The sequence below is a fragment of the Ketobacter sp. GenoA1 genome (assembly GCF_003671475.1).
In the GTDB taxonomy this organism is placed as follows: domain Bacteria; phylum Pseudomonadota; class Gammaproteobacteria; order Pseudomonadales; family Ketobacteraceae; genus Ketobacter.
The window spans coordinates 1-46,998 of record NZ_RCHM01000029.1; the positions used below are offsets into that span (position 1 = coordinate 1).

A 46,998-nucleotide genomic window follows, 5' to 3' on the forward strand; every position below is an offset into this window, starting at 1 on the left:
TGGAATCTGAAAGGCAAAACGACTGTGATTGGCGGCGAAAGACATGGCGCTCCCTGACTGTCATGCAATTAGAGCCTTCTACATAGACAGGGGGAGCACAGGATTTCAGGGGATTTTCAGCAGGCTCTTAAGTAACGTCAAACAAACTCCTATTATTCGCATCAGGCGAGCAAAGCGGAATCGATAGCGTGGCGGTAGCCTGGCTGAGGCAGGGCCCCATGGAAAAGCGGTCAACTATTGGGTAAGGTGTGACAACATCATCACCATTCTTATCTTCGGCCAGACCATAGGCAGCATCCAACGCCACCATAGGACACAACAAGAGAACAATCCTGTATCATGATTAGCCAACCACGTTTGTGATAATACCGCCACTTCGTGCGGCAACATCAACGATCCTAAAAATCATTGCCATGGGCAAACCCTATACGCAGCTCAGATCCATCGGGGCCACGGAAATACCCATTACTTACCCAAGCCCAGAAATAACCCTTGTACCACACTCCATCCCCACTGTAGTCGTAATTTATCATGGCACGAAAGGGAAACCCATCGGCTCGAGTCTGATAATACGATTGCTTTTCTAAATCGCGACCAGACTCATCAAACAATGCCCTCACATAGCCTTGACCCGACTGAAAAATCGCATACTCATCTTCTGTCACATAGGCTATATCGCCAGCCAAGTACCTTGTCGTTCCGTAGTCTCGAAGAATAAAACCAAATCCTGATCTAACCTTAGACGCCACGTCCATCACCAAGCTTCTATCGGACATGTATCCAGGCCAATCGGCAGTTGAGTTGATTCCATACGAAGGACAATATGCTATATTACTAATATTTCTCGCCCCACCAACGAAGCAGTTGATGATCTGATTATAGGAGTTCCGTTCAAGGGAGCAATCCAGGCTCCCCCCCCTGTCTCCTAAATAAAAGACATCGTCTGAAAATTCGTAAATAACTCTATCCGCCTCACACCACCATCTTATTACCGCTTCAACACCCCCAAACTTCTTCGACATCTCAATTTTAAACGTGCTCAAAGCATCCAAGATATCCTGAGGTAAGTCATCAGGTGGGAAGTTCCAATCTGGCTCCACCATTCCACTGAAGTTCTGAGCACGAGATGACAACACAACGGTAAACTCCTCAAGATTAGGAGTAAAACCACAACTTCTGGGGCTTGTCTCATCCACTGCCGGCAAACATAAATCCGTTTCTAAAAACTCAGGAACCCACGAAATAACCTGATCCTCATAACCGCTGTCGGCCTGGGCATTCAGCAGCGCATCCGAAACCTGGGTGGCACACTCATTGGCTGCATTCCCGGAACACAAGACATACTGATTAACGATCATGGCATGACTGGCGATACGCAACATTGATGCCTGTGACAAGGCCTGGTTACCGAGATTTCCCACAAGGAGCTCAAGCTCATCAGCAATTTGGGGAGAAACATACCCTGTTTCGATCTTGTCAGAAAAGCCACCGTTACCTACCAGGTATCCGGTTCGTTGGGGTTGATACGTCGAGGTGTTAATCCAATCCTCTTGGCGGGTTTTCAAAAAATTGAAATATCCATAAACCACGCCATTGCGAACTACTCGTTTCGGATTACCGTCCTCGCCCCATGTGATATAAACGTATTTTCCATCAGAATCTATGTACGTGGTTTTCTGTAGAAACAAACTCCCTCGATTGATGCCAACTTCCAAATACAGGTGCTCTTTATTCCCGGACTCCGACTCAGATTCTATATGCGCAAGCACCCCCGGGCCGGTCAGGGCACCATTCCAACGAATCGTAATACCCGAAACGGACTCATTCAGTACCTGATTTAGATTTGATATTGCCGTCTGAACATCGGCATTATCAGCAATCAGGTTTGATGCTTGCTCACGGGACAATAGAACACCCTCCGGAGCATAACGATTAACCAGATCCACAACCAGCTCATCCGTAGCAAAAACAGCATCGCTGACAGCAAAAGTAATGATGCCGGTGGCTCTTCGAGTTTCTTCAGACAGGGAAATCTCAGGTGTATCCGACACGTCCAAGCTATTCAGCAATCGGGTAATGTTGTAGCCAGACTGTAAACCAGCGGGTTGACCGGGAGCGGACAGATCGAAAGGCGTGATAATCGCCCCCACAACGGAACACCCCAAACGCACCTCGCCGATATAAAAACAAACCGGGTCGGAGCTATTGGCATCGTACTGGAACTCACCATCATCGGTGTAGCCGGTGATTCGACCATGTTCATAACGCAAACCCGTCACCGGGGCATCCGTAAAGATCCCGGTTTGCAGATCCTGCGGCAACTCAGGTTCTGAGTTATCTTCCAGATTGCTGGGTGAAGAATCACCTCCGCCGCCTCCGCCGCCCCCGCAGGATATAAGAACGACAAATATTAAAGCCCATAAATTCCATTTAAGTAACGTCATAAAAACTCCTATTATTCGCACCAGGCAAGCAAAGCGGCATCGATAGCGTAGCGGTAGCCTGGCTGAGATACCGGGCAACCCTCATCTGCGTACATAAAGCCATCATCGAACGTAACTTCACCATTGTCATCATAAAGGCTGTCTACACCATAAGCGCCCTCTACAAACATTCTGTAATCAACTTGAACTTGGCCAGACCGAGCCAGGACACCCATAGAAACGCCGTCAAATATTGGATCAGGCGCGACAACACCATCACCACTTTTATCCTTGGCCATGCCGCACGCAGCATCCAACGCCACCAGGTAGTTCGCAGACCGGCCATCTGAGCAGACCATTTCATCAAATCTCAAAGCGAAATTTTTATACCGCTGGAGTTTTCCGAAGTTTATTATTTTGTTATTGGCCATCGACTCATCAAATACGATCTGCATTCTGATCATATTACTCGCGACTCCGGACGTGCTTCCCGACACATCTTCACCCAGCAGGCCCGAAAATCGACTGAGATATTTCTCTGGTACGATTTGTTCAATGGCATATCGATCCCCCAGATCATCACAATCCTCAACACCCTCGATCTGATAGCCCCAACCGTTATATAGAATCGGAAAGCCAAGGGCGTTATCCAAAAACTGATCCGGCATCTCGCAGTCGCCTCGATAATCGCGGGGCCAAACACCACGTTCAAGCCTGTATTTGTAGGCCATGTTCAGGACGCTATGAATTTGAGAAAGAGTAAACTGAAATGCTACGCGTTCATTCTTGATCTTTACTTCATAAGAATACTGAATCAGGGCCAGGGAAAGCGCAGTGGATAATACTAATACCCAAATCAAAGACATCCCGGTTTGAACATTAGCGGGTTTCACAATAGGTGATCGCCCCCACATAAACCCGGTTACCATCACAGGTGGGTATGCCGGAAAACTCCATGAAATCACTCACGTTGTTATTTTCCTCTCCGTCTGCCACCAACAACTGCAGCTCCCAGTAATCGTCGTCGTCATCGATCTCGTCAAAAAAGTAGCCTCCCAACCCCTGCGCGGAAGCTGGCATACAAATCGCTTGGGGCAGCAGGATATGCGCGGGATCATTACGTCTACCCGGGCAGTCCGGTTTGCTCAGGCGAAATATACCTCGTTCTTCGAGCGCAATTCGATAAAAACGATAGCGTTCTGATGCTCTCCTGGGTGTTGCAACATAATGCGTTACCACAGGCCCCTCATCATCATCCACATCTTCATTCACTGATGTTGGCAAATAGCTCATCAACATCTGGGCCTGATCATCCGCGCCAAATGGAAAATTCACGGATATCAGCAATGTTCTGCCAAGATCACCTGTATCTTCACAACGGGTGGCCAGCGTTATACCATCCGGCCCCTGATATCCACCAACAGCCACTGGAAAGGCTCCAAGCCCACCCAATGTAGCTATCAGATCATCGCAATCCCCATTTTCCTGATCAGGCCACTCATTGGTCTGGGAAAAATACGTCATCGACGCATTTGCCAGCGTCAATACATCCTGAGCCAACGCTTCCACCACCCGTTCCTGCACCTGTTGAATCTGTATATGCACGAAATAGGCCGCTACAATGGAGATCAGTGCCACTGATGCCAACACCTCAACCAAAGTAAATCCGCCCAATGGGGTTCGTGTAACAACCTGATGTTTAATCTGCATTGATGTAGTGATTTACTCCATAAGCAATATTCAAGGCACTGCCCACTGAGGGGCCGACAGTCCAGGTGACGGTGCTGATGCCAGTATCCTCATCCACCTCCACGGAGCGAACCGAAGAGGGAAAGTTAAAATCCTGGAATTCATCTCCGGATAGACCAAATGACACCTGCGTCGAATAGCTGTTGACCGTAACAAAAAACAGCTCTTGCGCTGTGTAGCCTTGGAACTCAAAAGGATCGGTTATCACTGCCATATAATCCTCCACCTGATTATCAGCATCGGCAATGAAAGCGGCCAAACTGCCTTCGAAGGGTTCCACCACACCCATGGCACGGCCATAATCAATGCTGGTGGCGATCTGCTGCGCCTTGCGAACTGCGTCGGCCACCTCCTGATACTGACGTTCAGAAAAAAACGTCGGCAATGCAAAGGCGCTGAAAAGTGAAATCAATGCCACTACCGTCACCATCTCAACCAGACTTATACCGTTGTTTTCGTCCAGCGCATTCATTCAGGTACCTACGTTGGATGCGGCACCTGCCAGCGGCAAATAGAAGCCAAGAACGGCAACCACGGCAGCCAGAACCATCATGGCAAATCCGATACGTGACAGGAATTTTGAGATCTGGCGACTGGTGTGAACATTTTTCAGGTGCAACGTATCTTTGACCGAATCCAGGATAAACCCCTGCTGCTGCTCGTCAACCTCATTGAAAACCTGCATCGCCTCAATCAGGGAATCATCCCAGTCTTCAGCCGCCAAGGCACCAGACAGCTCTTCAGACTTCGCCAGATGCGCGTACACCCGTTGGTACTTGGAGCGAAGTGACCCACGGGTTGATCTCATTAACTCTGCTACTATTTCTGAATCCACATACCCGGCCTTGTGCAACATTTCATAGACCGAAATGAATTCAATGGATCGTTCCTGTACCATTTTTGTTTCCATCAGATTAAACAACGGAAGTCGCTTAAGCACAGTCCAAACCAGAGACCGATAGAAAAAACCTACCAATAACAACAGGGGAATAATCCACGCATAATTTTTGGTGAACTGCCCCATGGCCATTAGAATATTGGTGAACCGGTTGGGCTTAACAAATCCATTACTACCAATACCCATTAAGGATTGCAGGGAATTGTCCAGGAACGCCGGCACCACAAAAAAGAAAGCAGACCCGACAAAGATGTATACCAAGCCGGTCTTAAGCTCAGAGCTGACCTCTGATTTGATCTTTTCCCTGGCCAGTAGAAACTGTGCTGCCTGGCGCAGTGCATGGGAGTAATCACCGGCCTTCTCGGCTGCTCTGGCCATCAATATGGCAAAGTGGTCGAAGCGAAAAAGCGCAAGGTAGTCGGCGAGACTTTCACAATCATCGATCTTCTCCTGCTTTGCTTTTAGCCACCGATTCTTAGTTATTAGCTGCTCAACACTCTGCTTTACTGTTTTGCCACTGGACAGCGAACTACTCAAGGATTGCATAAACAAAGCCTGGTTCTTGCGATCCGGCCCGGGCGGCTCAACCGCAAATGCAATCTGTCCGAGAACATCTTCCCGTACCGCGATAATGCGGCGTTCAGGAATTCTGGAATGCCACCTTGCCTCTTCCCGGGTAGAAGCCTCCACTTTAATGGAGGCCTGTTCACCTTTGGCATCTAAATATTGAACAACGTAATACATGGTGGCTTAGGAGCAGCTGTACACGATAGTAATATCGCCAGAAGTAGCGTTCTCATCCAATCCATTATCTATTGACACTATCTGGGATCGGTTCTCAAGATTTGAGGTTAAAGCGGCAGCCACATCACCAGCGTTGGTACCGGTCAGCGGGAACACCAGGGTGATCTCACGTGTTGCATTATCAAAGGTGGCCTCCCATTCATCTGCCCAGGGTGTCGTACTTGCCAAGCCACGGGCCATTAACAGATCCTTCACCGTGACAACGCCATCACCATCCAAGTCGTCTCCGTTATTCTCTGGATTTACCATGGTTACACAGCTGGACAAATGCCGCGCCCGATAAGAGGAGATGGCACTGGGCACATTCGAGGTCAGGAACGCAGTCGCCAAACCAATCTTGGCATCGTCACTGGACTGATTGATTTCAATGGTTATGTATACAGCAATCATGGAAATAATCGCCACTACCGCAATCAATTCCACCAGGGTGAAGCCATTCTGTTGTTTAAACTGCTTTATGCCCATTGTGTTTCCTCTATCCTTTTGGTCAGAAAAAGTGATCTATGCTTGCTCCATGTCCAGCATGGGGCCTTCTTGTTTATTGAAACTGCGGGTGGATGGCCTGGTGTAATCTGCTTTGCGATAGGCACGCGCCACTCGAATTGGATTAATCCGGTTTTCCAGTGCTTCCAGTGTGGTTACACCTTCCCTTACCAAGCGTATGCCATCATCCCATAAGTCATTAAACACGCCGCGGCGCGTCTGCAGGCGGCGGATTTCGTTGGAGGGCAAACCTTCTATGATCTGACTTTCCGAATCTGGATCATTCATAAACAGTTCGCACACCAGATGGCGACCGGTATAGCCAAAGTTGCAGTTCTGGCATCCTTCTTTATTAGACACCACAGGCACTAATATTTCGGGATTTTTCAGCTCTGGAATATGTTGATATTTGGCCCACAGTTCCTTGGATTGGGTAATCGGCACCATGGTACTGCAATGCGGGCACACCTTATTGACCAGGCGCTGGGCTGTTACTGCCATGAGATTCTCGGCCATCAGGGCATTATCCAGACCCAGATTGCGTAACCGGTTAATGGCGCCGTGGGAATCATTGGTATGCAGCGTTGTTAATACCAAATGCCCCGTCATACTGGCCCGTAAAGCCAGCTCGGCTGTTTCCCCGTCTCGGATTTCACCCACCATAATTACATCCGGGTCATGGCGCAGCAGTGATCGCAATGCCTTGGCAAATCCCATGTGCTTGGTTACCTCCAGCGAGGTAATGCCATCGAGCTGGTCTTCTACCGGATCTTCAATACTGTAAATGGCTTTTTCAGGAAAGTTATCGCGAATGTCTTTAAGGATAGCCTTCAAGGTAGTGGATTTTCCGCTGCCGGTGGGGCCGGTAATCACCAGCATACCGTTAGCACGGTGGCCAAGACTGCGCAACTGGGTTACATGGGCGGGGCTAAGCCCGAGACTTTCCAGTTTGTTGACACCACGCTGATTATTAAGCAAGCGAATGGTAATTTTGGGTTGAATTTCTGAATAGATCTTAACTGGTGCCATCTCCAGACGCATGCTCACCTGTTTGTGCGCCGACTGAAACACCAGATAACCGCTGCAAGGTTCCAGATAATTGTTCTGTTTGCCGACCCGCTCCATCAGATTATTGGCCACCAACCGAAAACGCTCGCGCTCTATGGTCTGCAGCCCTGGAATGCGACAGACCTGGCAACGGCCGTCGATGCGAAATTTGATTACGCCACCGTGGGATTCCGGATTGATGTGGATGTCGCTAGCGCGGAATGAAATCGCTTCGTTGAGTAATTCATCCACGAAGCCTTTGGCCCAAGCACCCGACACTTCTGATACCGACACGCCCTGATCATGTGTCGCCTGGATGATCAGATCAGACTCGAAATCCGACATTGCAAGAATACCCAGCTTCTCGAATTTGAGCTTGTCCTTGGGATCATTCTTGCGCCGCATCAACGGTTCGATCTGACTGCGATCGTACGGATTGGATACATAAAGCACCCGGTCGACGATCAGCCATGGGCAACGGTCATTACTGCTGCGTATCAGACTGTCCCGATCCCGTACAACTCCATTGAACAACTCCCTTTTGAACAAGTTGGAAAGCGATTGCGCCAGCTTGACATCATCAATGCCCCCCTCCCATAACCGGGGAACAATTTCACCTGCCTCGGTAGGCAAAGGCATATTTCGGCACGATTGCTCTGTTAGCGCTTCAAGCCTGATCAGCTCCTGCAGCAGCTGTTCGAACTGTTGATGTAATCGAGAGTGTTGCTTATCGGACATTATTCACCCTTACCAGGCGATATCGATATCATACCGCATTCCATTCTTTTGTAATCGCACACCGTCTCGCATGCTGATGGCCACCACTCGATAGCCACCGGGCAAAGTCTGACCTACTTTTCCAAACACTTTGCCCTCTTCGGTTTCAAAAGCCGCCCGATTATTTTCAATGTGGAGCACTTTGGGTAAGTGATCCTTTTGCTTTGCACTGGTGTTCTTGGCAGCACCGGGAGTAGTCGTTGCATGTGAAGATGGAGGTAGTTGTACCCCCAGGTCAGATACATCACCCCCGTACTTCTGAATTTCTTCCACGTACCTGGCAATCTCAGCCCTTTGTTTGAGGAGCTCGGCTTGATATTCCAAGCGCTGAACCTCTTTGGCCCGCTCCGCTTCTTCCATCAGAATTTTGGAGCCATCCATTTCGGCCTGCGCGATTACCGCCACCCCAACCAAACCCAGTGTCAAATAACGTTTCATAGTTTCACCTATTCACTGCCCAAAACGGAAAAATTCAATGTTGCTTCGCCGCTTTTGATTACGATCTGATACAAAAAAGTGGGCACGGTTTTCTGGACCTCCAACGCCGCCACCAAAACTGATCCCACCCGCCCGGAGAGTTGCCCGTGCCATGCCTGTAAAGGCCCGTCGTACATGCCACTCTGCTTTTGCGCCAACACCCTGAGCTCCACCCCATACTGACTGGCGATGGCAGGAATGTACTGCCACTGGCGTTCTACCGGTGGCAATACTTCGAGCTGGGCCAGGCGCTCAGCCATGGTGTTGTATTCCTGTATGTTCTCATCGATCACTTCCACGCTCTGCTGATCAAGTGCCCGCAGTCGAGCTACCTGATTCTCGTAGAGTTCTTTCACCGATATGGCCAATACAGCAGCCATCGCAAGCCAATGTACCCAAGTCCAATACTTTACAAAGCTCACCTTTGCAGATATCCAGTTCATGTCACCGCCCCCGGTTCTGCATGGTGATGGTAACCAGGCCTTTGGGATCGTACCGACTCTTTAACCACGTATAGTCGGGCACGCTTTTAAATCCTTGCTCGCTGTGGTAGGTCAACACCATGGATGGGTGTTCAAGCGATTGACTACCTTCTGTTTCAATATTGGGGTATTCCCTCCACAGAATCGCAAGGCGCTCCAGAGTCTCCTGATCATTGGGTACTTCCGTCAAGCGCGTGGTCCGAAGCTTATCCAGACCGCTCTGCAGATCCTCCAACATCGCGTTTTTACTCTCCAACTGTCGATGGGCGCGATCGTAAACTTGGGCTAGTAAAAAATTCACCCCAAAGGCCATTGCCACAACCGTCACCACACTGATTGCAAGATAGGACCATGCCTGTCGCGTAACCAACTGACGCTCGAACCGCAATTCGGAGGCCAGTTTCGCCTCCTGATCCGGTAATACCAACTGCTCAAGATCGGCATTGACCACTTGCGCTTCATCCAGGGTGAATCCGGCATCCGCGGCAAAGAAGCCTGCTTCATAAATACCGGAATACTCTGCACGCCCCAAGTCACAATGGATGTAATAGCCATCATCCTGAGTGATGGGTATCACCTGCAATGTGCGCTTGAAAGACACCAGCCCGCTGTTTATCAGCACATGCCACAACCCGTAAACCGGATATTCCGGATAGCGCTCGCGCATCTCTTCAATGTCGGTTTCACGGACATGGATTGCCGGGCAGGTGTTGCTGGCGCCACAGGATTCGACATACTGGTGTTGCTCACTGATGGGAACCGGCCCCACCAGATCGGGAAGCAACACCACTTCCCGGCCCTGTATGGCTACCGGACGTTTGATAAAATCCGCCAGCGAGCTCACCGGTTATACTCCCTCCACGATGGTGGGTGTCACCGTGAGCACCAGCTCTCGACGCTTCAACTCGTTGGATTCAGAGCGGAAAAGTGGGTTGATCACGGTCTGGGTCACTGAGTCTTTCCAGGGTAGATCCTGCAGGCTCTTGGCCACCGAGCGCCGGATGAAACCACCCAGCTGAATGGGCTTGCCACTCTCAGTGATCACTTCTGTGGACAGCTCGTTCAGAGCGATATTAGGTACTTCGTATTCCAACCCCTCGAAAGTGTACTTCTCGCTACCCGACACGGAACTGATGACCGGCCAGATCTCCAGCATAATGCGGCCATCCCCCAATATGCGGGGCGTTACTGCCAAGGTCACCCCTACGCGAACCGAATTCAGTGTCGCGGTGGTTCGATCGTTATTGTTGTCACCTTCCTTCACTTCGATTTCGCCGATAAAGGTCAGCTCTTCACCGGTTGAAATGTACGCATAGGAACCGTTGCGTACCGTAACATTAGGTTGTGTGAGCAGCTCCACCTCACCATAGGTACTGAGGAAACGAACGATAGCCTGGGCATTCACTGAGTCGCTCTCATAACCTACATTACTGGCAAAAATCCCATTGGTTTCATTGACAACATTTTTGCTGACATTGGTATTACCATTGCTTGAAAGGATACTGTTTAGACTGAAATCAAGTGGATTACCGTTGATGGTGGCATCCTTCAGCGCCAGTTGAGTCCAGTCGATCCCCGCACCGCGATCGTCATTCAACGTCACGTCGTAGGCCTGAACATTGATATTGACCTGGCGCTGCCCCCGGGTAATCAGATTGGAAATGAACTCATCCAGTGCATTAACACGGCTGGCCTGGCCACCCACACTGATGGTGCCCACGGAACGGATGGCCTGTACGTACGGATTCAACTGCTCGGGAGAGTCCTTGGCCTTTTTACCGGTGATATTAAGAATATCTCTGGCACCGTCCACCAGGATGCTCCACTCATCATCGTTATAGGTGCTCTCAATCTTGTTATCGTTACCGCCACTGGAGGATGTTGCTCCGTCGGCCCGGGTGGTGGTACTTTCTGTGTTAAATGTGGAACCCACCTTCAATTTAACCTTTCTATTGGACGCAAAAGCAGCGACATTCCACTCTTTCCGCACAAAGGATCTTACGGTCACCACACCGGCTGAATACTCGATATCATAGCCGGTAACGGATTCCAGGTAGCGGAAATAATCTTTCAAATACATGTCCTGGGCGAACACGCTGACCTGTTGGTTCAGTAATACGTTTTCGTCACCGGGGATAATATTGACGTCATCCAACTGAGTGCGAATGGCGTCGATCAGGGCAACCCGGCCGCTGAAGTTAATCTTGCGACCAAAAATCGCCTCTTCCGGTGTCACTTCACGCACATAGGTGTCACTGCGCTCAACAACCAGTTGAGTCGGCTTTTCCTGCAGCGGCTGATATTTTTCTTCTTCGTTGTAAGGCGTTACCGCACAGCCGCCAAGCAATGTGGCCAATAAGAAAGAAGATGAAAATGCTTTTACGTTAAAATACATGATGTGGCCCCCTGCTAGCGCTGACTGATGACAAGCAATGGCTTCTTCGCGCCGGCTTCATCTTTCAAATCGAAGAAATACTGATGTTTCAATCCAATGGGGGATAACAGATCCCTGAGTGCCTGATCCCGGCTCTTTGTACTTACGTACTGAAAGCGTTTTTGCAAAATGTCCTTGTTCTTAACATCCACCAACACCCGCCAATCAGAGGGCATGATGGCAACAGCGATTTCTTCCACCGTTCCGGCAGCAATTTCCACGGCCACTTGCCCGCGCTGAATCTCAACCGGGGTCAAATCCACAGGCATGTCATTCACCGCGACGACTTTGCGTATCTGGTTGGCCTGCTGTTGCGCCTCTACCACGATCTGCTCAGCAATGTGTCGCGCCTCTTCAATGGCAGACCTGGCCTCTTCAAGCTCAGCTCTTACGTTTTCCAGCTCCGCCGGCTGTGTAGAATCTTGCACAGCCCAGGCAGCTCTGGCACAACAAAGCACCCCAAATAGCGTCAACCCTAACGCAACAGATCGAATCATCACCAACTACTCCCAATTCTCTAAAGGATCGATATAAAAGACATACAAGCCACAAAGAAAAACAAAAAATTGCTCAACTAATTCGAAGCCAGTGCAGAAGTTCGCGCATTCACTCTCAGTTCCGGCCCTTCACCCAGCAAGGATGCCAATGAATCGTGTCGGGTCACGGCATCCGACTCCTTGAGGTAGGCACCCACATAGATGAAGTAGCTGGGCTTCTCCGGATTGGAACCACGCCATTTATCCTGTTCATTGACCGCTTCCAGTTTGTCCCACATCTCATTCCAGGGTTTAGGCTCCGGATAGACGTAAACCAGCGAATAGTTGTAACGCGCCTGACGTACCTGTGTGTCGGCGGTTTGCCCAACAACATCACCCGCTTCACTGCGTTGCACCCGGCCCGCCACCGCAATTTGGGTATTAATGGTGGCAACCCCATAATCGGAGGCAGACTCCATTGGATCATGCCCGCCAGCATCCGCCACTTGAGGGTTGCCTGTTGTATCCAGAGCAGCAATGGCACGATCGATAATCTGAATTGCCCGATCAGCCTTGCTGCGCAGCCGTGCCAGAAAATCATCGGCCAGTGGCTGAATGGCCGATTGACCGGATTGCGGTGCCGTGCTGGATGTTGCCTGATCAGCGGATTTCCCCATCTGCGCTTTCAGGTTTGCTATTTCCTGCTCCAGTTCATAGAAGCGCTGCCAATAAGGATCCTGGCTCGCCACGGGCTTTGGCTGGAAGTAGCCATCCTGGCTGGGTGTCACCATGTCGCCAAACAACGTACAACCCGACAATACGCCAACCAAACCACTGACCAGTACAACTTTGTGAATCATTTATCACCCCCACCAACACCACATTACGATGAACAAATTACCTACTACGAAAGACAGGGAGAGGTTAAAAAAAGCCGGATTTATTACCCTGCACTGTCTCTTTAAAAGCACCTTCCAAGAGAGTTCTTATGCCCGTTCTGCCCAATACAACCAAAGCCATTTTGTTAATCAGCCTTATCACATGCAGCGCTGCTATCTACTGCCAGCTCTACAACCAGAGTTTGCGTGATGCTCAGTTGCGTCATGCAGTCATGCTGCAGCAGCTGCAGGGCGGGCTGGCGAGTATTGCCGGTAAGGCAGAGGGCCTGCTGAATGGATCAGAAGAGCTGGCGTCGCTGAAATCGTTAAGCGACAAGAACATTGTCACCTATCAAACGATTATGAACGGCAGCATCAAACAGGATTTGACCGCCGTCGACACCCTTATCCCAGACGATATCCAGCCCTTCCAGACAAGCTTCGGTCAGTTCTCTGATCAGGTCGCCAAGCTGATTCAAAGCCGTTCGCAACTTGTACAGCTGGAGAGTAAACGGGAAGAGATAATTCTGAATGCACGGGTTCTGGCTGAAAAAGGAGCTGACCTGGCCGTTGGAATTCACCAGTTTGGGGCCACTTCTGATCAGATCGCGGCCACCTATGAACTTGCCTTACAGTTAAACTGGCACTATCTCAGCGTTACCCAGGTGTTTTCGGACAGCGGCCGGTACCGCGCATTGGAGCTGGGTGCTGTTTCCAACACCCTGACGAGTATAAGTACAGGACCAGGCGCAACCCAGTCGGCCATACTGAGGCGCAGCGCGGCCCAACTGCTCAGTGATATAGAGTCCTTCTCACAGACCGCCGCCGCCATCGAAGAGCTTGAGCAGCTGAAACAGAACCTCAACCAACAATTGCAAGGCATCCAGGTTGCGCGCTCTGCCCTGTCAAACGACATCCACTCCCTGCAAGAGGCCGTAACCTCAAACCGTTCCCCGTCCTTTCCACTGGCTTTAGCCGCCTGGCTCATCAGCGTTTCATCTGCGTTGGCCGGTTGCCTGATGGCTGCCAGAGCAAGCGCTACAGCGACCGCACCAGCCCCTGTACCAGTACCCGAACCAGCCAGCGAGTTGACCAGTGGCTATTATCTCAGCCAGATTAAAACGGATAAAAACAAACTGATGAACGATATCAGACCGTTGGCGGATGGGATTCTGTACCTGCGTGCGGATGAGCACCTGGAATCCACTGGCGATATCGCCAAATGCTTTAACCGCAGCCGGGAAGCGTTGATTGAAAAAATTGACACATTGCGCACATTGGTGAATCGCCTGCAACAGGCGGTGGATACCAATAATGAAACAGGCGCGGGCGATGCACCCAGGCTCAGTTTGGATACCGCCCCGATCGAAGATCTGACATTCAAAGCCCAGGCGGGGCTGGAAGGCATTAGCCGCAAAATCAGGCGCCAGAGTATTGATGATACGGTGACCCGCAAAGAAGTGCTGATTCAATGTCGACAGACAGACGCTATTCTGGATGAAATCCGGGTTCGAGTGAAAAAGTGCGTGAAGGAGTCAGTGCCCAACCCCCTACCGGAAACGACTGCCCAGATGCCGCAACCCCACAACGTTGAAGTGAAAAAACTGATTACGAGCATTATAGAGGGCCTTGACCAATTCCAGACACAGCCTCCTGCCAAGGTGCGCCGTAAAGCGGGTTAAGCACTACAGACTGCGTCTTTTCTTCCGATCAGGCGTCTTGATATTGTACCGGCTCATTTTATCAATGAGGGTTCGTCGCGGAATTTGCAGTGTTTCTGCGGTTCGCGTCTGATTCCAGTTATTGGCTTGAAGGTGCTGCTCGATGACGGAAATCTCATAGGCGTTTACCGCCTTCTTCAGGGAAGAGAAATCCTGCATGGCTCGGGACTGGTGAATCAGGGTCTCCCCGGATCGCCTGCCTACCACAACCCTGCCCTGCGTACAATCCTGTATGGATTCAGGCAGGTGTTCGATCAATAGAGAACCCCCATCTTCGCACAGCAGGACTGCCCGCTCTATCGCGTTCTGCAACTCACGCACATTACCGGGAAACGGATAGTTCAATAGCAAATCCAATGCCGTAGGGGAAATTCCGGCAATCCGTTTTCCATAGAGCCTGGTATACTTCTTGACAAAATGATCGAGCAGTAGCTTGATATCCGCGTCTCGATCCCGCAGCGCCGGTAATACGATGGGAAATACATTAAGCCGGAAAAACAGATCCTCTCTGAACTCACCACTTTTGATTTTTTCAGGCAGATTACAGTGGGTGGCAGCAACAACACGCACATCCACCTTCACTGATCCGGTTGCCCCCAAGGGTCTGACTTCACCTTCCTGTAGCACTCGCAAAATCTTGCTTTGCAGATTCAAAGGCATATCACCGATTTCATCCAGAAATATGCTACCCCCGTTGGCCAGTTCAAATAGCCCCTTTTTTTCCGACGTAGCCCCGGTGAAAGCACCTTTTTTATACCCAAACAGTTCACTTTCCAGTAGCTGTTCCGGCAGCGCGGCACAGTTTTGAGTAACAAAAGGCTTGTGTTTTCGCACACTGTTTTCATGAATTGCCCGGGCAAACACCTCTTTACCGGTACCGGTTTCCCCTGTCAGCAAAATACTTACTGCGGTGTCCATGGCCTTTTCCATAAGCCGGAATACCCGCTGCATAGCCTCACTTTGCCCAATAATGTTGTAGTCCGGATTGCGGCTATTACGCGCTTTCAGGAAACGGTTTTCCTTTTCCAAACGCTGATTGGTATCGTTCAACAGTTCGATCAAATGGCTATTGGTTTCAATCAGAAGCGCATTATTAATGCAAACCGCAGCCTGCGCTGCGAACGCACAAATGATCGGTTCGAGGGACTTGAATGATACATAGCGCCTGTTATAGGCATCCTTGGCGTTGACCAACTCCAGTACACCGATTGTCTGCTTGTCATGGTCACGCAACGGAACCAGAATGAGGGATTGAGTGCGGGTACCATTGACCTGATCATGCTGATAGATATATTCAAGATCAAAGCCGGTATAACGGTAAACATCATCGATCAGCACCACAGAGCTGGTCATGCCACAGAACATTAACGGATCGTTTGCCGCACTGGAACCCATCTGGCCGAAATCCCTGATGCGATACCAGTCATTCTGTGGTTCGCCCCCTTCCCATTGTGAGATGCGCAGCTGCAGCTTTGTCTTGGTAACGTCCAACACATAAACACGCCCAGCTTCGCAATTGGTAAAATTTCGGGCGGACGCCAGAACCTTACTCAACAGACTTTGCACGTTGCGTTCAGTGGCCAGAGTCGTTGTGGTTTCCACAAACTCTTCTATGAAACTGAGCGCCTTGACGAGCTTTCCTATATCATTCATATCTACAAAGACAGCCAGGGGTTAAATAGAACGATGATCTGACACACAGATTCGAACCGGTTCAATATCGCTGAAATCATCATCACCGAGCACATAATCCCAACCCAATTCCCGCGGCGCACCGACCTGCCGCGCTACACCATGGCCGGCAGGTACAGGATGCAGCCAAAGCTCGTATTCCAGAGGATCCACCATTAAAAACTGCAACAGATCAACCAGTTCGTCAAACTGCTCACCCTCCGGCAGAAAGTGCCGGTACAGCTGGGAACCCAGCCCCTTCAAATGCAGATTGAACTTTCCATTGCAGTCCTGAATTGAGTCCCCCATAAACAGATCCTCCCCCAGGCGGGCATTCTTCATCCCCATTGCATTACATTGGCTTTCAGGAACCTCTATTGTTCTGATCACCCAAGGTTCGAATACAACCTCAGGAATGCTGAAATACGACGACAGTACTTTCGCCATGGCATCAGCACTGGCACTCCCATTGGCTAAAACGCCACTGAACGGCAGTAATCGATGCCACTTTAATCGACCGGATTCTTTCAGCAGCGCCTGATCAACCCCTGCCATGGAGAGCAACCAACGTGAGTAATGATCGCCACCATCAACCGAATACTGGATGTAATAACGATATTTCTCCCAGCATGTTTGCAGCAGACTGATCAGGCGGTGATTGAACAAATCCATCAGATCCCGGCTGGGATGCTGAGGATCGCTGGATTGCAACACACGCTCAGTATAATAAGCAGGCAGTGGTGATGCCGGGCCGTAGAGCCCCATAAAACTAACGGTGAGCTCAATAAAGTCTTCATTTGGCTCTTCAAGCCAGGCGCCCCCGGCAATATCAGATGCGGGAAACCCCAGGCTGGCCAGTGCCCTGTATCTCAGGTTGACTGGCTTGTCACTGGCTTCGTTATAGAGGCCGCAGAATTGCTTTAACAGGGCATTAAGTTGGTAGAAAGCGTATTCGTTAACCCGCCCCAACTCGCTGCTTACAAAAGACGATATGAGCCGGTTTTTGGTTTCCATTCGTAAATCTCACCATTTTCGACACCCAGTACCAAAAGGTGATGAAAACTGTTCATCGTACAATTTAAGGCAAACAATTCATTGAGTATCGACGCAAAAAGAAACATATCGCCCTCGGATGCGAAGTGGCTTTCTTTTAACCTCAACACGGTTTTACGACCTCGAACCGGCAATCCATTATGAATTCTGTCCTCAAATCCGCTTTGAATACCATCAAAGGCATCCAGTCGATGTTGACTGGCCAGGGCCTGCTGTCGATCGTAGTAGCTTTTGTAATCGTAGGTGGACAGAATTGCCTTTAATGATTTCATGTCGGTGAGTGATAAATAGTTCAACGACATGTTGGAGATCAGGCGCCAGTGAAACGCCTTATCCAGTGGTGGCGCAAAGGACGGTGTAACATGAGTGATGTTTCTAAAGGTGGCGTATTCAGGGCTGCTACCGGTTTCCACGCAAATATCGCCAACACCCAACAACGTCGGCAGATGGCGGTTGGTGCATACCAGGTCGATGGATATGGTTTCCGTTTCAGGAAACACGCTACTTTCGTACTGATTTACGAAACTGATATAACTGTCCAGACCATAGCCGTTCACGGATGGCTTCTGCCGCTCCCGGTAGAATCGTTTCTGATTGTCCACCGGCGCACTTTCAAAGTGTTCGAATGATTCAAAGCGTTTGAAATCCTGGTGGTGGTGCGTTTGGTGCCCCCACCCCCGCACCGTATCAATATCAAATATTTCGTAATGTGAGGGATTCTGGCCGGCAGGCAGAACCCGATACTCTGCTTTTTTGTGATCCGCCCGCAGTGGAATCGCTTCATGCTTGAACAGGTTCACAACAGGCGTGCAGAACAGCCTGAAATTCTCTTTTGTTACCGTAATATGATTATCCAAAGCCCGATCAAAGTTGAACTTCACTTCAATATGGGCCGCGGTTGCCACTCGCTCATCCCGCAGGGCCCGCAATCGTATGGCATCCAGTTGTGTGAGCTGGACAAAATGGAACTTCTCAGGCAGTGCATAGTATTCCTGAACCAGACGGTAACCATTCAACAGATAGGGTGATGCCGGTAGCAGGTTCTGGCTTTCGCTGAACCCCAACGGTAGTACCGCATCGTCTGCCAGTCGGGTAATGAGAATTTCATCACCATCGTTGGTATGGGCAACCAAATCAATGGATTCAAGATAGCGGAACATCCACAAGTACAGTGATTGCGCCACATGGACTTCTCCATGCAGGTAACAAGGCAGGGTATCCATCTGCACGTCCTGCCAGGATACGCGGGTCGTCAGGCCCAGAAAAAGGGATACGCTGGCGCCACTGGGGCGCTGATACTGCCGGGTATCAGCCACAGCCAGAGGCAATAAGGGCACGTCATAGCACGTTTGAAACACACAGGCGGTTCCATCCACCCGCCGCGATTCAACCTCAACGCCTTTGTCAATTATCTGCTTTTCCGACAGGGTTGGTGATGGTGTGAACTCCAATATGGACAACGCCGGTATGGGCCTAAGAAAATGTGGCCACATCAACGCCATCAGGGAATGGGTGACCTCCGGCAGTTCATCATCCAGCTTCTGGCGCAGCCTTCCTGTCAGAAACGCAAACCCTTCCAACAAACGCTCAACATCCGGATCCTGCCCTTCTACGGTGAGGAACGGAGCCAGCCGGGGGTTGCGCTCGGCAAACTCGCGCCCCAGTTCTCGGATGGTGGACAATTCATCGTGGAAGTATTTATTAAAGGACACACTTATACCCTGACGGTGGCCTGACCGTTGCCAGTCAATACCGTGTCGAAAGCAACCCGGGAAACCTGATCCTGATAGCGCAACCGGCCTTCAATGGCGAACTTCATCAACAAAGGTTGTTCCGGATCGGGCACGTAGTAGACATTCACGCTCTCCAATCTTGGCTCATAGGTTTCAATAAAATGCTGAATGGCGTTGCGAATATACTGTACTGCGTCAGGAAACTGATTCACAACATCGTTAAAGTCCGGCATGCCGAACTCCTGCAACGCCTTCACACTGCCCAGGCGCACATTCAGCATGTTCTGGATATTCAGGGTGACGCTGTCGAGAAAAGAATGCCAGTCAAACCGGGTGGTATAACTGGCTGGAAGCGCTTCATTATCCAACCGGTCCAATAAACTGTGTTCTTTTCTCACAACGCCGCCCTAAATTGTACGCATCAGGATTTTTCCAGTTTACCAACCAGAGACAACTCGAAATCCGCTCCCATGTATTTGAAATGAGGCCGTACTTTCAAGTCCACTCGATAGATACCGGGCTGCCCCTCCACATCCTCCACCACGATGTGTGCTGCACGCAATGGTCGACGGCTGCGCACCGCTGCCGATGGGTTTTCCTGATCCGCCACATAGGAACTGATCCAGTGATTAAGCTCCCGCTGCAACTCTACCCGATCCTTCCAGGTGCCGATATTCTCCCGCTGCAACACTTTCAAATAATGAGCCAGGCGATTAATGATGAACATGTAAGGCAGTTGCGTGCTGAGGCGATAGTTCAACTCCTTTGACTTGGCTTCTTCGTTGTTACCAAAGAACTTGGCCTTCTGCACGGAATTGGCAGAGAAAAACGCTGCGTTATCGCTGCCTTTGCGCATGGTCAGGGGAATGAATCCCTCCTCGGACAGTTCGAATTCCTTGCGATCGGAAATCAGAATCTCCGTTGGCACCTTGGATTCCAGCTCCCCCATGGATTCATACACATGCACCGGCAGGTCTTCTACTGCACCACCACTTTGGGGGCCGATGATATTGGGGCACCAGCGATAGTTTGCAAAGGATTCAGACAAACGCGTTGCAAACGCAAAAGAAGTGTTGCCCCACAGATAGTTTTCGTGGGACGCACTAACCGTTTCCTGGTAGTTAAAACCTTTGGAAGGATTGTCTTCCGGATGATACGGCGCCCGCAGCAGGAAGCGTGGCAACGTGAGGCCAACGTATTTGGCGTCTTCCGACTCCCGAAAACTGCGCCACTTTGTGAATTGCGGACCCTCGAATATGGAGCTCAGCTCTTTCAGATTAGGCAGGCCTTCAAACTCATCGAGCCCGAAAAACTTGGGTCCGGCCGCCGCCACGAAAGGCGCATGGGATACCGCCGCCACCGCCGCTGCATTCTGGATCACTTTCATGTCGGCCGAACTTGGATTCAGCTCATAGTTGGCAATGATCGCGCCCACCGGCTCACCACCAAACTGGCCGTATTCCGCGGTATAAGCGAGCTTGTAAAGCCCGGATTTGGTAATGTCCGGTGCGTCTTCGAAATCATCGTATAAATCCTGCTTGGAGGCATTCAGCATCTCAATCCGGATATTTTGAGAGAAGTCGGTACGCTCAACCAACAGCTTCAGACCCCGCCAGGCGGATTCCAGTGACTGAAACGCCTTGTGATGCAGAATTTCATCCATCTGCGCGCTCAGCTGTACGTCCAACTCATCAATCATGCGATCAATCAGATTTTTATTGACGCGCTCTTCTTTGTTTTCCGGCCTCAGCAATTCAGCGATGAATGCGCCAACGCCACGCTTGGCAACGTCATAGCCTTCATCGCCCGGGTTCATTCGGGTTTGCGATACAATCTGGTCCAGCAACGAGCCTTCGGTGACTTCCAGCGCGTTCTCACCATTTTGTACCATGCGTTCGGGATTGCCCATGATACTCTCCTGATCAGTGGATTCTGTTAACCTTCAATCTTCAGTTCACCCAGCACCAAACCGCGCTGTTCCTCATCTTCCAAAATGCTTTCGATGGCCTTGCGAAAAGCCGGCACGTTGCCCAGGGGCCCTTTCAGTGCTACCAACGCCTCGCGCAATTCAAGCAGTTTTTTCAGTTCCGGTACCTGACGGGCCACGCTCTCGGGGCTGAAATCCTTGATGTTTTCAAAATTCAGGCTGACCCCCATTTCGGCATCTTCTTCCTCGGTGAGGCGATTGGGCACCGATATGTCAACGCCGATCTTCTGGTTCCGCAGAACTTCATCAAAGTTATCTTTGTCAACATTGATGGGTTTACGCTCTTCAATGACCCGATCGTCTTGCCGTTGAGTGAAGTCGCCCACCACCATCATTTTGAAGGGCAGTTCGATGGATTCCTGCGCCCCGCCATGCTCTGAGCGATATTTAATATTGATGCGCTCTTTCGGCGCTACCGTACCCTCTTTTGACATAACGTCACCTTTCCTGGTTATCCTGGTTAGTCGTTTATGATTACGTGGTTAATGTGTGGTTAGATCAAATGCCAAAGCCAGATCCAGTTTGCACAGCCGGGCATGCAACATCCCTATGCAGCGACGCCCGTCTTCTGAGGCTTCGCCCTGCTGATGACAACGCAACAAAAGCTCAAGTACCCGTTTTGAGACCTGGGGTTCCCACTCATCCACTCCCTGCCGGGTGAGCTGGTCGTCCAGTGTTTTCAGCAACGGCAGCGCCAGTTCCAGCAACCCTTGTTCGACACAAAATCGTGCCTGATTGAAACGCCACAGTGCCTGTTCGCGTAACGATGTAGAACGCATTACGCCATCCTGAAACAGGGAAAGCGCATCCCTTAGCTGTTTATCTTGGGCCAGGCTCGTTGCCTGCTGATAGGTGTCTTCCCAATCCTGGCTGATACCCGAGGTATCCACGGTAAGGGCCGCACCCATGGCGGGGCCAGGCCCAGACTGCTGAATCTGTTGCAGCCACTGCCGGGTTTTTTCATCGGCAAAAGGTGTATCGTCGTTGAACGTCAGGTTCACCACCCCGGGCAATCGGGCGACAAAATCCCTCACCCCCTGCTTTACCGCGTTCAACGCGCCTTCCGCCTGCAGTTCATCCAGTGCTTCGCAGACCATCCGCTGCCCACTCATCCAGAACGGCGCTTTCACCAGACTTGGCTCCAGTTCCGCCACCAGATCCAACCAGCGTTGTTCCTGGTACAGGCCGCTGATCACATCCAGTTTTTCCTTGGCAACCGGCCGCAGTTGCGTCTTGTTCTGGGTTGCGGGGGGCAGCTGGTTTACACCCAGCCAGGTGATGAAACGGTTTATCCGGAACACCTCTGTATCCAGCCCGTTTCTGGCTGCCAGATAGAGGCTGGCATTGCGCAGTTGATCCTGACACAGACGGTAGACCGCCATCAGATCACGGTCGCCGCCGACCCGGGTCGGTGCAGCGGCGCTGGCCGCCGCCAGGGAAGTGGACCCAGACGCCGAAGCAGTAGGGGCCGCCTGAGTGGCAGCGCCGGCCGGTGTCGGCACCGCAGCGGTTTTCTTGCCCTGCTCCACTTCCAGCCCCTGCAGCATGCGGCGGAACGCCTGTCGGAACTCAGCCATATTGGGTGCCTGTTCGGACATGCGTTCCAGTAATTCACCATCAAGGGCGGACAGGCTTTGCTCCAGCTGTTTCAGCGGTTCCAGATCCTGCAACCGCGGCTGATAGGCTTCCAACAATGGCTGGCATTTTTCCACCAGCCACTCAAACGCCTGGGAACGCCCCCGCATGCGCTTTTTGGGTGGAAAAGCGTGATCCCAGAACTGCTCCACCAGACCCTGGGCGATCGTTAGTCCCTGCTGTAATCCCTCCAGCAGATCTGCTTCGCACAGTGCCCGGGTGAGATAGCAGGCCACCAGAAAATCCTTGGACTGTTCCTCGAGTATCTGGCGGGAGGTGGCAATAACATTACCCCAGCGCACCGGATCATCGGTGGTGAACGAATCCAGCTTTGCAATTTCCTGCTCAATGGATTCAAACGCCTGCTCCAGACGTACGTTGACTCCCGCCGGGTTGTCACCGGGTATCGGGTTGGCGGTCAATAATCGAATCTCGTCCACCGTCAGCAGGCTCATTCACACTCCAACAACGTTAAACTGTGCAGATTTATGTAAATAGAGACGGAACGCCGTTAAAAATACGGCCCCATTTCTGAAAAATCTTTTCGCTTGTGTTCGAAATAAGCAAAAGGCAAGCTTATCGGACGATCTGTAGAGGTAACGGGGGATGGCAATACCATGCTGGTCACCAACATCGAGTTGATTCCCGGTAAACGAATCACGCACCACCTGGGAATGGTGCAAGGCAACACTGTACGCGCCAAGCATGTGGGCAGGGATCTGATGGCCAATGTCAAAAACCTGTTTGGCGGGGAGCTGAAGGGATACACCGAGTTGCTGCAGGAGGCCCGTGACCAGGCCACCGATCGCATGTGCGAACAGGCCAGAGCCATCGGCGCCAACGCGGTCATCAATGTGCGCTACTCCACCTCCTCCATTACCGCCGGTGCGGCAGAGCTGTTTGCCTACGGCACCGCCGTCCGCCTGGAGGACGAATAACCCCATGGATCAACTGCTGCTGTTCCTGGCCTTGCTCATACTGGGCTATGTATTTGGCCGTGTGGCAGAGACCCGTCACCTTAAATCCATCCGGGAGCGCGAACGCGATTTACGCGGCGTTATGATTTTCAGCAGCCGCTTCTGCCCTCCGGGGCGGGTTCCGGAACAAACGCAATTGGTGAGTGGCAGCGTTGTCATATCCATTGATTACTTCAAGCGATTCCTGGCGGCGCTGAGAAACCTGTTTGGCGGCCCGGTTACCGCCTACGAGTCGTTACTGGAAAGAGCACGCCGGGAAGCCATCCTGCGCATGAAAGCAGAAGCCAGCGCCAGGGGAGCCGACATGATCATCAATGTTAAAACCACCACCGCCCCCATTTCACAGGGTGTCTACAGCACCATCGGCTGTGTTGAGGTGCTGGCTTATGGCACAGCGTTGATCCGGTGAAGTACGAAAACCCTGACATACCGGAGGGCATCAACCTGACCCCGGTGAACCCTCTGCGGGAACTGGCCCGGCTGTTCAGTGGCCTGATGTTGGTGATCACGGTGACCATAGTGACACTATCGTACCTGGCGGGCTCATTGGCGCAGCACATTCCCTTTGCCTGGGAATCCCGCCTGCTGGAGAAACCCATCAACCAATTGATGGCCAGTCGGGAGCGGCCAGAGCACCTCAAAATCGAGCGTTACCTACAGCAATTAGCCGATGGTCTGGCCGCCGAACAGGGATTGGCGGAGGGTATGTCCGTCACCATTCACTATTTTAACGGCCCCATGGTCAACGCCTTTGCCAGCCTTGGAGGTCACATTATGGTGTTCAGGGGTGCCTTACAGAATGTACCCAACGAGAACGCCCTGGCCATGATCCTGGCCCATGAGATCGCCCATATCAAACACCGTGATCCGATTGTGGCCTACAGTCGCGCGCTGACCGTCAGCATGGCCCTGTCCAATCTGATGGGGATCGACCCGGGCGGGGATCTGGCCCGCCTGGCGGGCACCTCCAGCGCTCTGGCCCAGCTCAGTTTCACCCGTGCCCAGGAAAGCGCAGCAGACGACCAGGCTATGGGCACCCTGCTCCGCTATTACGGCCACACAGGCTGGGCAGACAGCTTCTTTCGCTATGTTGCAGCATCCAAACAGGGAGAATATCCGCCCAAATTCCTCAGCAGTCACCCCAATCCGGAGGCCCGTATCGCCCACGCCCAGCAATTCCGCAGAAAAAATCCGGATACTTCTCAACCAATTGCCACTCCACTACCGGATTTCATTTTAGCGCTGAAAACCCAGTGAGCACTGAAACATGGTCTACACTTAGCCTATTAGGTAGGAGTGGGGCCCATGAGTACTGAAGAAAAGTCGATTCGTTATGAGATTTTTTTCAAGACCCAGGATTATGTCTTTGATCAAACCATCGAATTGAACGATGAATCTTATGAGCATGCAGCACCGGATGAGGCAATCCCCGAGTGGTGCAAACTTGAATTCAAAAAATGTCCGAACTGCACCCTGAGCAATATCTGGCATGAGTACTGCCCGTTGGCGGTTCGTCTTATCCCGTTTGTGAAGTTACCTGCCTGCAACTCCTACGATGAGGTGCGCGCGGAAGTGACCATGAACAACAAAACGGTGATTGCGGAAACCTCGGCCCAGGAAGCGTTCAGTTCTGTGCTGGGTTTGGTGATGGCCACCAGTGGCTGCCCGCACACCAGCTTCTTCAAACCCATGGCATGGTATCACCAGCCTTTCTCTACGCCGGAAGAAACCATGTATCGGGTCTGCACCGCCTATCTGTTCTCCCATTTCATCCACAAGCGGGCTGGAAAAGAGTTGAATTTTGAAGCCCTCAAGGTGATTTACCAGAACATCCACCAGATCAACGTCAATATTGCCGCCCGCATCAAAAATTACTCGGACACGGATTCGGCACTGAACGCAATTGTCCTGCTGGACCTGATCACCAATGACCTCCCCATTGCGGTGGATGAAGACCTCAATGAACTGAAACAACTGTTCGAAAGCCACAAGAGCCTGTTCGATTAAGATCTCCACCAGATTCCACTGAGCTTTACCCTCCGCGTGTCTATATAGAGGAACAACTGATGCTCAGGAACGGTCATGAACGCAAGAACAGGTTTCACCAGTGCACTCGTCATCGGCTGCTCGCTTGCCGGATGCAGCACCAACACCAAAATGGATGACGCAGCCTACCGCTCGATCGGTCAGCAGGCGCCCAAGCAAGTGCAGAATTACGTGGATGATCAGCTGCAAAGCCAAGGTGCCAAGGTGGATACCAGTAGCGTTCCGGTACCGGATTTCCCGGGGGAAACCACGCAACTGAATTATGAATCCAGGCAACCCGCCGCAACGGGCTCCCACCTGGTTCGCTATGGGCATCCCAAGATTATCGACAAGGTGGTGAAAACCGCGCGCATCCACTGCCAGCCTCTGGCCTTTCAGATAAACACCACCGGCAACAGCTTCTGGGGCAAGGAAAAGGGAACCTTGCAGCAATGCACTTACCGTTTCCCACAACATTGCGGTGCCCACCAGTTTTCGATCCTGAGCTATGGCAAGAAAACCATTCTGATCTATCAGCCGCCGGAGCAGAATCATTACGTCATCGATACCCTGCAGGGCACCCCCAAATCCCAGTTGGGGTTGTGGGATCAGGACGATCACCTGGGGTCCAGCACCACCAATGCCAACTACCTGTTCCAGAGTGATTACAACGCCAACTATCAGCAACCGTTCAACCCGGTCAACCTGGGCTGGATAATCAAGGCTTCACACCAGGATGAAGCAGAGTTCGGCAAACTGTATCACCGTGCCCTGGAAGAGATCACCGGCTGTTTCTGAAGCCTGCCCCCCTCAACCTGCCGGCGATTTAACGTGTCCCAATGACAGATGCAGAAAAAAAGCTGGGGCCTTGCGGCCACCAGCTTTTTTGTTGTATTTCAGCCTGAGCGACAGAAACTACACTTTCAGCACACGCCAATCGTCGTGTCCGGAAGTACCGGATACTTCGTGTGTCCAGGTAATCTTACGATAGGTGAAAGACACGTCTTCCAGGTGGGTGAAATGAGACTGGCCGGGATCCTGACAGTTGGGCATGTATGCCTTGATGTCTACAATGATGGCGTCTTCCAGCTCGATGGTGAAGTAGTGCTCCTGAGTACCCGTCGCGGACGTTCTCCACCATTCAATTTTACAATCCGTCATGCGCTCGCCCGAAGTCAAGGCTGAATACAGCAGTGGGGAACACTTATCGAACACCTTGGTGATGGTCACCGGCTGGTGGACACGCTGACCGGTAGGCTGACCGCTTTGCGGATCGCGAGGCAGAATGATGTTGTGCTTGAATGCTTCAACCAGGATCTGATCTTCGTGACCTTCCTGATAGATGTTTCCAACACTGGGCTCTGTGAAGTTTCCGGCGGTGATCAAACCTTGCATTTCGCCTTCGATGCTCATATACGCGGGAGTTGGCATTGCCTATACCTCTATTAATAAATCCGATTAATATCCATATTGTTGGTGGCGGCAACGGCAACTCTTTTACTGTGAGCGTTGCCGCCTTAACCCCTATTGGCCGGCGCTGCGCCGACGAGACTTACATATCAAGAGACATGCCACAAAGCCTATCTTATTGTTTATAAAGAACTTTTTATCTTTTATCGGATAAAAAACAAAGTTCATTGCTCACAGCCGGCCTGCACCCCATTCAACTTGAGCAGTAACCTGCGCAACTTTTTTGCATATGTACGAAGTACCGCCAAATTGATCCAGGTTAATTATTTGAGGTTTGCATATGCACTAAAATCCGGGGCCCTATGGGTTCTGTAAACAACGTTTGGTGTCAGGATTATGCACAAGCCCGAATTGCTCTCCCCCGCAGGGACTTTGAAAAGTATGCGCTACGCCTTTGCCTATGGCGCGGATGCCGTCTATGCCGGTCAACCCCGTTACAGTCTTCGGGTACGCAACAACGAGTTCAATAAAGAAGAAAATCTGGCCCGGGCCATCAGCATGGCGCACGCCCAGGGCAAACAGTTTTACCTGGCCGCCAACCTGGCGCCCCACAATGACAAGATCCGCTCTTTTGTGCGGGACATGGAACCGATCATTGCCATGCAACCCGATGCCCTGATCATGTCAGACCCGGGATTGATTATGTTGGTGAGGGAACACTGGCCACAGCAGCCGGTGCATCTCTCCGTGCAGGCCAATGCCGTTAATTGGGCAACGGTGAAATTCTGGCAACAACAGGGTATCTCCCGGGTCATACTGTCAAGAGAGCTGTCTTTGGACGAGATCGAGGAAATCCGCCAGCGGGTACCGGAAATGGAGCTGGAGGTATTCGTGCACGGCGCCCTGTGTATTGCCTATTCCGGCCGCTGCCTGCTGTCCGGTTACATGACTCACCGGGATTCAAATCAAGGCGCCTGTACCAACTCCTGCCGCTGGAAGTACGATGCCCACCCGGCCCGGGAAACGGCCGGGGGCGACATCGTTGCCGTGAACACCCACATGCCACCGGCCGAGGACAAACTGTTTCTATTGCAGGAACAAGGCAGACCCGGAGAATACATGCCCGCCTATGAGGACGAGCATGGCACCTACATCATGAACTCGAAGGATCTGCGTGCGGTGCAGCACGTGCAACGCCTGACGGACATGGGCATCCACTCTCTCAAGATAGAAGGCCGCACCAAATCACACTTTTACGTGGCACGCACCGCTCAGATTTACCGCCAGGCCATTTCCGATGCGTGCAATCGCTCTGAGTTCAACTGGGCATTGATGGATCAACTGGAAGGACTGGCCCACCGTGGTTACACCGAAGGTTTCTATCGACGCCACTTACCGGCGGAGTTTCAGAATTACGAGGAGAACAACTCTAATTCAGGCACCCAGCAGTTTGTGGGAGAAATACTGGATTACCACCAGGGTCAACTGACCGTGCAGGTGAAAAACCGCTTTGCCGTGGGCGATACTTTGGAGTTGATGACGCCACAGGGGGATTATCATTTTATTCTGCAACAGATGGAAACCGAGAAAGGCGAATCCGTGGACGTGGCCCGCGGGGATGGTTGGACGGTGCGCATTCCGGCTCCGGCGGAGATCAATCCGGAGTACGCCCTGCTGATGCGCAACCGCACGGGAATGGCGGACTGAAACCGCTGCCCGGTTAACGCTATTGCAGTGCTCGCACCACACGAAAGCCCAGTAAGGCTTGTCCTTCCGGTGCACTCCCGGTGATACGATCCGGGCGGCAATTCGCCAGATCGGTATAGGCATCGCCGCCGGCGGCCCATAGCTGGTTTGCATTCCCCAACCATTCCGCCGCGTTTCCAAACAGATTCACCAGCCCCAACGAGTTCTGATAGCCAACCTCAGCCGCCCGCAGACTCTGCCCACGAACCCAGCGGCCCCCGGCGTACACTTTACAGTTATGATCCCGTACACCGCTGTCATCACGGGCCATTAGCTGCCATTGCCGGATAGTAGGCAAGCTGTAACGGCGCGCGCTCATCTTGGATAACCATCGCAGGTAATCTACTACCTCGGTGTAATGCAATCCCGTAATTGGGAGCTCGTCACCGGCACGGGGTTCACAGGTTTTGTAAAGACGGCAGTAATGATTATAGTCATTCACGGTTACTTCCAAGCGGCTGACAGCAAAGGTGGCCACTGAACCGGCGCCCTTGACCACCACCAGTTCAGGCCCCTTCAAAGACGCCGTCAATGGGTCGCGACAGCGATAACGGGCATTCGCTCCACCATTGGCCAACACAGATTGGCAGGGGTCCCGGGGATGCGATACGGATTGAGATTCTGCCTTGGCCAACAGCGCGTTCTTCAACGCCAGAAGCTCCGAATTCCGCAGCCGCTTATCCGCCAGAAATCCGTACAGGCTTTCCCTCACCACCCCGTGCATGGCGGGATTCTGCTGCTGCAGTTCCTGCAGAAAACCCATAAGGCCATCCACCTCCACCAGCTCCAATCCGGCCGCCATTTCCGCCGCACGCTGATAGCTCTCCAGCCATTGATCGGCAAAATGTTCGGGTATCGCCGTATCGCCCTGGGCCACCACCTCCCCCTCAGACTGCTCCGCTCTGGTGAGGATGTCTTGAAACGCGGTGGCAGCATCCGGATAAAGCCGTATCGCCTGTTGCACGATAGCCCGGGCCTGGGCGTGGTGGCCCAGATAGATCGCCAGGCCTGCCTCCCGTGCCAGCAGATCCTTGAACGGGTTTTCAGTCAGCACCGGGTGATCCGGTGCCACCCGACGCAAATCCGTTAGCAGAGTGCTGAACTGCGGCGCTGTGTCGGCGTAACGCCGTTGCTTGATGCGCAGCGTCAGCTCGTCGGCCAGTTCGGAAACAAACACCTGGTGCTGCTGCTGAAAACGTTGCCATAGATCCTGCATGGCCGACGAATCCGGATACAGGGGCAGCACCAATTGAAATTGGCTCTGTGCCTGTTGATAGTCCTCAGCCTGCTTCAGTTGCTGTAACCGCGCCTCCAGATTTGCCATGGCCGCATCCCGGGCGGCATCCAGAATCAGCAACGCGTCCGCTTCATCGAACGCCTGCAATCGCCGCACCCCCTGTTCCAGCGACAGAATATTTTGTACCGACAGCAACGCTGTCACCGCACGGTGTTCTCGATGGGTAAACCAGTTAAACAGCAGAAGCCCCGCTATTACCATTACCAGCAGCGCACACGAGGCCAGCGCCAGACGCCTTGACTGCTGGGTGCTGTCACCAAAATAGCGGGCTCGAAAATATTCCACGCTAAGATCTGATGGTGGATGAAAACTTAACAGGGATCTGATGGCCCGCCATTGTGAGCGGGACAACTCTGGAATGCGTTTGGGCTTCATTGCGCCGGCATCTGCCTGCGTTGCCTTACATTTGCCATAGGGATGCTGTCCGGCAAACAGCATATAGAAGATACAACCCAGTGCGTACAGATCATCCTGGGGGCTGGGTGCCGCACCACAAAGCACACGGACACTGGCATAGGCCGGTGTGAACGCCTGAACCTTGGTCGAATCCTGGGTGGCGGATTCTGCATAGATCGCCCGCGCGATCCCGAAATCCAAAATTTTAACCAGGCCACTGGTGGTAATAAAAATATTGGCAGGTTTTAAGTCAGCATGAACGATGCCCTGCTGATGCGCATAGGCGATGGCATCGGTCACCTGACGCAGAATGTGATTGGCGCGGGATCGAATCAGGCCGCTTTTGTTCTGCTTCAACAACTGATCCAGGGATTGCCCGGGCAACAACTCCATGGTCATAAAGGCAATGGAACCATCCCGATCAAAATCGTAGGCACTCACAATATTGGGATGAGACAAGCGCTGCGTTTTTTTGGTTTCCTGCTGCAGGCTCACCAGGGCGTGCTCGTGACGGCAGAACGTCTCATTAATCACTTTGACCGCCACCCAGGGATCGGCATCACCGGCTTCCACCTGACGCAAATCCCGGGCCTTGAACACCGACCCCATACCGCCGGAACCCAGCAGTTCGACCAGCTCGAAGCGTTGCTTCAGCACCATACCCTCGCAGGCGGTACTGACCCCGGTTGCACCTCGGGGCTCCGACGATTTAGCGTCCAGCCCCGGGTTGCCCAGTACGACGGTTTTACTCACCGGCGCCACGGCAGCGGATTTTTGCACCACCGTTTGATCAACCGATTTTCTCATGGGGCCTGACTCATGGTAGGGGGCGCTCAGCCTTGTTCCACGGCTATAACATTCACCGTCACATTGTCTTTGGCGGGCCCGGACAGAACCGCTTCCAGCAGGCGGGATGCACCGGTATCACAATCGTCCGCCGCGGTCAGAATCGACAGGATCTGATCCGGGCCAATTTCCGAATAGAGTCCATCACTGCACAGCAACAACACATCATTGGGCACCAGGTCCAGGGCCAGATAATCCAGCTCCAGGCGCGGATTGGCACCCACCGCCCGGGTGATAACATGGCGCTGGGGATGAGACAGGGTTTCCTCTTGCCCGATCAAGCCCTTATCCAACAGTTCCTGCACCACGCTGTGATCTTTGCTCAGTTGGTAAAGCCCGTGCTCCCGCAGCAGATACAGTCGACTATCACCGGCCCAGACACAGGCACACTCCTGATCACCGGTTATCAGAGCCAGCACCGTACACCCCATCATCGCGCTGCCCGCCACCAGCGTGTGCTCCTGGGTCAGGCGGGTATTGGCATCATGAATGGCAGAGCGAACGCAGGAAACCTTGTCTTTCAGAGCAGCCGGTTTCACATCAGCCTGCGCGGTAATACCCTGGACCGCTTGGCCGATCATTTCCACCACCAGCTGCGCAGCCACCTCTCCGGCCTCGTGCCCTCCCATACCGTCCGCCACGCACCAGACCCCCTGCTCCACATGCTCACAGAAGGCGTCTTCATTCAATTCGCGCACATTACCCGCGTGCGAGCGCGCGGCGGACCGGAATCGGAGCACCATGGCGCTAGAGCCTCCCGGGCAGACTGAAGTTGCCCAGATAATCCCGAGCAAACGGGTTTTGGACACGATTGGCGTGCAGCTCGTACACTGCTTTGCGCTCCTGGTCGGTGACCGTTAACTGGTAGCGATCACCATAACGGGTTGGCTTCAGTGGAAAACGGTCCAGCAACCGGAACAGCGCCCAAACACCCCCCACCTGATCACGGAACTGCACACCGTAATGATCCTCGAATACATAGCGAATGGCGTTCTGGCTACCCTGGGTGGGCCACGACAACTCGTTACGACGGGCCGGTCCATGCCGGTATTCAAGTCGCTCTCCCAGCATGTTCAGCTCGAAGCGATTGATGTTGGCATCAAGGTAGGTGGCCCTGATTTTGAAGCTGACCTGTGGTGCATCACTGTCGAGGAAGAATACGTCTCGGATCTGGTTGGCCTGCTCGAATCTGGCCAACGTTCGCTTGCTCAATGCCAGCCCCTGGCCGTCCACTGCCACCATGCGCCAGGGTGAACGCCGGGTGTCCACAAACGGAGCCAGGTAACCCTCAAAAAACTGCTGCTCAATCCCGCCCGGCTTGAAGAACTCGGAAAAATCCGCCAGGGTTACCTCGACCTCGGCCTGTTTGTCCAGCGGATAGCGCCCGGCAAGACTGCGCTGGTAAAACGGCCTCACCATCCCGTCGTACTCGGCAGCGATATGAGCGCGGGCCGCACCCAGCGTATGGCCCCAGGCGCGGTCCGTGAGCGCCTGAACCCACTGTTTAACGGGTTCCGGCAGATGCCTTGCCTCCACTTTGAGACGGCCGATGGGATCAGAGCGTCCGTTCTGCATACGCGCCACGGCAGCATCAAACGCACCCTGGGAGGTTGAGCCCGAACTGGTAATCCCTTCCAGATAAAACTGCAACTCTGTCAGCGCGGAGGTAACCCGGTCGAAGGGGGCCGCTTGTCCATTACGGGACAACATCAAATCATGCAGCGGTTCAAATCGGTTATCCACCAGTGTCGCCGGGTTTTCCGGTAGCTGCATCATGCGGCTGCGACCGGCCATGCTCGCTATACGGCCCAGCTTTCCGGCTTTGGGACTGGCCAGGCGCGCCAACTTGCCGGCGCCTTCCACGTTGTCGACGATGGCGCCGGGATCAATCAATGGCTTGGATAACTGGGTATGCACCACCACCTCATCCAGCACACGGCGCAGTGGCGAGCTGCCACCCAGCATTTCATTGAGCAGTCGGACATGTTCATCCAGAGATGCTGACGATTGCAGACGCAGGCTGCTGACGGCGGATTGCCAGTGGTCGATGTAATCATCCAGATAACGCTTTTCGATTTCAGCCTGAATGTTGGCGAGATCCAGATCACTCATGTCCTGATTGCGGTTACCCACCACCCAACTGTCATCCGCCAATTCTTCCATGATATTGGCCTGCTGGGGTTTGAAAAAATCATGATAGCCTTCGGCCGTATAGAACCAGGGAATGGATTGAAACTCACCGGCAAACACGTAATGCACATCGTGCCCGATCTGGGTATCGAAGCGGTAATTCATCGGCTCCTGCTGGCGGGCCTTGTCCTGCAGGGAAGCGTAAATCTGCTGCGCCAACGGCACCTGCCGCAACACCCGCCGTGTTTGTTCCACCAGCTCGGTATCGGATGCCAACGCCGGCCATTCCATTGCCAGTAACTGGGTCAGGTGTTGATTCAACGCCTCCTGTTTTTCCGGTTGATCTGCATGGCGATTACGCCAGTCCGCCCGCAGCCAGGTTTCCACATACTGCTTGTCCAGGCGTTCCGGCAGGCTAAGCATGAGATAGGCTTTCAGGGCATGATGCAGGTATTCCGGCAAATCCCGGTTCTGCTGCAATTGACTGGCCATCTGGTTCTGCAGTGCGGACAGGAATTCCTGTACCAGCGCGGTGCGATATTCCGCTGCGGCGGCACTGCTGACCGCATTGCCCTGGTACAACCCGGCACCGATCTCCCAACTGTCTTTGGGCGGCTGATACACGTCTCTTAATGCCAGCAGCGGCTGCAGGGTGGTCACCACCTGCTCGGGCCCGGCCCGCTCATTGATCAGGCTCCGCTGTTGCTCATACTGTTGCAAGTGTGTCTCGACGTTGTTGAGCCTGGATTCATTCAACCCATAACTGGTCGACCATACCACAGTGGTGGCTGTAGCCCCGGCCAGCGTGGCGCCGTATCCCAGGTTGCGCGCCCATCTGAGTTTGCTTTCATAGCGACGGTTGGCGCCGGCCAGCTCCGACTCAGGAAACACGACATTCTGAAACAGACTGTTGAGAAAATAACTTTTCCCCTGGGCAGGCGCACCCAGCAACGCCTCCTGACTGAACCCCATCTGCCCCGCCATGCTCTGCATGATACGCTGCATACCGGCACCCTCCTGGGTGCCACTGGTAAAATACACGCCCCGCAGCAAATAGTGATCGTGAAACCGGGATTCGCTGAAAGTACGGCCAACAAACTCGGAAAAGGCAAGCTTCAGCCGCTCGAACTGGGCGGGAAACGCCAGTATTTCCGCACGCCGGCGGAAATCCCGTTCAAAATGAAATTTGCTCAACACCCCATCGTGCAGGCGCTTGCTTAACAGGTCGTATTCTGCATCGAACAACTGCTGATAGGTCTGCTGTGGTTGCAGCTTATCCGGAAACGTCATCCCCCACACCTGCGCACGTTCCTCTTTACCCATCATGTCAAAATACGGGTTAAAACCAGGGACCAAATCGCTCTTTGTGATCAACAGATACACCGGGAAATTAACCCCAAGCTGGTCTTTCAGTTCTTGCAGACGGGCCCGCACCGCGTTGACGTTTGCCACCCGTTCAGTTTCACTTTTGTGCACCAGTTCATCCACGCTGATGGCCACCAGCACCCCATTGATGGGGCGTCGCCGACGATACTTTTTCAACAGGCCGAGAAAGCCTTTCCAGGCGGCCGCATCGGCACTGGCATGACTGTCCTGGGTGGTATAACGACCCGCGGTATCGATCATCACGGCTTGATCCGTGAACCACCAATCGCAATGCCGGGTACCGCCAACGCCCTGAATAGCACCCCGGCCGAACTGGGATTCCAACGGAAAATCCAAGCCGGAGTTCACCAATGCAGTGGTTTTTCCGGTGCCGGGCGGGCCGATAATGATGTACCAGGGCAGATCATAAAGATAATGCCTGCTGTAACGGCTGTTACTGCCGCTACTGCGGCGCAAGGTTTCCATGGCATCCTTGAAACGGGAATTCAGCAACGCCACTTCACTGGATTGAGAGTTGAATTGAGGGTCGGATTGATCACCTTTATTGTCGTTCTGTAAATCCACCGCCAGTTTTTCGTGCCCGGCTTTGGCCTGCATGGTCAGACGCAGATTACTAAGGCCCCATGCCAACACCAACAGCATGATGATCAGCAGGCGCACAACGTCACTTTCCAGGAATTTTTTATCGGCAATGGCGATGTAGGGGCCGCCAAACCAGATCAGAATGGACAGCGCCAGAACGCCAATCAGGGTAATCACCCACTTCTGTTTCAGCATGACTCGTTAACCTTTGATCATCGATTTGTTTCGCTCTCCAGTGGGCGCTCCAGCCGAGAGATCAACGCATCACTGCGTTCATTGAGCAGGTAGGAAAAACCGGAGAACGTGCCCAGCATGAGCACACCCACCACCGCCACCACCACCCACAACGGCAGATAACGTGACAAGGGGTTGCGGCGCTGGGTCACCCGCTGCCAGTGTGGAGACAGATCCCGCTCCGGCTCACCTTTTTGCAGGCGGATCAAATGGAAAAGGTTATCGCGCAACCCTTCCAGTTGCGCAAAACCACGGGGATCAAGACGGAACTTGCCTTCAAATCCCAAGCCCAGGCACACGTACATCAATTCCAGCAAATGCAAATTTTTGGCCGGGGATTGCTGCAGAAATTCCAGCAACTGAAAAAAGCGTTCCCCGCCGCCGGTCTCGCCGTGAAACTGGCTTAACAAGGATTGCTTGCTCCACCGGCCACTGCCCCAGGGGGTCTTGTTAACCAGTTCATCCACCACAGTGCACAGCACATAGCGGGCATAAAAACGGGTTTCTTCACTGACTTCCTGCTGCAGCAATTGCTGCTCGAACCGCTGTATCTGCTGTACACAGCTATCGCGATAGGACATCACATCCTGTTGCGCCTCGGTTTGATTCGCCAACAAAGAGATGCGCTCCAGCAATCCGGCGCCCGCGGCCAATAGCGGATTGTCCAGCGATTTTGCTGCGGGGCTGTATCCCCAACCGGCGGCGGCATCGACACCGGGTTGAAAAAAAGCGGCTGGATGCGCGCCAACCGCGCCGGCACTCTCCGGCTCCGCCATCGGCCGCAGCGGTGGTGGCGGCGCTTTGGGGCGCCCACCGGGATTGGGCCGGGCAAAGCCACCGGCAATGGGGCTGGAGGTATGCGTTTCGCCGTCCGCATTGCGAATTTGAATCAGGGTTTTGTCTTCAGCACTCATACAATTGGCATGTCCCTTGTTTTAATACCCGGTGTTTTAACACCTGGTTTCACCCCGCTAGCCCTTCACTGCCCACAATTCCAGCTCCAAACCGGGAATATCGCCGGAGAAGTGAAACGCAATACCGCCGGATTTTTTCAGTTGCGCCCAGTGTTCCGGGGTCTTCTCCAACAGGAAATAGCAACCGCCCGCAGCGTAGGGAACCTGCCGTGGCGCCACCGGCTGGGGAACCAGGCTGATGCCCGGCAGTTGCAGGTTCACCAGCTCGCGCAATTGCTCCACACCACCGGCTTTGACCGAGCCGGGCAAGCTGGTACGAACGCGCTCCGGGCTCCACTCCGATTTAACCACCAGATAAAACTGGGCCTGGTCCAACAGGGCGCGATCCTGAATGGGTGCCACCCGCACCCCAAAACGACGTTCCTGCAACGGCAGTGCAATGGCGGTCTGCTCAAACACCAGGCTCAGGGACTGACGCACTTCACCCATCAGCCGATTGAAACAATCACTGAGATTACGGTGATCATAGGGCGGTTCCGGCTGGGACCGCTTTGATTCCGCAGTAAAGGTGGACAGTTCCCCGTGCAGCATCACCAACTGCTGATAGAGCGACTCGGGATGCAGGTGTTGTAACTGATCCAGGTGCCGCAGCCCGGACTGATAACGGTTCACCATCTGCAACAGCATGAAGTCTGCGATGTCCGTGGAGCCACGGTGGCCAGAGCCCGCCGCCAGGCGTGAGGCAATGGCCTCGGCGCGGTGTGACAGCAGATTCAGGGTTTCTTTCAGGAAATAGGTCAGACGTTGTGACACGGCCAGGGTCAGGCACGGAGGGATATACTGCTCATCCAGTTCGATGCGCCCATCCGCGAAGCTTTCCTTGATGCGTGCAACGGCAATGCCGGTGTAATCGGCGGTTAACTCCCCCTCCTGCATGAGTTTCAGGCGCGGCTGGGCGGTACTGATATTGACAGTTTTACTGCTGCCCAGATTACAATCCTGGATGTCTTGCGTCGCGCTTACCCAACGGGTCAGGCTGTTCTCGTCTTCCATTGGGGCGGTTTCATCCGCCCCCAGCAACACCACCGGCAGGGCCAGGTAAACCAGTCTGTTCTGCGTGCCTGGTTGCACCTCCATCAACAACCGCTGCGCACCACTGTTAACGGAAAACACCGTACCATCAGGGAAAATGCCATCGGCCATGGTCAAGGCAAAGGCCCCTTGCTGCAGCAGCTGCCCGTCGATTTGCAACTGCCGCAACCCCCAACCCAATGGATTGAGCATCTGGGTTCGGGTGCGAAATTGCTGATCCAGAAAGCGATCGTACTGCTGCAGGTGTTGAGGGCGTAACAGCATGCCCTCACTCCAAACAACCTTGTCATAAGATGACATGGAGCCACATCTCCCTAAACATGGGTTTATTGCTTAGAGAGACATGGCCGGGACAAAAATCCGGGCTTTTGTGTGCAGAAAACTACACTATTTTTAGCGGGGAGTGGCCAACTCGATGCCGCGCTGGTTCAGCAGCACCGTCAGCTCATTTTTCTCTTTGATGGCCAGGGGCAGCACCAGGCGCCAATTGGCTTTTTCCAGCTGCCGGTAGGCCGCCAGAACCCCCACGTAATTGGACTCCGGTTTCAAGGCAAACTTCAGATCCTGAACATCCCCGGGCTTGAACTCAAATTCCTCGGTGGCCACCAGGTCTGAACCCAGGGTCTGGGCCTCATTCTGATACAAGGCGAAAAACTCCGCGCTTTCAAACACCGAGGGTGATTTCAGCTCCACCACGCGCACCACAACCGGCGATGGCCGGCCATTGTCATCGGGATTGACATCCCCGCCGGCCACAATACGCATATCCACCTTGGTCAGGTCAGACATGAAATAAGCGCATCCCCCCACCCACAAAGACAGGGCGATGACCACAATCCTGATCCCCAACTGCATGCTGTTTCCTCTTCTTAACCGGATCAACGGTGTGTTAGCTGTTATGGTTTTCTGCTTTTTTTGAGTCTGGCTATCTGTTCGTCATAGGCGCGGGCAAACGGCTCGGCGAACAGGCTGGCGAAGATATCATCTTCTGCCAACAAATCATGGTGCAGCTCCTTGAAGGATTCCCAGTAACGGGCGTTCTTGGAGCCGATGCCCAATCCCCCGCTGCGTGCCTTGTCGAATCGCTTCTCCAGTTCCTGGGGAGACAAGGTATCCATCAGCTCCAGAAAGGCACCCTGCATACCGGCCATCATGGCCAGTTGATGCTCCTGAAAATCATCAAAACACTCGGCTAAAGCACGGTCCATGGTCATGAAAGATCCCGGATCTTCCGTCAGCATGTGCTTGACGGCCTGCTCGCCGTTGGCGGACAGTTTAATGGGATTGTTGTCCTTCATGTTCACCAGGGTCATGTCCAGGCGGAACTCGTTTTTCATACTGGCACGGGCCTGCGACGCACTCACCAGGCCCCGCATACACAGCCGCAACAGCAGACCGGCCCGGCGTAAAAAATCCACCCCGCCGGCGGCCTCCACTTCGGACAAACTGACACCCAGGCCTTCGGCAAAGGCACGCAAAGGAGCCTCACGATCTTCACGCCGATCCTGGGTCAAAGGCGCGATGGCGGTCTCCATATTGCCTTCTTCCCACTCCGGCAGGGGTGGAATCGAGGCTTTGCCCGGCAAAGGCTCTTCCACGGAAGCCGGTGGCCTGGAGACGGGTTCGTCCCACCAGTTTTCCGGTAGTTCTGCCACGGTGGGTGAACGCGGTGACGGTGCATCGGGTTGCACATTGGGCGGCTGAAACGGTTCCTTTTCCGCAGCCACATCGTCCGGCATGGAATGGGATTGCCGATGCCAGCCCTGCGGGGCGCCGGCCTTGGCTTTGGCCTGCTCAGCGGCCCACTGATCCACTTGCGCCATCGGATTATTGCCTGCTGCGGCCGGCCTGCCACCCACCGGGGGCCTGGGAATCTGCACTGCCGCCGGCGGCGGTGCCTGCTCCGCCTCCATATTGACCTGAATCTGAAAATGAATCTGCCCCATCAACAGGCGATCCCCGTCATTGATGGGCGTGGCGCGATTCTTTTCCAACGCCTCCACACCGTTCAGATAGATCCCATTGGTGCTGATATCTGTGATGAAAAACTGACCTGATTCGCAGGAAATAATGGCATGGCGGCCGGACATATGGCGTGTTTGATCAGGAATCACCCAATCACACTCGGACGAGCGGCCAATCACTCCCCCGGCCGGGTAGAACACATGACGGGCTTTTGCGCCCATCAGGTGTTTCTCCGTACTCACCACTTCCAGAACTAGTTCCATTCTCTAACTGCCTAACTTTTCAGCCATCTTGATGTATTTCAGCATAGTCTAAACGCTCAACCCCGGTTTGGCCGGAATTTTTACTCGTTATCCGTCTTTATATAAGCAACCAATTATTCAACACCAACCGCCCACCGGACTCAAGCCAGCCGACCTATGACAACATCCCCCGCCAATTCAAGCCGCCTCAGCATTGCAATACAGGGAATCCAGGACAGCTTTCGTCTCACCTCTCTGGAGGGGGCCTGCGCCGTTGGTGACCTGTACCAATATGACATTTGCTGCGCAAGTAAAAGCCGAAAAATCGATCTGCAGACACTCCTGAACCACGCCGTACTGATCACCCTCCATGATCTGACCGGTGGCGGCAAACCGCGGTTTTTGCGGGGCATCATCAGTGCGGCCAGTTACCTTAACCACGGCCGTGAATACAGCGAATACCGGCTGCAAGTGGTGCCTGCCCTCTGGATATGCACACAAAAGCGCAACATGCGCATTTTCCAGGATCAATCGCCCAACCAGATCATTGCCTGCATTCTGAAAGAGCACGGCATCAGCGGCGATCTGTTCGACGATCGCACCACAGCCGCACCGAAGCGGGCCTACTGCACGCAATACGGGGAATCGGACTACGACTTCATCAGCCGTCTTATGGCGGAAGAAGGCTGGCATTACCATTACCAAAACACCGCCCATCAACAGATTCTGATCATGGCCGACAGTAACACCGCTTTTCAGGTTAAGGCCGGAACCGAATCCCTGCGCTTCGAACAGGAAACCAGCCGCCCGCAGGATGAGGAATGTGTACATTGGTTGGTCGGTCGACACAGCGTCACCGTGGACGCCATTCGGCTCGGCGACTACAACCATGAGAAACCGGCCCTCTCCCTGCAGGAGATCAGTGCAGGCCAACAACCTCAACGGGAACACTACCAGTTCCCCGGACAGTTCACAGCACCTGAACGTGGCCACCACCTGAGCCAACGTTACCTGGAGCAACGTCAGCAACAGAGCCGGATCGTTGAGATGGAAACCCATTCCATCCACTGTGAAGCGGGGCAAACCATGATGCTGACCCACCACCCCAACCCTGAATTCAATCAACGCTACCTGATCATCCACAGCCAGATCATCGCTGAGCAACCGCAATCGCTGGATTCCGGTGCCAGCAATAAACCCGCCCGTTGCATCAGCCGCCTGCAGTGTATTCCCTACGCCAAGGCCTTTCGTATGCTGTGTTCGTTCAACCGCCCGCTGGTACCCGGCCCCCATAACGCCATCGTCACCGGCCCGGCGGGTGAAGAAATCTACACAGACCAGCAAGGGCGCATCAAAGTACAGTTCTATTGGGATCGGGAAGGCCAGGGTAACGAAAAAACCAGCTGCTGGCTGCGGGTCAATCAACCCATTGCCGGACTGCAATGGGGCGGGCTGGCGCTCCCCAGAATCGGGCAGGAGGTCATCGTGGAGTTTGAGCACGGCGATCCCGATCGACCGGTGATGACCGGCCGGGTCTACAACGCCCAGAATAAACCACCCCTTGTACTGCCCGATCACAAAACCCGCTCAATCTTGAAAAGCCTGTCCAGCCCTGGCGGTGGAGGTTTTCACGAATTGCGGGTGGAGGATAAAAAAGGCGCTGAACAAATCTTACTGCGTTCAGAAAAGGATCTGGATCTACGGGTAATCCAGGATCTGAAATCCCAGGTAAACCACGATCAACACCTCACCGTAGGCAATCAAAACGCGCAGGAAATCGGCAAGGATCTTCACACCACCGTGGGGGGCAACCAAAACGACGCGGTGGGGCAACAGCTATCCATTACCGTGAGTCAGGATCTGCAACTGAAGGTATCCGGCGCCCATGTGATCGAAGCCGGTAACAACCTCCATATCAAAGCCGGCAGCAAGGCCATCCTGCAGGGCGGCATGAGCCTTTCCGTCAAAGGCGGCGCCGGTGTTATCACCCTGGATCCCTCCGGAGTCTCCATTTTGGGCCCCCTGGTGCGCATTAATGAAGGCGGCGGCGGTGGCTCCGCCCAGGCCGCCAACCCGACCCAACCGGGGTTGCCGGCGGAAGCGGATAACGATGCGCCCGGTGCCAAACTGCGCGCTGCCAGCGGCCCCACCATCCCCCTCCCTTCTACCATTGATTTTGATCGCGCCAGGGCCCAGCTGGCCGTGTTGCAGGAGGCCGACCGTTTGGGCGCACCGTTTGTGGAGGATTGCCCGGAGTGTGCACTGGCGGCCCAGCAGGGGGCTGCGGTGTTAGGAATCGCAACCATCCCTGGCGAAAACGCCGTAATGGAGGAAGAGGAAAACTGGGTTGATCTTTATTACAGCCACGCAGACGGACATGGTGTGGCTGGCGCAGGCTATACCATCTATGACACAACCACGAACGAGGTGATCCAACGCGGTACATTGGATGATACCGGTTGTTCCAAGGTCGCACTGCCCCTGAACAAAACCAATATCCGGGTGGAATACCACAGTGATCCTGCGCCAGCCACCGAAATCGAGCCCACCACCACCCAACAGGTAACAGCACCGGATGGATGGGTACAACGTATGATGCAGGCCAAAGGTGAGGAATCCGGTAGTGACTGAGGCGGCAACCGAAACGGAAGAAAGTACCCTGGATTGGATTTGGGGCGCCATTCAGGGCGACTTCAACAAAAATCCTACTATAGGACAGATCATTACCAACGCTGCTATTACTGCTATCCCACTGGTTGACCAAGTGGCTGATGGCCGTGATCTTGTGGCCAATCTAAAAGCATTGATTTGGGATAAGCGCTACAACGAAATGGCAGTTTGGGTCGGCCTGTTCTTTACCCTGATCGGCTTGATTCCCTCCCTGGGATCACTGCTGAAAGGAGTACTAAAACTGATTTACCGTGGTGCCAAACTGGACGATGTATTCAGGGCATTTAATGCGCTAGCCAAAGGCAATGCCTGGGAGTGGCTGAAAAAACTGAGAGCCGGAGAACTGCGACAACACGCAGATGAAGCCGCCCGAATGCTGAAACAGGTTTTCGATAACATCATAGCCACATTGAAAGAAGCCCTATCCTATGTTCCAAGCTGGGCGGATGATCTGTATAAAAACATCAGTGATTTGATCGCAGAGATGAGAGCAATTCGCGATCAAATTGACGAGATGTTCGGTAAAATCACCGCTGACCTTGAGGCCAAACTGGATGATCTGCTAAAGCAGCAGGCCGATAATAGTGTCGAGGGTAATTCCAGGCAGACGTTGATGATGAGGCAGGAGGCTGATGCCAACGCCAAACCACCACGCCGCCTGCCACCTTTACCAGAATCCATGGACGAAGTCATGAAACGCATGGATGACGCCACCCAAAAAGTTCAACAGGCACGGGCCAACGGCTCACCTCTGCCCCAATCCCCCTACACGCTGGACGACAAGCTGGCCATCGTGGAAGCCGGGTTGGAAGAAAAATACATTGTTCGCGTGATCAAATCGAGCCATGCCAAAGATAGTGGCAATATAGGCTGGGTAAACCCGGATACGGACCGTTCCAATTATTGGACTACAACCTATACACAACTGGAACATGCCGATAAAGACGCGGAGTTGATTGCCAAAGCGGTCGGTACGACTTACGATCCAAAGACAGACTACACACTGCTTGTGATCGATGCCGCGGCTGCTGCTAAACAGGGGGATATCACTACGTTTATCCCAACCTATGACAGGATTGGCGGATTAGCCAAGTCAGAGATGACCGATGTGGACCCTAAGTTGATTGATCAGGCGATGACGCCTGAGTATTCTGAGCGGTATGCGGAGTTGTTTGAACAGGCAGGCGAAACGGGAGCGGATTTATCCGATTCGGACAGTTTAGTGGATTTTGCCAAAAGCCAAGGGCTTTCTCCTAAGGAAACAGAGCTTCTAAAAGCTCGCCAGATAATCAATGACAAATATGGTGCCAACGAACAATTCCTAGGCATAGGTATAACCAAAGACGTGAACTCCCCAGACGGCCTTGGCACTGTGGAAACCTACAGCCTGGATAAAAAGCCGGGGCTACTGGGTGACCTGGAACAGTCAGGCGTTCTTAAGCGTGTCGGCTTAACCTCGTATTAAATGAATACAATGGATTAATACATGAAAGCATTTTCTGAAATCGATCCTGTTACTATCCAACAAAACCCTTTTGTGGTAGGCAGCCTTGTAGATAATCGAAAACCACAACGAACAATATACTTACTAATAGTTGAAGACTACGCTCTCATCGCCGTATGCAATTGGTTTACTAATTTAAAGACCAAGCAATCGAAATGGATTACTTACCAACTGGAAATGCCGAAATCCGGCATTCCTTGGATCGTCAACACTCTGAAAAATAAGTTCTTTAAACTTTCCCACGAAGGTGGATTGCCCGCTGACGTGCGCCACTATGAAGAAGTAGTAGATGGAGAAGAACTCGGAATCAGCAGAGCTATGTCATTAGGCAGTGGAGAGAATCGAGAGGCGGGCTACACGATTAAAACAATTTCCCGTCCCGAACCAGGAGAACAAATGGGAAAATATCTGAACTTTACCGATTCCTTTCTCTTCGAGCACGGCTTTTTCGATTTACTCAAAAACACTGCTGAAAAAATCCAAAAAGGTGAGCTGTAGAAGAATAAAAGCCTGGGCCGTGGTCAATTTTATCTGGGGAGATCCTGACACCCAACATCAACTTTAACGAATGAGTAACCCTAGTTTACTCCATTCTTGACCTTCAATCAGAACGCACCAAAAATGAACATTTTGATATCTCTTCACGTAATCAGGATGGCCAAGCTATCGTCACCTTTGTATTCTATGTACAATATTCTAGATGAATGCTTCATTACTCGATTTGCTTAACACTTTGATAACCTGCGCCACCAAGCGTCAGGTTTACGCTTTTTCTAGCTAATTGCATAAACTACTACACTAGCCAGCCATGGTAGTAAAAACAACAACCAAAAACCAATGTACCAAAGCAGCCCTTGAAAACCCCTTGTTTTTGTTAGCCAATAGAAAAGAGCAATAGGCCAGAACAAGTAAAAAACCAAACCCCAATCTAGATCGATATTTTCTTTATCTTTATTGTCCCTAACTGCCCATACAGCAACCAGTATGGTAAATACCATCGTCCATGAATTATAGGTTTCTTCTGAAAGATCATATCCATTCAGATTTAGGTAAACTGAAATCACTGTACCGCTAAGAGAGAAGATGACTAGCGATATAAGAATTACATTTCCGACGTTGAAATCTCTCAATTTATTATCTCATCAGAATATACTGCGTAGTTTTTTCTTTGATTAGCATGCTTTCTCTAAATTTCAACTCTAAACGCACCACATTGAGCTCGACTACGGCTTGTTATGTTTACAGTTTTAAACTGGCTAGACCTTCTGGAACTGGACCACCCATAAAAAAGCCGTTTTCAGATACGCCTATCCCTACACCAAAGCCAGACACCATTCCGCCACTAATTTTATTGGTTCCAATTCTAGTGAAATCCTTACCGAGCTCGCATTCTGGTAATTTTCCAGTCAAATCTCTAAATATTTTTCTCGGCGGTGAATAAAAGTAAGCCTGGACGTCGTTTTCATATATAACGAATCCATCTTCTTTTTCTGAGTATTCAATTTCATTCCACGGCTCATCTCCAACAATTTGTGGGACAGCCTTATCGCCACTTAGGTCCACAACAGAAAATGTGCCATCAGAATGAGATAAAATTGCTTTCTTTCCCCACAGCAAGGGTATCTTTACGCTGCTAAAACTAACTGATCCGATTCTAAAGTCCATATCTACTCACCAATTAATCTTCGGAGTTCAGATTCTAAAAACTGCCGCTTTGCGGACTTCATCTGACGATTCATTTCACTTCTTAATTCCTCTTGCTGCGTAAAGTTTCTATGGATTTGCACAACCCTATCAGCAATCTTTAGGTCCAATATTACAGGATCATCGCCAAGATACATCAAACTACCGTTTATTCGTGGTGGAAGTCCGTTAGCTTCATCCGTAACTAAGACAAACTTTTTTGTCATATTTCCGTTTGGTTCTCTCTTAGATCGATAGTCTACAACCCGGCTAATATTTTCTTCGGCAAAATCTATACCATATTCTTTCATTTGTTCGGAAAACAGGAATATATCTGTTACTAAGTTTTGAATGGGAACAGGACGACTGTCCAACCATTGATTGAGATCATCTTCCGTTTTTAGATTAACTATGCGAGCAGACTTTCCCTCTGTAGAATTAGCCCCGTTTTCAAATATTTTATCGTTAGAGACAATAACTATTGGCATTTCCGTTTGTGCTGAGACTGTCAAAAGCTGACTCCATATTATTCTATCTCTAAACTCCTCACCTTCAGGGTTTTTTGGTAGCGGAGGCAATCTAAAAGACGCTCGGCGTTCTGCCTCAAGATAATTTTCCATGTTTGGTTCAAGCAAATACACATCAGGAAAAGCATTCTTTATAATTCCGAAAACATCAATAGCATTTTCTTTCGGCTTTGGTTCAGGCGAAACATCAAACCCTTTGTCACGAAGAAAATCCCACGCCTGTTGAATATTGGTGGATTCATTAACAGCTAAATCCTCAACCCAGGCATTAAGTTCAAGTTGAACAGTTCTAGGTATTGCCACTGCATCGCCTCGCTCTATTGCCATTTGAAGCTGCACTCTAAACCTTTCCGGAATATCCCCTCCCAGATATTCCTTTGATCCAAGAGACCTCAAATAATTTGTATCAAAAACTATATGTGAAGACATTGTATCTCTCTAAATTATTCGAAGGTGACAACTGCTCGAATCGTGGTGTTCCCCACAAAAAGTAGACACTCTAACTATGCAGCCATAACAGCTGCTTCCTCATATTCAACGGGGCTTACCCCATCGTTTGCTGAGTGCCTTCTCTTACGGTTATAAAATATCTCGATATAGGCAAATATACCCGATCTAGCCTCATCTATCGTCCGGTAATTCTT

The 46,998-nt window shown here is 52.4% G+C and carries 41 protein-coding genes; 10 read left to right on the forward strand and 31 right to left on the reverse strand.

Annotation, left to right across the window (positions count from 1 at the left end; all coding sequences use genetic code 11):
• Positions 1-398: 398 nt before the first annotated feature.
• From D9N13_RS11840 to D9N13_RS11900, 13 genes are all read right to left on the reverse strand, one after another.
• Positions 399-2,444: a hypothetical protein gene (locus tag D9N13_RS11840; RefSeq protein ID WP_290589962.1), complete on the reverse strand. Its 2,046-nt coding sequence runs from the start codon at positions 2,442-2,444 to the stop codon at positions 399-401.
• 11 nt (positions 2,445-2,455) lie between these two features.
• Positions 2,456-3,316, reverse strand: a complete 861-nt coding sequence (locus D9N13_RS11845; RefSeq protein ID WP_290589965.1) for a type II secretion system protein — start codon at positions 3,314-3,316, stop codon at positions 2,456-2,458.
• Positions 3,303-4,133 carry a type II secretion system protein gene (locus D9N13_RS11850; protein WP_290589968.1) on the reverse strand — a complete coding sequence of 277 codons (831 nt, stop codon included), beginning with the start codon at positions 4,131-4,133 and terminating at the stop codon, positions 3,303-3,305. The genes D9N13_RS11845 and D9N13_RS11850 overlap by 14 nt, the downstream gene beginning before the upstream one ends.
• Complete coding sequence (locus D9N13_RS11855; RefSeq protein ID WP_290589972.1) at positions 4,123-4,644, reverse strand: Tfp pilus assembly protein FimT/FimU; 522 nt, start codon at positions 4,642-4,644, stop codon at positions 4,123-4,125. Before D9N13_RS11855 ends, D9N13_RS11850 begins: the two co-directional genes overlap by 11 nt.
• Entirely contained in the window at positions 4,645-5,814 is a 1,170-nt protein-coding gene (locus tag D9N13_RS11860) for a type II secretion system F family protein (protein ID WP_290589975.1), read from the reverse strand.
• 6 nt (positions 5,815-5,820) lie between these two features.
• Complete coding sequence (locus D9N13_RS11865; protein WP_290589978.1) at positions 5,821-6,339, reverse strand: type II secretion system protein; 519 nt, start codon at positions 6,337-6,339, stop codon at positions 5,821-5,823.
• 36 nt (positions 6,340-6,375) lie between these two features.
• Complete coding sequence (locus D9N13_RS11870) at positions 6,376-8,142, reverse strand: GspE/PulE family protein (RefSeq protein ID WP_290589981.1); 1,767 nt, start codon at positions 8,140-8,142, stop codon at positions 6,376-6,378.
• A 9-nt stretch (positions 8,143-8,151) separates the two neighbouring features.
• Positions 8,152-8,619 carry a type IV pilus biogenesis protein PilP gene (pilP, locus tag D9N13_RS11875; protein WP_290589984.1) on the reverse strand — a complete coding sequence of 156 codons (468 nt, stop codon included), beginning with the start codon at positions 8,617-8,619 and terminating at the stop codon, positions 8,152-8,154.
• Between the two features lie 8 nt (positions 8,620-8,627).
• Entirely contained in the window at positions 8,628-9,101 is a 474-nt protein-coding gene (locus D9N13_RS11880; protein WP_290589987.1) for a hypothetical protein, read from the reverse strand.
• Between the two features lies 1 nt (position 9,102).
• On the reverse strand, positions 9,103-9,984 hold the full coding sequence (locus D9N13_RS11885) for a hypothetical protein (protein WP_290589989.1): 882 nt from the start codon (positions 9,982-9,984) through the stop codon (positions 9,103-9,105).
• Between the two features lie 3 nt (positions 9,985-9,987).
• Positions 9,988-11,535 (reverse strand): type II secretion system protein GspD, encoded by a 1,548-nt coding sequence (locus tag D9N13_RS11890; protein WP_290589992.1) that lies wholly within the window; start codon positions 11,533-11,535, stop codon positions 9,988-9,990.
• Positions 11,536-11,549: 14 nt separating this feature from the next.
• Positions 11,550-12,002, reverse strand: coding sequence for a hypothetical protein (locus tag D9N13_RS11895; RefSeq protein ID WP_290589995.1), 453 nt, complete (start codon positions 12,000-12,002; stop codon positions 11,550-11,552).
• Positions 12,003-12,148: 146 nt separating this feature from the next.
• On the reverse strand, positions 12,149-12,910 hold the full coding sequence (locus tag D9N13_RS11900; protein ID WP_290589998.1) for a hypothetical protein: 762 nt from the start codon (positions 12,908-12,910) through the stop codon (positions 12,149-12,151).
• 128 nt (positions 12,911-13,038) lie between these two features.
• On the opposite strand from D9N13_RS11900, the gene D9N13_RS11905 reads away from it, so the two are divergent.
• Complete coding sequence (locus D9N13_RS11905) at positions 13,039-14,610, forward strand: hypothetical protein (RefSeq protein WP_290590001.1); 1,572 nt, start codon at positions 13,039-13,041, stop codon at positions 14,608-14,610.
• 3 nt (positions 14,611-14,613) lie between these two features.
• Here D9N13_RS11905 and D9N13_RS11910 read toward each other — a convergent pair whose 3' ends face one another.
• Genes D9N13_RS11910 through tssA form a run of 7 tightly spaced genes read right to left on the reverse strand, consistent with a single transcriptional unit; the run spans position 14,614 to position 23,183 of the window.
• On the reverse strand, positions 14,614-16,302 hold the full coding sequence (locus tag D9N13_RS11910) for a sigma-54-dependent transcriptional regulator (RefSeq protein ID WP_290590004.1): 1,689 nt from the start codon (positions 16,300-16,302) through the stop codon (positions 14,614-14,616).
• 21 nt (positions 16,303-16,323) lie between these two features.
• The gene (gene tssG / locus D9N13_RS11915) at positions 16,324-17,334 is read right to left on the reverse strand and encodes a type VI secretion system baseplate subunit TssG (RefSeq protein WP_290590007.1); all 1,011 of its coding nucleotides are present in this window, start codon (positions 17,332-17,334) and stop codon (positions 16,324-16,326) included.
• A complete protein-coding gene (gene tssF / locus D9N13_RS11920; RefSeq protein ID WP_290590011.1) occupies positions 17,298-19,085 on the reverse strand; it encodes a type VI secretion system baseplate subunit TssF in 1,788 nt (595 codons plus the stop codon). Before tssF ends, tssG begins: the two co-directional genes overlap by 37 nt.
• Positions 19,086-19,087: 2 nt before the next feature.
• Positions 19,088-19,504 (reverse strand): type VI secretion system baseplate subunit TssE, encoded by a 417-nt coding sequence (gene tssE / locus D9N13_RS11925; protein WP_290590014.1) that lies wholly within the window; start codon positions 19,502-19,504, stop codon positions 19,088-19,090.
• A 23-nt stretch (positions 19,505-19,527) separates the two neighbouring features.
• A complete protein-coding gene (gene tssC, locus D9N13_RS11930; RefSeq protein ID WP_317622500.1) occupies positions 19,528-20,997 on the reverse strand; it encodes a type VI secretion system contractile sheath large subunit in 1,470 nt (489 codons plus the stop codon).
• A gap of 44 nt (positions 20,998-21,041) precedes the next feature.
• Complete coding sequence (gene tssB, locus D9N13_RS11935; RefSeq protein WP_290590019.1) at positions 21,042-21,527, reverse strand: type VI secretion system contractile sheath small subunit; 486 nt, start codon at positions 21,525-21,527, stop codon at positions 21,042-21,044.
• Between the two features lie 48 nt (positions 21,528-21,575).
• On the reverse strand, positions 21,576-23,183 hold the full coding sequence (gene tssA / locus D9N13_RS11940) for a type VI secretion system protein TssA (RefSeq protein ID WP_290590022.1): 1,608 nt from the start codon (positions 23,181-23,183) through the stop codon (positions 21,576-21,578).
• A gap of 162 nt (positions 23,184-23,345) precedes the next feature.
• Here tssA and D9N13_RS11945 point away from each other — a divergent pair, with 162 nt between their 5' ends.
• From D9N13_RS11945 to D9N13_RS11965, 5 genes are all read left to right on the forward strand, one after another.
• Complete coding sequence (locus D9N13_RS11945) at positions 23,346-23,666, forward strand: YbjQ family protein (RefSeq protein WP_290590026.1); 321 nt, start codon at positions 23,346-23,348, stop codon at positions 23,664-23,666.
• 4 nt (positions 23,667-23,670) lie between these two features.
• On the forward strand, positions 23,671-24,114 hold the full coding sequence (locus D9N13_RS11950; RefSeq protein WP_290590029.1) for a YbjQ family protein: 444 nt from the start codon (positions 23,671-23,673) through the stop codon (positions 24,112-24,114).
• A complete protein-coding gene (locus D9N13_RS11955) occupies positions 24,111-24,962 on the forward strand; it encodes a M48 family metallopeptidase (protein ID WP_290590033.1) in 852 nt (283 codons plus the stop codon). The genes D9N13_RS11950 and D9N13_RS11955 overlap by 4 nt, the downstream gene beginning before the upstream one ends.
• Positions 24,963-25,010: 48 nt before the next feature.
• Entirely contained in the window at positions 25,011-25,712 is a 702-nt protein-coding gene (locus tag D9N13_RS11960; protein ID WP_290590035.1) for a DUF6901 family protein, read from the forward strand.
• Between the two features lie 75 nt (positions 25,713-25,787).
• Complete coding sequence (locus tag D9N13_RS11965) at positions 25,788-26,528, forward strand: hypothetical protein (RefSeq protein ID WP_290590039.1); 741 nt, start codon at positions 25,788-25,790, stop codon at positions 26,526-26,528.
• Positions 26,529-26,645: 117 nt separating this feature from the next.
• Here the strand turns inward: D9N13_RS11965 and D9N13_RS11970 are convergent, their stop codons facing one another.
• Complete coding sequence (locus tag D9N13_RS11970; RefSeq protein WP_290590042.1) at positions 26,646-27,161, reverse strand: Hcp family type VI secretion system effector; 516 nt, start codon at positions 27,159-27,161, stop codon at positions 26,646-26,648.
• 375 nt (positions 27,162-27,536) lie between these two features.
• Here D9N13_RS11970 and yegQ point away from each other — a divergent pair, with 375 nt between their 5' ends.
• Positions 27,537-28,847, forward strand: a complete 1,311-nt coding sequence (yegQ, locus tag D9N13_RS11975; protein ID WP_290590045.1) for a tRNA 5-hydroxyuridine modification protein YegQ — start codon at positions 27,537-27,539, stop codon at positions 28,845-28,847.
• Positions 28,848-28,866: 19 nt separating this feature from the next.
• Here yegQ and D9N13_RS11980 read toward each other — a convergent pair whose 3' ends face one another.
• From D9N13_RS11980 to tagH, 7 genes are all read right to left on the reverse strand, one after another.
• Positions 28,867-31,386 carry a bifunctional serine/threonine-protein kinase/formylglycine-generating enzyme family protein gene (locus D9N13_RS11980; protein ID WP_290590048.1) on the reverse strand — a complete coding sequence of 840 codons (2,520 nt, stop codon included), beginning with the start codon at positions 31,384-31,386 and terminating at the stop codon, positions 28,867-28,869.
• Positions 31,387-31,412: 26 nt separating this feature from the next.
• Positions 31,413-32,168: a PP2C family protein-serine/threonine phosphatase gene (locus D9N13_RS11985; RefSeq protein ID WP_290590051.1), complete on the reverse strand. Its 756-nt coding sequence runs from the start codon at positions 32,166-32,168 to the stop codon at positions 31,413-31,415.
• Positions 32,169-32,172: 4 nt separating this feature from the next.
• Positions 32,173-35,718, reverse strand: a complete 3,546-nt coding sequence (gene tssM, locus D9N13_RS11990) for a type VI secretion system membrane subunit TssM (protein ID WP_290590054.1) — start codon at positions 35,716-35,718, stop codon at positions 32,173-32,175.
• 17 nt (positions 35,719-35,735) lie between these two features.
• The gene (gene icmH, locus D9N13_RS11995) at positions 35,736-36,671 is read right to left on the reverse strand and encodes a type IVB secretion system protein IcmH/DotU (RefSeq protein WP_290590057.1); all 936 of its coding nucleotides are present in this window, start codon (positions 36,669-36,671) and stop codon (positions 35,736-35,738) included.
• Between the two features lie 57 nt (positions 36,672-36,728).
• A complete protein-coding gene (gene tssK, locus D9N13_RS12000) occupies positions 36,729-38,063 on the reverse strand; it encodes a type VI secretion system baseplate subunit TssK (protein WP_290590061.1) in 1,335 nt (444 codons plus the stop codon).
• 93 nt (positions 38,064-38,156) lie between these two features.
• Complete coding sequence (gene tssJ, locus D9N13_RS12005; protein WP_290590064.1) at positions 38,157-38,618, reverse strand: type VI secretion system lipoprotein TssJ; 462 nt, start codon at positions 38,616-38,618, stop codon at positions 38,157-38,159.
• A gap of 41 nt (positions 38,619-38,659) precedes the next feature.
• Positions 38,660-39,991: a type VI secretion system-associated FHA domain protein TagH gene (gene tagH / locus D9N13_RS12010; protein WP_290590067.1), complete on the reverse strand. Its 1,332-nt coding sequence runs from the start codon at positions 39,989-39,991 to the stop codon at positions 38,660-38,662.
• Between the two features lie 156 nt (positions 39,992-40,147).
• Between tagH and D9N13_RS12015 the strand changes: the two genes are divergently transcribed.
• The 3 genes from D9N13_RS12015 to D9N13_RS12025 are packed head-to-tail and all read left to right on the forward strand — an operon-like array spanning position 40,148 to position 44,642.
• Positions 40,148-42,601, forward strand: a complete 2,454-nt coding sequence (locus D9N13_RS12015; RefSeq protein ID WP_290590070.1) for a type VI secretion system Vgr family protein — start codon at positions 40,148-40,150, stop codon at positions 42,599-42,601.
• A complete protein-coding gene (locus D9N13_RS12020; protein WP_290590072.1) occupies positions 42,594-44,105 on the forward strand; it encodes a hypothetical protein in 1,512 nt (503 codons plus the stop codon). Before D9N13_RS12015 ends, D9N13_RS12020 begins: the two co-directional genes overlap by 8 nt.
• Positions 44,106-44,126: 21 nt before the next feature.
• Positions 44,127-44,642, forward strand: coding sequence for a hypothetical protein (locus tag D9N13_RS12025; RefSeq protein WP_290590075.1), 516 nt, complete (start codon positions 44,127-44,129; stop codon positions 44,640-44,642).
• 741 nt (positions 44,643-45,383) lie between these two features.
• On the opposite strand, the gene D9N13_RS12030 is transcribed toward D9N13_RS12025, so the two are convergent.
• The 3 genes from D9N13_RS12030 to D9N13_RS12040 all read right to left on the reverse strand — a co-directional run bounded on the left by D9N13_RS12030 (position 45,384) and on the right by D9N13_RS12040 (position 46,983).
• The gene (locus D9N13_RS12030) at positions 45,384-45,809 is read right to left on the reverse strand and encodes a hypothetical protein (protein WP_290590077.1); all 426 of its coding nucleotides are present in this window, start codon (positions 45,807-45,809) and stop codon (positions 45,384-45,386) included.
• Positions 45,810-45,811: 2 nt separating this feature from the next.
• Entirely contained in the window at positions 45,812-46,783 is a 972-nt protein-coding gene (locus D9N13_RS12035; protein WP_290590080.1) for a hypothetical protein, read from the reverse strand.
• Positions 46,784-46,857: 74 nt separating this feature from the next.
• A complete protein-coding gene (locus tag D9N13_RS12040; RefSeq protein ID WP_411268156.1) occupies positions 46,858-46,983 on the reverse strand; it encodes an IS3 family transposase in 126 nt (41 codons plus the stop codon).
• Positions 46,984-46,998: the final 15 nt, after the last annotated feature.

Coding starts and splice junctions, on each gene's coding strand:
- D9N13_RS11840 (WP_290589962.1), bottom strand. CDS start 2,444: ATGACGTTACTTAAATGGAATTTATGGGCTTTAATATTTGTCGTTCTT.
- D9N13_RS11850 (WP_290589968.1), bottom strand. CDS start 4,133: ATGCAGATTAAACATCAGGTTGTTACACGAACCCCATTGGGCGGATTT.
- D9N13_RS11855 (WP_290589972.1), bottom strand. CDS start 4,644: ATGAATGCGCTGGACGAAAACAACGGTATAAGTCTGGTTGAGATGGTG.
- D9N13_RS11860 (WP_290589975.1), bottom strand. CDS start 5,814: ATGTATTACGTTGTTCAATATTTAGATGCCAAAGGTGAACAGGCCTCC.
- D9N13_RS11865 (WP_290589978.1), bottom strand. CDS start 6,339: ATGGGCATAAAGCAGTTTAAACAACAGAATGGCTTCACCCTGGTGGAA.
- D9N13_RS11870 (WP_290589981.1), bottom strand. CDS start 8,142: ATGTCCGATAAGCAACACTCTCGATTACATCAACAGTTCGAACAGCTG.
- pilP (WP_290589984.1), bottom strand. CDS start 8,619: ATGAAACGTTATTTGACACTGGGTTTGGTTGGGGTGGCGGTAATCGCG.
- D9N13_RS11880 (WP_290589987.1), bottom strand. CDS start 9,101: ATGAACTGGATATCTGCAAAGGTGAGCTTTGTAAAGTATTGGACTTGG.
- D9N13_RS11890 (WP_290589992.1), bottom strand. CDS start 11,535: ATGTATTTTAACGTAAAAGCATTTTCATCTTCTTTCTTATTGGCCACA.
- D9N13_RS11900 (WP_290589998.1), bottom strand. CDS start 12,910: ATGATTCACAAAGTTGTACTGGTCAGTGGTTTGGTTGGCGTATTGTCG.
- D9N13_RS11905 (WP_290590001.1), top strand. CDS start 13,039: ATGCCCGTTCTGCCCAATACAACCAAAGCCATTTTGTTAATCAGCCTT.
- D9N13_RS11910 (WP_290590004.1), bottom strand. CDS start 16,302: ATGAATGATATAGGAAAGCTCGTCAAGGCGCTCAGTTTCATAGAAGAG.
- tssG (WP_290590007.1), bottom strand. CDS start 17,334: ATGGAAACCAAAAACCGGCTCATATCGTCTTTTGTAAGCAGCGAGTTG.
- tssC (WP_317622500.1), bottom strand. CDS start 20,997: ATGGTACAAAATGGTGAGAACGCGCTGGAAGTCACCGAAGGCTCGTTG.
- tssB (WP_290590019.1), bottom strand. CDS start 21,527: ATGTCAAAAGAGGGTACGGTAGCGCCGAAAGAGCGCATCAATATTAAA.
- tssA (WP_290590022.1), bottom strand. CDS start 23,183: ATGAGCCTGCTGACGGTGGACGAGATTCGATTATTGACCGCCAACCCG.
- D9N13_RS11945 (WP_290590026.1), top strand. CDS start 23,346: ATGCTGGTCACCAACATCGAGTTGATTCCCGGTAAACGAATCACGCAC.
- D9N13_RS11950 (WP_290590029.1), top strand. CDS start 23,671: ATGGATCAACTGCTGCTGTTCCTGGCCTTGCTCATACTGGGCTATGTA.
- D9N13_RS11960 (WP_290590035.1), top strand. CDS start 25,011: ATGAGTACTGAAGAAAAGTCGATTCGTTATGAGATTTTTTTCAAGACC.
- D9N13_RS11965 (WP_290590039.1), top strand. CDS start 25,788: ATGAACGCAAGAACAGGTTTCACCAGTGCACTCGTCATCGGCTGCTCG.
- D9N13_RS11970 (WP_290590042.1), bottom strand. CDS start 27,161: ATGCCAACTCCCGCGTATATGAGCATCGAAGGCGAAATGCAAGGTTTG.
- yegQ (WP_290590045.1), top strand. CDS start 27,537: ATGCACAAGCCCGAATTGCTCTCCCCCGCAGGGACTTTGAAAAGTATG.
- D9N13_RS11980 (WP_290590048.1), bottom strand. CDS start 31,386: ATGAGAAAATCGGTTGATCAAACGGTGGTGCAAAAATCCGCTGCCGTG.
- D9N13_RS11985 (WP_290590051.1), bottom strand. CDS start 32,168: ATGGTGCTCCGATTCCGGTCCGCCGCGCGCTCGCACGCGGGTAATGTG.
- tssM (WP_290590054.1), bottom strand. CDS start 35,718: ATGCTGAAACAGAAGTGGGTGATTACCCTGATTGGCGTTCTGGCGCTG.
- icmH (WP_290590057.1), bottom strand. CDS start 36,671: ATGAGTGCTGAAGACAAAACCCTGATTCAAATTCGCAATGCGGACGGC.
- tssK (WP_290590061.1), bottom strand. CDS start 38,063: ATGTCATCTTATGACAAGGTTGTTTGGAGTGAGGGCATGCTGTTACGC.
- tssJ (WP_290590064.1), bottom strand. CDS start 38,618: ATGCAGTTGGGGATCAGGATTGTGGTCATCGCCCTGTCTTTGTGGGTG.
- tagH (WP_290590067.1), bottom strand. CDS start 39,991: ATGGAACTAGTTCTGGAAGTGGTGAGTACGGAGAAACACCTGATGGGC.
- D9N13_RS12015 (WP_290590070.1), top strand. CDS start 40,148: ATGACAACATCCCCCGCCAATTCAAGCCGCCTCAGCATTGCAATACAG.
- D9N13_RS12025 (WP_290590075.1), top strand. CDS start 44,127: ATGAAAGCATTTTCTGAAATCGATCCTGTTACTATCCAACAAAACCCT.
- D9N13_RS12030 (WP_290590077.1), bottom strand. CDS start 45,809: ATGGACTTTAGAATCGGATCAGTTAGTTTTAGCAGCGTAAAGATACCC.
- D9N13_RS12035 (WP_290590080.1), bottom strand. CDS start 46,783: ATGTCTTCACATATAGTTTTTGATACAAATTATTTGAGGTCTCTTGGA.